The 56,071-nt window shown below is 65.0% G+C and carries 56 protein-coding genes (2 of these 56 only partly in view); 31 read left to right on the top strand and 25 right to left on the bottom strand.

What is annotated here, in order from left to right; all coding sequences use genetic code 11:
- On the bottom strand, positions 1–155 hold the start of the coding sequence (trpD, locus tag RPR59_RS08880) for an anthranilate phosphoribosyltransferase (RefSeq protein ID WP_313913188.1). 841 nt of this gene lie to the left of the window's left edge; 155 of the gene's 996 nt are visible here — the first part of the coding sequence; the start codon lies at positions 153–155; the stop codon falls past the left edge of the window.
- Positions 152–736, bottom strand: coding sequence for an anthranilate synthase component II (locus RPR59_RS08875; RefSeq protein ID WP_313913186.1), 585 nt, complete (start codon positions 734–736; stop codon positions 152–154). Before RPR59_RS08875 ends, trpD begins: the two co-directional genes overlap by 4 nt.
- 129 nt (positions 737–865) lie before the next feature.
- Here RPR59_RS08875 and RPR59_RS08870 point away from each other — a divergent pair, with 129 nt between their 5' ends.
- Positions 866–1,270 carry a hypothetical protein gene (locus RPR59_RS08870; protein WP_313913184.1) on the top strand — a complete coding sequence of 135 codons (405 nt, stop codon included), beginning with the start codon at positions 866–868 and terminating at the stop codon, positions 1,268–1,270.
- A gap of 13 nt (positions 1,271–1,283) precedes the next feature.
- Here the strand turns inward: RPR59_RS08870 and trpE are convergent, their stop codons facing one another.
- Positions 1,284–2,789: an anthranilate synthase component I gene (trpE, locus tag RPR59_RS08865; protein WP_313913182.1), complete on the bottom strand. Its 1,506-nt coding sequence runs from the start codon at positions 2,787–2,789 to the stop codon at positions 1,284–1,286.
- A 5-nt stretch (positions 2,790–2,794) separates the two neighbouring features.
- Complete coding sequence (locus RPR59_RS08860; protein ID WP_313913180.1) at positions 2,795–4,735, bottom strand: peptidylprolyl isomerase; 1,941 nt, start codon at positions 4,733–4,735, stop codon at positions 2,795–2,797.
- A 151-nt stretch (positions 4,736–4,886) separates the two neighbouring features.
- Here RPR59_RS08860 and tpiA point away from each other — a divergent pair, with 151 nt between their 5' ends.
- Complete coding sequence (gene tpiA, locus RPR59_RS08855; protein ID WP_313913177.1) at positions 4,887–5,639, top strand: triose-phosphate isomerase; 753 nt, start codon at positions 4,887–4,889, stop codon at positions 5,637–5,639.
- 29 nt (positions 5,640–5,668) lie between these two features.
- Entirely contained in the window at positions 5,669–6,028 is a 360-nt protein-coding gene (locus RPR59_RS08850; RefSeq protein WP_313913175.1) for a GFA family protein, read from the top strand.
- Between the two features lie 7 nt (positions 6,029–6,035).
- Here the strand turns inward: RPR59_RS08850 and RPR59_RS08845 are convergent, their stop codons facing one another.
- The 4 genes from RPR59_RS08845 to serS all read right to left on the bottom strand — a co-directional run bounded on the left by RPR59_RS08845 (position 6,036) and on the right by serS (position 12,256).
- Positions 6,036–7,430, bottom strand: coding sequence for a leucyl aminopeptidase family protein (locus RPR59_RS08845; protein ID WP_313913173.1), 1,395 nt, complete (start codon positions 7,428–7,430; stop codon positions 6,036–6,038).
- Positions 7,431–7,494: 64 nt separating this feature from the next.
- The gene (locus RPR59_RS08840; RefSeq protein WP_313913171.1) at positions 7,495–8,925 is read right to left on the bottom strand and encodes a serine hydrolase domain-containing protein; all 1,431 of its coding nucleotides are present in this window, start codon (positions 8,923–8,925) and stop codon (positions 7,495–7,497) included.
- 580 nt (positions 8,926–9,505) lie between these two features.
- Positions 9,506–10,834: a 30S ribosomal protein S12 methylthiotransferase RimO gene (gene rimO / locus RPR59_RS08835; RefSeq protein ID WP_313913168.1), complete on the bottom strand. Its 1,329-nt coding sequence runs from the start codon at positions 10,832–10,834 to the stop codon at positions 9,506–9,508.
- A 144-nt stretch (positions 10,835–10,978) separates the two neighbouring features.
- Positions 10,979–12,256, bottom strand: coding sequence for a serine--tRNA ligase (serS, locus tag RPR59_RS08830; protein ID WP_313913165.1), 1,278 nt, complete (start codon positions 12,254–12,256; stop codon positions 10,979–10,981).
- A gap of 97 nt (positions 12,257–12,353) precedes the next feature.
- Here serS and RPR59_RS08825 point away from each other — a divergent pair, with 97 nt between their 5' ends.
- The 5 genes from RPR59_RS08825 (at position 12,354) to RPR59_RS08805 (ending at position 15,133) form a co-directional block, all read left to right on the top strand.
- Positions 12,354–12,797 (top strand): host attachment family protein, encoded by a 444-nt coding sequence (locus RPR59_RS08825; protein WP_313913163.1) that lies wholly within the window; start codon positions 12,354–12,356, stop codon positions 12,795–12,797.
- A gap of 239 nt (positions 12,798–13,036) precedes the next feature.
- Positions 13,037–13,513: a hypothetical protein gene (locus RPR59_RS08820; RefSeq protein WP_313913160.1), complete on the top strand. Its 477-nt coding sequence runs from the start codon at positions 13,037–13,039 to the stop codon at positions 13,511–13,513.
- A 3-nt stretch (positions 13,514–13,516) separates the two neighbouring features.
- The gene (locus RPR59_RS08815) at positions 13,517–13,801 is read left to right on the top strand and encodes a hypothetical protein (protein WP_313913159.1); all 285 of its coding nucleotides are present in this window, start codon (positions 13,517–13,519) and stop codon (positions 13,799–13,801) included.
- 347 nt (positions 13,802–14,148) lie between these two features.
- On the top strand, positions 14,149–14,619 hold the full coding sequence (dksA, locus tag RPR59_RS08810; protein ID WP_313913157.1) for an RNA polymerase-binding protein DksA: 471 nt from the start codon (positions 14,149–14,151) through the stop codon (positions 14,617–14,619).
- Positions 14,620–14,764: 145 nt separating this feature from the next.
- Positions 14,765–15,133: a PilZ domain-containing protein gene (locus RPR59_RS08805; protein ID WP_313913155.1), complete on the top strand. Its 369-nt coding sequence runs from the start codon at positions 14,765–14,767 to the stop codon at positions 15,131–15,133.
- Positions 15,134–15,309: 176 nt separating this feature from the next.
- Here RPR59_RS08805 and RPR59_RS08800 read toward each other — a convergent pair whose 3' ends face one another.
- Positions 15,310–15,462 carry a YdcH family protein gene (locus tag RPR59_RS08800; RefSeq protein WP_313913153.1) on the bottom strand — a complete coding sequence of 51 codons (153 nt, stop codon included), beginning with the start codon at positions 15,460–15,462 and terminating at the stop codon, positions 15,310–15,312.
- A 134-nt stretch (positions 15,463–15,596) separates the two neighbouring features.
- Here RPR59_RS08800 and RPR59_RS08795 point away from each other — a divergent pair, with 134 nt between their 5' ends.
- Together RPR59_RS08795 and RPR59_RS08790 are read left to right on the top strand one after the other, a co-directional pair.
- Complete coding sequence (locus RPR59_RS08795) at positions 15,597–15,800, top strand: YdcH family protein (RefSeq protein ID WP_432280254.1); 204 nt, start codon at positions 15,597–15,599, stop codon at positions 15,798–15,800.
- Between the two features lie 75 nt (positions 15,801–15,875).
- Entirely contained in the window at positions 15,876–16,334 is a 459-nt protein-coding gene (locus RPR59_RS08790; RefSeq protein WP_432280253.1) for a DUF1465 family protein, read from the top strand.
- On the opposite strand, the gene RPR59_RS08785 is transcribed toward RPR59_RS08790, so the two are convergent.
- Together RPR59_RS08785 and RPR59_RS08780 are read right to left on the bottom strand one after the other, a co-directional pair.
- On the bottom strand, positions 16,331–17,299 hold the full coding sequence (locus RPR59_RS08785; protein WP_313913150.1) for an NAD(P)H-dependent flavin oxidoreductase: 969 nt from the start codon (positions 17,297–17,299) through the stop codon (positions 16,331–16,333). The genes RPR59_RS08790 and RPR59_RS08785 overlap by 4 nt on opposite strands.
- An 82-nt stretch (positions 17,300–17,381) precedes the next feature.
- A complete protein-coding gene (locus RPR59_RS08780; protein WP_313913147.1) occupies positions 17,382–17,918 on the bottom strand; it encodes a gamma carbonic anhydrase family protein in 537 nt (178 codons plus the stop codon).
- A 318-nt stretch (positions 17,919–18,236) separates the two neighbouring features.
- Between RPR59_RS08780 and RPR59_RS08775 the strand changes: the two genes are divergently transcribed.
- The gene (locus RPR59_RS08775) at positions 18,237–20,426 is read left to right on the top strand and encodes a TonB-dependent siderophore receptor (RefSeq protein ID WP_313913145.1); all 2,190 of its coding nucleotides are present in this window, start codon (positions 18,237–18,239) and stop codon (positions 20,424–20,426) included.
- 41 nt (positions 20,427–20,467) lie between these two features.
- Here RPR59_RS08775 and RPR59_RS08770 read toward each other — a convergent pair whose 3' ends face one another.
- The 3 genes from RPR59_RS08770 to RPR59_RS08760 are packed head-to-tail and all read right to left on the bottom strand — an operon-like array spanning position 20,468 to position 23,228.
- Complete coding sequence (locus tag RPR59_RS08770; protein WP_313913144.1) at positions 20,468–21,241, bottom strand: SDR family NAD(P)-dependent oxidoreductase; 774 nt, start codon at positions 21,239–21,241, stop codon at positions 20,468–20,470.
- 2 nt (positions 21,242–21,243) lie between these two features.
- On the bottom strand, positions 21,244–22,428 hold the full coding sequence (locus RPR59_RS08765) for a zinc-dependent alcohol dehydrogenase (RefSeq protein WP_313913142.1): 1,185 nt from the start codon (positions 22,426–22,428) through the stop codon (positions 21,244–21,246).
- On the bottom strand, positions 22,428–23,228 hold the full coding sequence (locus tag RPR59_RS08760; protein ID WP_313913140.1) for an SRPBCC family protein: 801 nt from the start codon (positions 23,226–23,228) through the stop codon (positions 22,428–22,430). The genes RPR59_RS08765 and RPR59_RS08760 overlap by 1 nt, the downstream gene beginning before the upstream one ends.
- Before the next feature lie 72 nt (positions 23,229–23,300).
- On the opposite strand from RPR59_RS08760, the gene RPR59_RS08755 reads away from it, so the two are divergent.
- The 6 genes from RPR59_RS08755 to RPR59_RS08730 all read left to right on the top strand — a co-directional run bounded on the left by RPR59_RS08755 (position 23,301) and on the right by RPR59_RS08730 (position 30,566).
- Positions 23,301–24,902 carry an alpha-amylase family glycosyl hydrolase gene (locus RPR59_RS08755; protein WP_313913138.1) on the top strand — a complete coding sequence of 534 codons (1,602 nt, stop codon included), beginning with the start codon at positions 23,301–23,303 and terminating at the stop codon, positions 24,900–24,902.
- A gap of 2 nt (positions 24,903–24,904) precedes the next feature.
- Positions 24,905–25,921 carry a glycosyltransferase family 4 protein gene (locus RPR59_RS08750; protein WP_313918429.1) on the top strand — a complete coding sequence of 339 codons (1,017 nt, stop codon included), beginning with the start codon at positions 24,905–24,907 and terminating at the stop codon, positions 25,919–25,921.
- A gap of 127 nt (positions 25,922–26,048) precedes the next feature.
- A complete protein-coding gene (gene recA, locus RPR59_RS08745) occupies positions 26,049–27,128 on the top strand; it encodes a recombinase RecA (RefSeq protein ID WP_313913136.1) in 1,080 nt (359 codons plus the stop codon).
- Positions 27,129–27,342: 214 nt separating this feature from the next.
- Positions 27,343–27,969 (top strand): glutathione S-transferase family protein, encoded by a 627-nt coding sequence (locus RPR59_RS08740; protein ID WP_313913134.1) that lies wholly within the window; start codon positions 27,343–27,345, stop codon positions 27,967–27,969.
- Positions 27,970–28,002: 33 nt separating this feature from the next.
- Entirely contained in the window at positions 28,003–29,322 is a 1,320-nt protein-coding gene (locus tag RPR59_RS08735) for a dicarboxylate/amino acid:cation symporter (RefSeq protein WP_313913132.1), read from the top strand.
- Positions 29,322–30,566, top strand: a complete 1,245-nt coding sequence (locus RPR59_RS08730; RefSeq protein WP_313918427.1) for a M24 family metallopeptidase — start codon at positions 29,322–29,324, stop codon at positions 30,564–30,566. The genes RPR59_RS08735 and RPR59_RS08730 overlap by 1 nt, the downstream gene beginning before the upstream one ends.
- Before the next feature lie 43 nt (positions 30,567–30,609).
- Here RPR59_RS08730 and RPR59_RS08725 read toward each other — a convergent pair whose 3' ends face one another.
- From RPR59_RS08725 to purM, 4 genes are read right to left on the bottom strand one after another with little or no spacing between them, the layout of a single operon-like run.
- Positions 30,610–31,251 (bottom strand): hypothetical protein, encoded by a 642-nt coding sequence (locus RPR59_RS08725; protein WP_313913130.1) that lies wholly within the window; start codon positions 31,249–31,251, stop codon positions 30,610–30,612.
- Complete coding sequence (locus RPR59_RS08720; protein ID WP_313913128.1) at positions 31,248–31,619, bottom strand: MmcQ/YjbR family DNA-binding protein; 372 nt, start codon at positions 31,617–31,619, stop codon at positions 31,248–31,250. The genes RPR59_RS08725 and RPR59_RS08720 overlap by 4 nt, the downstream gene beginning before the upstream one ends.
- A complete protein-coding gene (gene purN / locus RPR59_RS08715) occupies positions 31,616–32,185 on the bottom strand; it encodes a phosphoribosylglycinamide formyltransferase (protein WP_313913126.1) in 570 nt (189 codons plus the stop codon). The genes RPR59_RS08720 and purN overlap by 4 nt, the downstream gene beginning before the upstream one ends.
- Positions 32,178–33,284, bottom strand: a complete 1,107-nt coding sequence (purM, locus tag RPR59_RS08710; RefSeq protein WP_313913124.1) for a phosphoribosylformylglycinamidine cyclo-ligase — start codon at positions 33,282–33,284, stop codon at positions 32,178–32,180. Before purM ends, purN begins: the two co-directional genes overlap by 8 nt.
- 63 nt (positions 33,285–33,347) lie before the next feature.
- On the opposite strand from purM, the gene RPR59_RS08705 reads away from it, so the two are divergent.
- From RPR59_RS08705 to RPR59_RS08690, 4 genes are read left to right on the top strand one after another with little or no spacing between them, the layout of a single operon-like run.
- On the top strand, positions 33,348–34,583 hold the full coding sequence (locus RPR59_RS08705) for a heavy-metal-associated domain-containing protein (protein ID WP_313913122.1): 1,236 nt from the start codon (positions 33,348–33,350) through the stop codon (positions 34,581–34,583).
- Entirely contained in the window at positions 34,583–35,209 is a 627-nt protein-coding gene (locus RPR59_RS08700) for a P-loop NTPase family protein (RefSeq protein ID WP_313913120.1), read from the top strand. Before RPR59_RS08705 ends, RPR59_RS08700 begins: the two co-directional genes overlap by 1 nt.
- Positions 35,210–35,224: 15 nt before the next feature.
- Positions 35,225–37,408, top strand: a complete 2,184-nt coding sequence (locus RPR59_RS08695; protein WP_313913117.1) for an RNA degradosome polyphosphate kinase — start codon at positions 35,225–35,227, stop codon at positions 37,406–37,408.
- Positions 37,405–38,913: a Ppx/GppA phosphatase family protein gene (locus tag RPR59_RS08690; RefSeq protein ID WP_313913115.1), complete on the top strand. Its 1,509-nt coding sequence runs from the start codon at positions 37,405–37,407 to the stop codon at positions 38,911–38,913. Before RPR59_RS08695 ends, RPR59_RS08690 begins: the two co-directional genes overlap by 4 nt.
- Here RPR59_RS08690 and RPR59_RS08685 read toward each other — a convergent pair.
- Both RPR59_RS08685 and rnd read right to left on the bottom strand, forming a co-directional pair.
- Entirely contained in the window at positions 38,900–39,208 is a 309-nt protein-coding gene (locus RPR59_RS08685) for an I78 family peptidase inhibitor (protein WP_313913112.1), read from the bottom strand. The two genes, RPR59_RS08690 and RPR59_RS08685, sit on opposite strands and share 14 nt — an antisense overlap.
- Complete coding sequence (rnd, locus tag RPR59_RS08680; protein ID WP_313913111.1) at positions 39,205–40,380, bottom strand: ribonuclease D; 1,176 nt, start codon at positions 40,378–40,380, stop codon at positions 39,205–39,207. Before rnd ends, RPR59_RS08685 begins: the two co-directional genes overlap by 4 nt.
- Before the next feature lie 117 nt (positions 40,381–40,497).
- Between rnd and aspS the strand changes: the two genes are divergently transcribed.
- A complete protein-coding gene (aspS, locus tag RPR59_RS08675) occupies positions 40,498–42,330 on the top strand; it encodes an aspartate--tRNA ligase (RefSeq protein ID WP_313913109.1) in 1,833 nt (610 codons plus the stop codon).
- 166 nt (positions 42,331–42,496) lie between these two features.
- Here aspS and RPR59_RS08670 read toward each other — a convergent pair whose 3' ends face one another.
- Positions 42,497–43,126, bottom strand: coding sequence for a carbonic anhydrase (locus tag RPR59_RS08670; RefSeq protein WP_313913107.1), 630 nt, complete (start codon positions 43,124–43,126; stop codon positions 42,497–42,499).
- A gap of 66 nt (positions 43,127–43,192) precedes the next feature.
- Between RPR59_RS08670 and lipA the strand changes: the two genes are divergently transcribed.
- Positions 43,193–44,119: a lipoyl synthase gene (gene lipA / locus RPR59_RS08665; protein ID WP_313913105.1), complete on the top strand. Its 927-nt coding sequence runs from the start codon at positions 43,193–43,195 to the stop codon at positions 44,117–44,119.
- Between the two features lie 13 nt (positions 44,120–44,132).
- Entirely contained in the window at positions 44,133–44,630 is a 498-nt protein-coding gene (locus tag RPR59_RS08660; RefSeq protein WP_313913103.1) for a type II toxin-antitoxin system RatA family toxin, read from the top strand.
- On the opposite strand, the gene RPR59_RS08655 is transcribed toward RPR59_RS08660, so the two are convergent.
- From RPR59_RS08655 to RPR59_RS08645, 3 genes are read right to left on the bottom strand one after another with little or no spacing between them, the layout of a single operon-like run.
- Positions 44,555–45,091, bottom strand: coding sequence for a CinA family protein (locus RPR59_RS08655; protein WP_313913101.1), 537 nt, complete (start codon positions 45,089–45,091; stop codon positions 44,555–44,557). The genes RPR59_RS08660 and RPR59_RS08655 overlap by 76 nt on opposite strands.
- A gap of 4 nt (positions 45,092–45,095) precedes the next feature.
- Complete coding sequence (locus tag RPR59_RS08650) at positions 45,096–45,632, bottom strand: hypothetical protein (RefSeq protein WP_313913098.1); 537 nt, start codon at positions 45,630–45,632, stop codon at positions 45,096–45,098.
- 23 nt (positions 45,633–45,655) lie between these two features.
- Entirely contained in the window at positions 45,656–46,804 is a 1,149-nt protein-coding gene (locus RPR59_RS08645) for a bifunctional 2-C-methyl-D-erythritol 4-phosphate cytidylyltransferase/2-C-methyl-D-erythritol 2,4-cyclodiphosphate synthase (RefSeq protein WP_313913096.1), read from the bottom strand.
- 95 nt (positions 46,805–46,899) lie between these two features.
- Between RPR59_RS08645 and dusB the strand changes: the two genes are divergently transcribed.
- The 7 genes from dusB (at position 46,900) to hflX (ending at position 56,058) form a co-directional block, all read left to right on the top strand.
- Positions 46,900–47,898, top strand: coding sequence for a tRNA dihydrouridine synthase DusB (dusB, locus tag RPR59_RS08640; protein ID WP_313913094.1), 999 nt, complete (start codon positions 46,900–46,902; stop codon positions 47,896–47,898).
- Complete coding sequence (locus RPR59_RS08635) at positions 47,874–48,989, top strand: two-component system sensor histidine kinase NtrB (RefSeq protein ID WP_313913092.1); 1,116 nt, start codon at positions 47,874–47,876, stop codon at positions 48,987–48,989. The genes dusB and RPR59_RS08635 overlap by 25 nt, the downstream gene beginning before the upstream one ends.
- Positions 48,986–50,407, top strand: coding sequence for a nitrogen regulation protein NR(I) (gene ntrC, locus RPR59_RS08630; RefSeq protein ID WP_313913089.1), 1,422 nt, complete (start codon positions 48,986–48,988; stop codon positions 50,405–50,407). The genes RPR59_RS08635 and ntrC overlap by 4 nt, the downstream gene beginning before the upstream one ends.
- Before the next feature lie 103 nt (positions 50,408–50,510).
- Entirely contained in the window at positions 50,511–52,760 is a 2,250-nt protein-coding gene (locus RPR59_RS08625; RefSeq protein WP_313913087.1) for a sensor histidine kinase NtrY-like, read from the top strand.
- A 3-nt stretch (positions 52,761–52,763) separates the two neighbouring features.
- On the top strand, positions 52,764–54,146 hold the full coding sequence (ntrX, locus tag RPR59_RS08620; protein WP_313913085.1) for a nitrogen assimilation response regulator NtrX: 1,383 nt from the start codon (positions 52,764–52,766) through the stop codon (positions 54,144–54,146).
- 125 nt (positions 54,147–54,271) lie between these two features.
- A complete protein-coding gene (hfq, locus tag RPR59_RS08615; RefSeq protein ID WP_313913083.1) occupies positions 54,272–54,763 on the top strand; it encodes an RNA chaperone Hfq in 492 nt (163 codons plus the stop codon).
- Entirely contained in the window at positions 54,760–56,058 is a 1,299-nt protein-coding gene (gene hflX / locus RPR59_RS08610) for a GTPase HflX (RefSeq protein ID WP_313913082.1), read from the top strand. Before hfq ends, hflX begins: the two co-directional genes overlap by 4 nt.
- On the opposite strand, the gene mazG is transcribed toward hflX, so the two are convergent.
- Positions 56,039–56,071, bottom strand: partial view of a nucleoside triphosphate pyrophosphohydrolase gene (mazG, locus tag RPR59_RS08605; protein ID WP_313913079.1) — the final stretch only. 699 nt of this gene lie beyond the right edge of the window; 33 of the gene's 732 nt are visible here — the last part of the coding sequence; its start codon lies off the right edge, out of view; it ends in the stop codon at positions 56,039–56,041. The genes hflX and mazG overlap by 20 nt on opposite strands.

Here is a 56,071-nt window from a genome sequence, read left to right as displayed (position 1 = left end):
TCGATGCTGGTTTCGCCCCGATCCGACAGCCGGACGAGGAAATCGGCGACCCTATCATCGGGCACGCCGCCATCTAGGATCGTGGCAAAGGCTTCGCCCGCACTCTGGTGCGAGAGTGGTGTCGAGGGATCGGGGAGGGCGCCGATGCTGGTCATGCCGGCGTCGTCGCCTTCAGGCCGGCGGCGGCCATGAAGTTGGCGAGCAGGGCGTGACCGTGTTCCGTGGCGATGCTTTCAGGGTGAAACTGGACGCCGTGAATTGGTAATTCGACATGGCGAAAACCCATAGCGCTGGCGTCGTCGGCCGTGGCGTTGACGATGAGGCGGTCCGGGACATCGCGCACGATCAGCGAGTGATAGCGCGTCGCGGTGAAGGGGGAGGGCAGACCGGCGAAGATTCCCGACCCGTCATGCCGCACCGGGCAGGTCTTACCGTGCATCAGGCCGCCGCGGACGACGCGGCCGCCGAAATGCTGGCCAATCGCCTGATGGCCCAGGCAGACGCCCAGCAGCGGCTTGCGCGCTTCGGCACAGGCAGCGACGAGGTCGAGCGAGATGCCCGCCTCGTTCGGCGTGCACGGGCCGGGCGAGATCAGGAACGCGTCGGCGCCGGTCGCCAGCGCATCCGCGGCGCTGAGCGAATCGTTGCGAACCACCTCCACCCCAGCGCCCAGCTCCATCAGATAATGGACCAGGTTCCAGGTGAAGCTGTCATAATTGTCGATGACCAGGATCATGCGTTCGCCATAACGCCGCTTGGCGCGATCGCAACTGTTGCCGACGGGCGCGCGTTGGTCGATTAGCGGGCGGCGCCGTTCAGCAATTGCTCATCGCTGTCCGGGTCAAGCTGCGCCAGGAGGCCACATATGCTACGATTTCTTTCGCTTGCCGTCGCCATTGTCGCGGCCCCCGCCATGGCGCAGGACCAGGAACCGGCAGCCGAGGACGGCCCGCCGCAGCGCGTTCGCAGCGTCGTCCTGTACGGCGACGACAAATGCCCGGAGGCCGAGGGCGACGAGATCGTCGTATGTGCGAAGGCGGGTGACTCGCCCTATCGCATCCCTGAAAAGCTGCGTGAAAAGCCGCCGGAGGCTGCTCACCAGGCCTGGTCGCGAAAGGTCGAGATGATCAACGAGGTCAATCGGGCGGGGCTCCCGAACAGTTGCTCGCCGGTGGGCACCGGCGGCCAGACCGGATGCACGTCGCAGATGCTGCGCAACTGGGCGCGAGCGCAGCGGGAGAAGGAAGCCGCGGAGGCCGGCGTTCCCTGATCGTCCGGCGGGGCTATTGCCCGTGGCGCGGTTCCGCCGCGCGGGCGACCGCTTCGCGGGCGGCCGCGATCAGGGCGCCGGCCTTGGCCTCGCACTCCCGCTGTTCGTAAGCGGGGTCGCTGTCGGCGACGATGCCCGCGCCGGCCTGTACGTGCATGGTCCCGTCCTTCACGACCGCCGTGCGCAATACGATGCAGGAATCCATCGAGCCGTCGGGCGAGAAATAGCCCACGCACCCGGCATAGGGACCGCGCCGCTCCGGCTCGAGTTCGGCGATGATCTCGCACGCCCTGACCTTGGGCGCGCCGCTGACCGTTCCCGCGGGAAAGCCGGCAAACAGGCCATCGAGTGCGTCGCGATCCTCTCGCATCGTGCCGACGACGTTCGACACGATGTGCATGACGTGGCTGTAATATTCTATCGTGTAGCTGTCGGTGACGCGGACGGTTCCCGCCTTTGCCACGCGGCCTGTATCGTTGCGGCCCAGATCGAGCAGCATCAGGTGCTCGGCGCGTTCCTTGGGATCGGCGAGCAGGTCGTTGCGGTTCGCTTCGTCTTCCGCCGCGGTACGGCCGCGCGGCCGGGTTCCCGCGATGGGCCGGATCGTGACCTCGCCGTCGCGGACGCGAACGAGGATTTCCGGGCTCGACCCCGTCAACGCGAAACCGGGCATATCGAGATGATAGAGATAGGGCGAGGGGTTCACGCGCCGCAACGCGCGGTAAAGCTCGAACGGCGGCAGCGGAAACGGCGTGGTGAAACGCTGCGCCAGCACGACCTGGAAGATGTCACCGGCGTCGATATAATCCTTGGCGCGGCCGACCATCGCCGCATAGCGCACCGGATCGAGCTGCGGCTCCAGCGCGAGGTCGGGCGCGGCCTCCAGGGCGGTGGCCGGCGGGAGCGATGCCTGCGCCAGCCGCGCGGCCGTCGCCTCGATCCGATCTTCGGCGGCTTGCAGCAGGCGGTCGGACGGCGCAGCGTCCGGCCAGACGGGTGCGACGATGAAAAGCGCATCGGCAAGCCGGTCGAAGACCAACAGCACGGTCGGCCGAACAAACATCATGTCGGGCAGTTCGAGCGGATCGCTTGCCGGCTGCGGAAGTTTCTCCACGAGGCCGACTGTTTCGTACCCGAAATAGCCGACGAGGCAGGCGAGGGCACGGGGAAGGCCCTCCGGCACATCCATGCGGCACTGATCCACCAGCACGCGCAATGCCTCCAGCGACGGCGCGTCGGTTCGTTCGAACGCATCGCGGTCGGTGAGCCACTGACGATTGATCTCGGCGACATGGCCCCTTGCCCGAAAGACGAGATCGGGCGCGAGCCCGATCAGGCTGTGCCGCCCCCGAACGGCGCCCCCCTCGACCGATTCGAGCAGGAAATCGCCACGGTCGGACGCCATCAGCTTCAGTGCGGCAGCGACCGGCGTCTCGGTATCGGCGACGATACGCTGCCAGATCAGCGCCGGCCGGCCGGCTTCCAGCGCCTGACGGGCAGCCTGCTTATTCCGGGTCATTCGCGTCAGGGCGTGGCGCCGCCGCCCAGCTCGGTGCGGAGCTTGGCCAGCGCGTCTTCGTTGCGCTTCACGCCGATGCCGAGACGAACCGCCTTGGCGAACTGCTCGGCATATTCCTCGCCGACCACGCCGCCGAGGCCCTGACGGGTCTGCTTTACGAGATCCGCGTCGTCGGACGCATCGCCCTTGTCAACCTGATCGAGATGGATGACGAACCAGCCGCTGTTGTTGGGAGCTTCGAGCAGCTTCGCCTGCCCCTCGTCCATCGAGAACATCAATGCGATCGGCGGCGGCACCTGCTGGCGATTGCGGGCGAGATCGGCGCGTGTGGCATCGACCTGTTCCGGCGCTGGCGCGCGGACGCCGGTGTCGGCGATCGCCTGGCCAAGCGACGTGCCCTTGTTGACCTTGTCCACGGCCTTTTGCGCCAGCGCGCGCGCCTTCGACTTGGCCTGGTCGACCATATAGTCGCGAACCACCGCGTCGTGGATTTCGTCCAGCGACTTCGCAGCCTTGGGCACGACGCGGCCGAGCGCGACGAGCGCGAAGGTGCCGTCGTCGTTCAACTGCACCAGTTGCGGCGCGTCGCCCTGCATGGCGGCGAAGCCGGCCTCGACCACGCGTGACAGGGCGGGGTCCGGCTTGTTTTCCGGGTGTTCCGGGTCGACGCCCGTGGGCAGAACCGGCGCGGTCTGTTTCGCGTCGAGCTGGTTCTCCTTGACCAGTTCGGCAAAGGTCGCGCCGTCGGTGATGCCGCTGTCGAGCTTGTCCTGAAGCGCGTTGATGATGTCGCGAAGCTTTTGCTGTTTCAGCTTTTCCGCGATTTCGGGCGTGGCCTGCGCCAGCGTTTTGCCGGGGACCTGCGATATGTCGGTCACCTTGCCGACATAATAACCGAGCGCGGACTGGACGGGACCGACCACCGCCTGGTCCCTTGCCGAGAAGACCGCCTTGGCGAAATCGTCGCTGGTGCGGTCGGCCAGCGCCTCCCGCGTCACGTCGGCGATGGTCGTGGCTTCCAGGCCGATACTATCGGCCGCGGCGGAAACGGAGGTGCCGGCGGCGATCTTCTTCGCAACGGCCTGCGCCTGCTTGGCATCCGCAACCACCAATTGCTGCACGCTGCGCTGCTGTTTGGCCGCATAGCGCGTGCCGGCGGCGCGATATGCCTGGGCGATTTCGGCGTCCGTCGGCGTCGCGCGATCGGCCACATCGTCCGGCGCGACGGTGGCGTACCGGATTACGCGGCGCTCGGGCACGGTGTAGCGGGCGACGTGCGACTGGTAATATTTCTTCAGTTCGCCATCGTCCGGCTCGTCGCCGGGATCGACCGAACGGGTCGGAAGGAAGGCGATCGCGCCGTGCCGTTTTTCCAGCAACAGCGAGGCATAGGGCAGCGCAACCTGCTGCGGTACGTAACTTGCCTCCAGCGTCGGGGTCATCAACCACTGCGCCAGCGTCTGCCGCCGGATATCGGCACGAATCTGATCAGCAGTCACGCCCTGCGTCGCCAGGACGCGGTTGAACTGTTCCTGATCGAACTTGCCGTCCAGTCCCTGAAAAGCCGGGAAGCTCGCAATCTGTCCGTCGATCAGCTTTTTCGACACGACCATGCCGGACGCGTGGCCGAACTGTTCCAGCGCGACGCCGTTGATGATCTGATTCAGAACGTCGCCCAGTCCGCCCTGCGCGGCGAACTCGCTCAGATTGGCCTGAGGCTGCTGCTGGCGGATCCGATCGACCGCGAGTTGCGCCCGGTCGCGCAGTTCCGCCTGTCCGACCGTCGTGTCGCCGACGACGGCGACGGAATTGGGATCGCCGCCCGATGCCGGGCCGAAGGAACTGATGTCGCCGGCGGCGAAGGCTAGGGCGATCACGACGAGAACGATCAGGGTGACGATCACGCCGAGACGCGATTTGGTGAGTCGCCGGATGAAGCTGAGCATGCAGGCCCTTCGATGAAACAATGAAGCGTTCGCGTCGCTTTAGGGCCTGTGGTCGCGCTCGGCAATGGCGGGCCGCGGCGCGCCGGAGCGGAGGCGCTTGTGCCGGCTGCTGGGCCTGATAGGGACATACACAACAGTAGCGGGAGGATGGATGACGCGTCGAAAGCTCGTTGCGGGAAACTGGAAGATGAACGGCGTGCAGGCCGATCTGCCGCAGGTTCGCGCGATCGCGGAATGCGCCGCCCGGACGCCGGAAATCGACGTCGCGCTGTGCGTGCCGTTCACGCTGATTGCGCCGGCCGTCGCGGTTGCCGGTGGTCTGTCGATCGGTGCGCAGGACGTACATGCCGAGGCCAGTGGCGCCCATACCGGCTGCGTGTCGGCGGCGATGCTGAAGGAGGCGGGCGCGGATTGCGTCATCGTCGGACATTCGGAACGCCGTGCCGACCAGCACGAGACCAGCCACGACGCCTGGGCAAAGGCGGCGGCCGCGCACGGCGCGGGGCTGAACGTCATTCTGTGCGTCGGTGAGACCGAGGCCGAGCGCGATGCCGGCCGGGCTGAGCGCGTTGTCCAGGCGCAGATCGAAAAATCGGTTCCCGACAATGCCGCGCCCGAATGGTTTACGCTGTCTTATGAGCCGCGCTGGGCGATCGGCACCGGACGCACGCCCCAAGCCGACGACATCGCCGCCATCCACGCCATCGCCCGGGCCCAGCTTCGGCGGATGGTCGGCGACGCGGCAGACGGCATCCGCATTTTGTACGGCGGTTCGGTGACGGGCGACAATGCGGCCGCGATCATCGGCATCGACAATGTCGACGGCGCGCTGGTTGGCGGTGCCAGCCTTACGGCGGAGAAATTCATGCCGATCATCGAGGCCGCGGCGGCGCTCTCGCAATGATCCGGGTCGCCGAATGCCGGTGCGGCGCCGTGACCGTTCGCTGCACGGGCGAACCGGTCCGGGTTTCCGTCTGCCACTGTCTGGCCTGTCAGCAGCGGACCGGCAGCGCCTTTTCCGCTCAGGCGCGTTTCCCGGAAAACGCCGTTACGGTGGACGGCAGCACCGCGCAATATGAACGGATCGCCGATAGCGGAGCCTGGATTCGCTATCGCTTTTGCCCGCGCTGCGGCTCCAACGCCCTTTATCGCACGCAGGAGGAACCGGGGCTGATCGCCGTACCTCTGGGCAATTTCGCAAACCCTCACGCCTTTTCGGCGCCGGCAACGTCCGTCTATGAAGAGCGGGCGTTCGATTGGGTCACGGTTGCGGCGGGTTCGCACCACCGCTGAGCACGCGTCAGGCCGCCGGATAGCGATCCTTTAACATCCGGAACGCCGCCCTGAGTCCGAAGGCATCGCCGCCTTTCGGGCGTCCGGGCTTGGCGCTCGGCCGCCATGCGAACACGTCGAGATGCGCCCAGGGCGTGTCTCTCGGCACGAACCGGCGCAGAAACAGCGCGGCGGTCACGGCGCCGGCGAATCCGCCCTCGGGCGCGTTGACGAGGTCGGCGATGTCGGACTTCAGCATCTCGTCATAACCGTCCCATAACGGCATGCGCCAGATCGGGTCGCTCTCGGCATCGGCCGCCGTCTGGAACTGCCCGGCAAGCGTTTCGTCGCGGATGAAGGTCGCGGGAAGATCAGGCCCCAGCGCGACGCGCGCGGCACCGGTCAGGGTGGCGAAGTCCAGGATCAGCTCGGGGCCGCTTTCGCCTGCCTTTGTCAGCGCATCACCCAGGATCAGCCGCCCCTCGGCATCGGTGTTGGTGTTTTCGACCGTAAGTCCTTTGCGCGTCCGCAGAACGTCGCCGGGGCGAAAGGCGTTGCCGGCGACCGCGTTCTCCACCGCCGGCACCAGCAGGTGCAGGCGAACGGGCAACCGCGAGGCCATGACGAGCCCGGCCAGCGCCAACGCATGGGCCGAACCGCCCATGTCCTTCTTCATCAACCGCATTCCGGAGGCCGGCTTGATGTCCAAGCCGCCGGAATCGAAACACACGCCCTTGCCGACGATCGCAACTCGCGGGTGATCCTCGCGTCCCCATTCCAGTTCGATCAGCCGCGGTTGGCGTCCTTCGGCCGCCGCGCGTCCCACGGCGTGGATCATCGGATAGCCGTCTTCGAGATCGCGGCCGCTGGTTACCGTTATCCGGCCGCCGTGCCTGCGTGCCAGATCGGCGGCTTCCGCCTCCAGCTCGGCCGGGCCGAGGTCACCGGCACCGGTATTGACGAGATCGCGCACCCGCATGGTCGCCTCGGCGATCAGAACGGTCTCCTCGATCCGCGCCGCTTCTCTGGTCACCAGGATTCGCGGGCCGGGGCGATGGTCTTCCTTGCGGTAGCGATCGAAGCGATGTTGCGCGGCCAGCCAGCCCAGCATCGCCGCGCCCGGCTCGCCCTTCGCCAGCCGGTATGTGCCTTCGGGTAGCTGCTCGGCCGCCTTCGCCAGGCACCAGGGCGACAGCGTGCCGATGTCCTTCACGGCGGCGACGGCGCACCACTCGCCGGGCGAATCGCCGGGAAGAATCGCGCAGGCGTGATCCGAAGGCGCAAACCGCTGCGCCGACAGCGCGGTGCGATGCCGCTGCGGCTGCACGCCCAGCCACGCGTCATAGCTGTTGTTGTCGACGAGGTGGATGGTGGTGGCCGGCTGCCCGCGGTCGGGCTGGAGGAGGGACGCCGCGTCGGTCATGAATGGGTCGCCTTTCGGAATGGTCTGCTATGTCCAATGCGCGGATCGCGATGTGCGATCCCGCTCAGCCGCCCGGCATGACGATGAACTGTTCGAACTTTCCGTCCGTGCCCGCCTGCGCGTAGGTGACGAGAAGCAGCGTCCGGTCGGGATAGGTAATCCGGTAGTTGCGATTGACGAAGCCGCCGCGCAGCCTGGGCTCGCCGATGGCTTCGAAGCTCGTCGGTTCGCCGAGCGGGGCGAGACTGCCGGCATAGTCCTGCACTGCCTGATCGGAGAAATAATAGCGTGCATCCGCCGTCAACAGCGAGCGGTCCGGCTTGCCGGACTGAAGCTGCTTGAAGAATTTCCGCGCCAGCATGAGCCGGGCCTGTTCGACCTGTCGATCATGCGCCGCCGGGAGCAGGAGATCGGAGATCTGTTTGGTGATCGCGCTGGTGGCGCGCCCGAAATCGGCGTTCACCAGCGCCACGACGGCGAATTTCTCAGCCGGAACGACGACATTCTCGCTCAGAAAGCCGACTGCTTCACCGCCATGGCTGACGACCTTGTCGCCATCGCGTTCGGAAAGCGACACGCCAAGGCCGTAACCGGTGGGCGTCCCATCCGCGAGCCGGAAGACCGTTTCCTGCGCCTTCCAGTCGTCGTCGGGCAGGACTGTGCGGTCGATCCGGGCGATGTCCCACCGCGCGAGGTCGCCGGCCGTCATCGAAAGCTCGCCCGCCGCCCACAACCAGCCGGGTGCTGCCGGTTTTTCGGGGCGCACCGGCCCCAGCGCGTAGCGATGATAGCCGGTCGGGAATCCCTTGCCCTGAGCCAGATCCTGGTTGATCGGATTCATGTGCAGCGGCCGGAATATATGCTTGCGCAGGAACGGCATCAGCTTTTCGCCCGACACCTTTTCCAGGATCATGCCGGCGACGACATAACCGGTATTGGAATATTGCCACTGGGTTCCCGGTTCGAAGTCGAGCGGTTTCTTCGCCCAGCGATCGACGATTTCCTGCGGCTTCACCGGATCTTCCATCAGCGCGAAACTGTAGTCCTGCGGCCAGTAATCCTGCAGGCCGGAGGTGTGGCTGAGCAGGTTGCGGATCGTCATCTTGTCGGAGCCGGTGATCTCCGGAAAATATTTCGCGACCTTGTCATCGAGGTCGAGCTTGCCCTGATCCTCCAGCAGCAACAGCCCGGCGGCCGTGAACTGCTTCGAGATGGAGGCGATCTGATAGCGTGCATCGGCGGTCGTTCCGGCGACGTTCGGGCCCTGATCGCCATAGGCTTTGGTATAGACGATCCTTCCGTCGCGAACGATCGCGATCGAGGCGGACGGCACCTGGCTTTCGGACAGTGCGCCGGTGACGATCTTGTCGACCGCCTGCGTCTGCTCGGCGGTAAGGGCCTGGGCGAGCGCCGGCAGCGGTGCTGCGACGAGCAGCGAGGCCAGCCCGATACGCACCGCCCGCCGCGGCGCAAATACGCGAAGTTTGCGCGACATCGCCCCCGGGACACCCTCCCGGCAAAGCGTACGGGACGGGCGGGCGGAGGTGGCTGCGTTCATCATGGAGCGGCGTTCTGCCAAAAGCCGGGCGTGGAGGACAGGGGTTTTTGGGAGCAGGGCCAGGTAGCGGATTAAGATCTGCTCCTGGGAGGCCGCCATCCATTTCCCCTCCCTTTCGAGGATGCCTCTGCGAAAACCATTCTCGTCTCCCCGGCGGAGGTCGGGTCCGCCGAGCCGCTTAGCTTACGCGTTTACTATTGCAGCCAGGTGGATGCTGAAACAAGTTCAGCATGACGAAAGAGATTTCCATTTCGCGCCTTTCGTAGAGGCATCCTTGCGAAGGGGGGCAAGGGGTGGGTTCAGCGAAGGCGAGGCTCGATGCCTCGGCTTTGCTTGGCTGGCGTTGGGGCTCGCTTCGCTCGCACCCACCCCCGGCCCCTCCCTGGAAGGGAGGGGAGGACGGCGCCATGGAGCGACACCCCTTCGTCTGGTCGTCATGCCGGGTCTGATCCGGCATCCGTTTATGGATACTGGCTTTCGTCAGGATGGCGGGTGTGGAACGATGCGGCGCGTGAACTTATCCGAGCGGGGCGCCGTAGAGGTCGTGTTCGTCGGCGTCCTCGATCTCGACCGCGACGATGTCGCCCTGCGTCAGATGGCCCGCATCGCGCAGGAACACCGAGCCGTCGATTTCGGGCGCATCGGCCTGTGACCGCCCGGTCGCGCCGTCGCCGCCGACTTCGTCGATGATGACGTCGAGCGTGCGGCCGATCTTCGCCTGGAGTTTGGCCGCCGAAATCGTCGCGGTCTTCTCCATCAGGCGGGCGTAGCGTTCTTCCTTAATCTCCTCGGGCACCGCGCCGGGCAGGTCGTTGGCGGCGGCGCCCTCCACGGGTTCGAAACGGAACGCGCCGACGCGGTCGAGCTGCGCTTCGTCGAGCCAGTCCATCAGATAGTCGAAATCCGATTCCGTCTCGCCGGGAAAGCCGACGACGAAGGTCGAGCGGATGGCGAGATCGGGGCAGATTGCGCGCCAGCCCTTGATGCGTTCGAGCACCCTGGCCTCGTTGGCCGGGCGCTTCATCGCCCTCAGCACGCTGCGGCTGGCATGCTGGAACGGGATATCGAGATAGGGGGTGATCAGCCCCTCGGCCATCAGCGGGATGACCTGATCGACATGGGGATAGGGATAGACGTAATGCAGCCGTACCCACGGCGCGATGCGGCCGAGTTCGCGGGCGAGATCGGTCATGTGCGGCACGACCTCGCGGCCGTGCCATGCGCGCGGCTGCTTGCGGATGTCGATGCCATAGGCCGAGGTGTCCTGGCTGATGACCAGCAATTCCTTCGTGCCCGCTTCGACCAGCTTTTCCGCCTCGCGCAGGATCGCATCGGGGCGGCGGCTGACGAGATCTCCACGAAGCGCCGGGATGATGCAGAAGGCACAGCGGTGGTTGCAGCCCTCCGAAATCTTCAGATAGCTGTAATGGCGCGGGGTGAGCTTCAGCCCGCTGTCGGGCACGAGGTTCAGATAGGCGCTGGGCGGCATCGGCGCGGCGGTATGGACGGCGCCGACGACCTCCTCATACTGATGCGCGCCGGTGATGGCGAGAACGTCGGGGAAGCGCGAGCGGATCGTTTCGGCTTCCTTGCCCATGCAGCCGGTAACGACGACGCGGCCGTTCTCGGCGATGGCCTCGCCGATCGCCTCGAGGCTTTCTTCCTTGGCGCTGTCGAGAAAGCCACAGGTGTTGACGAGGACGACGTCCGCGCCGGCATAATCGCCCGAAAGCTGATAGCCGTCGCTGCGCAGCTTGGTGAGGATGCGTTCGGAGTCGACCAGATTCTTGGGACAGCCGAGCGACACCATGCCCACCTTGGGCGGTTCAGGAAGTTTGGTTGCCATGATTGGCGCGCGACATAGCGATTTCTGCGGAAAAATCCAGCGGGAGAGCGCCGGCGCGCTATGACGAGCGCGACGGCACGGCCGCCGTCTCCGCTCGCGTCAGGCCTGCCTCGTGATCTGCGAAGCCGACGCGGGGGACGCGTCTCAGGCGGGTTCCAGCTTCTTTTCGCCGCCGAGATAGGGGCGCAGCACCTCCGGCACCGCAACCGCGCCATCAGCCTGTTGATAGTTTTCGATCACCGCGACCAAGGTGCGCCCGACCGCCAGACCCGAGCCATTGAGCGTATGAACGAAGCGCGTCGCCTTTTCGCCTTCCGCGCGGAAGCGGGCATTCATCCGCCGCGCCTGGAAATCGGTGCAGGTCGAGATGCTGGAAATCTCGCGGTAGCGGTTCTGGCCGGGCAACCACACCTCAAGGTCGTAGGTCCGCGCGGCGGTGAATCCCATGTCGCCGGTGCATAGCTTCATGCGCCGGAAGGGCAGGTCCAGCGCGGTCAGGACCGCCTCGGCGCACCCGGTCATGCGCTCATGTTCGTCTTCGGAAGCCTCCGGCGCGACGATGGCGACCATTTCCACCTTTTCGAACTGGTGCTGGCGGATATAACCGCGGGTGTCGCGACCGGCCGCACCTGCTTCCGAGCGGAAGCACGGCGTCAGCGCGGCAAAGCGTAGCGGTAACGTCTCCGCCGCCAGGATACGCTCGCGAACGATGTTGGTCAGGCTCACCTCCGCGGTGGGAATCAACCATCGTCCGTCCGTCGTGCGAAAAAGGTCATCGGCGAATTTCGGCAACTGACCGGTGCCGAACACTGCTTCGTCGCGCACCAGGAGCGGCGGCACGATCTCCTCGAAGCCGTGGGTTTCGGTCAGCGTGTCCAGCATGAACTGACCGAGCGCGCGGTGAAGGCGCGCTGCCGGGCCGCGGACGAGCGTGAAGCGGGCGCCCGACATTGCTGCGCCCGTCTCGAAATCGAGGCCCAGAGGCGGACCGAGGACATCGTGCTCCTTCGGGGCGAAGTCGCGTTCGGCGATGACGCCGTGTTCCGCGACCAGTGCGTTGTCGGTTTCGTCATCACCGTCCGGGACGTCCGGATAGGGCAGGTTCGGAACGGTCGCCAGCGCCTGCTCCAGCGCCGCGCTCGCTTCGCGCTCCTCCGCTTCCAGCGCCGGCATCCGTTCCTTCAGGGCGCCGACTTCGCGCATCAGCGCCTGCGCGGCTTCCTCGTCCTTCTTCGCCTTGGCCGCACCGATCGCCTTCGACGCTTCGTTCCGGCGGGATTGCGCCGCCTGAAGTTCCGTCACCACTGCGCGGCGGGCTTCGTCGAGCGCGATCAGCCGGTCGGCGCAAGCGGCGAAACCGCGGCGGGCGAGCGCGGCGTCGAAATCGGACGGATGGTCCCGGATCAGGCGGATATCGTGCATGGCGAGAGGCTATGGCGAGCGTTGCCGCTCGGCGCAACCCGGCACTGTGCCGCGCGTTGGTCGCCCACCTGACAAGCAATCAACAAGGAGAAACTTCATGCAGGTTCCGCACGATGCCATGGTCGTCGTCGCCGACGGGCGAAAGATGTTGTTCCTGAGGAACGAGGGCGATGCGGAATATCCCAATCTGGTCGTCGAACGCGTGCGCGAACAGGAGAATCCGCCCGATCGGGAGCAATCGACCGATGGACCGGGCACGACCTTTTCCAGCCAGAGCAATGGCCGCAGTTCCTACCAGGAAACCGACTTCCATCAACTGGAGGAAGACCGGTTTGCGGTCGAGACCGCGGATCTGTTGAAGAAGCGCGCGCTTCGCAACGAATTCGATTCGCTGATCGTCGTCGCGCCGCCGCGCACCCTCGGCGAGCTTCGCAAGCACTATCACAAAGAGGTGAGCGAAAGGCTGGTGGGAGAGATCGACAAGGACCTCACCGGACATCCCGTGATCGAAATCGAAAAGACCCTTACGGCTGCCGACTGATTGGCCGGCGAAGGGAAGAAAAACGGGGCCGCCGGCCAGTGCGGGCGGCCCTTTTTCGTCTTTTGCCGTATCAACCGGTCTTTCTTCGCCGCTTCATTCGACTCCGGGCGACCAGTGTTGCGGCCGCACCGCCGAAAAGCAGTATCATCGGCGGGGCGGGGACCGGGGTTGGCGTGCCGCTGCTCGAACTGCCTCCCGGCGGGTGATGGTGATGGCCGCTGGAACTCCAGCCGCTGCTGGTGCTCCAGCCGCCCGAGCTGCTCGAAGAGGAACTGCTCGAGGTCGAACTGCTGGACGACGTGGACGAGGACGACGAGACATCACCGCTGGAGCTGGAAGATGTCGACGAGGATACGTCGCCGGAGCTGCTGGACGATGTCGAGGAGGAGACATCACCGCTCGACGAGGATGACACGTTGCCGCTCGAAGTCGATGAAGACGAGGTGCTGCCGCTGGAAAACCCGCCGGTGCTGCTCGAGGTCGATGTGGAGCCCCCGCTCGAGCTGGACGTCGATGAAATAACGATCCCGCCGCTGCCGCCCGAAGAACCGCCGAAAAACCCGCCCGCGAAAAAGCCGCCGAAACCACCGCCGAAGCCGCCGCTGCCGCCGACGACCACCGGGGTGCCACCGCCGGTACTGGAAATGACCGGCATCTCGCCGCTGGAGCTGTATTCCGGCGGGGCGGGCGGGGGAAGCGGGATCGGAGCGCCCTGACTGGTGACGGTGACGACCGTGGGCTGGCACGCGGTCTCGACTTTCTCCACGCGGCGGTGCGCCTTGCGCGTCTTGGTCGCGGAACGCTGCGCGACGTGGCGCTTGTGCAGCTTCGTGACCGCCACGCGCTTCGGCGCCTGGTCGATCATGTGGACCGCGCCACCGCCGACGATCGCGCCACCGCATGCGCAGGCACAGAGTTTTGCAAGAGCCATTCGAACAGACATGTCGCTTCACCTTGAGCTTGTGGCCAAGACTGCGTCGATCGAAAATCGGCCGCCGAATTGATCGCCTTTGCCCAACAAGGATAAAGAACCGTTGACGTTCAAGTGCGTTAACCATGCCAATGCCGTATTACTTTGTCCGGTGCAGGGTTTTCTCGGACGCCTTATGGTTAACGTGCAATATCGGGACAGAATCCGGCGCGAATTGGTGGTGCGCATCAGGTCGCCGCACAACGAACCAGGCCCGATTACCTGATCGCTGCCTATAATCCATCAATTCAATAGGCATTTCTGTAGGATTTCTGCTGATTCGCCTGCTTGTAGGATGTGCGGGTTGCTCCTATAGGGCGCCGGGAAAAGGGGCGGTTCGCATCGCTTCGGCGGGAGCGAATCCAGCAACGGAGAGCGGGGATGGCGACCGTTTTGATTATGGATGACGAGACTTCGAAACGCGGGCTCGACGCCGCGAACGACGGTGAACTCGCCGGATACCGGCCCGAACCGGGCGAAGAGTTCATGAATCCGCGCCAGCAGGATTATTTCCGGCGCAAGCTGAACCTCTGGAAGGATGCCATTTACCGGGAAGCGAACGAGACGCTTTCCCACCTTCAGTCCGAACCGTTGCGCGAAGCGGATCTGACCGATCGGGCGACGAGCGAGACCGATTGGTCGATCGAATTGCGCACCCGGGATCGTCAGCGCAAACTTATCGCGAAGATCGATGCCGCGCTGCGCCGTATCGACGAAGGCGAATACGGCTATTGCGAGGTAACCGGTGAGCCGATCTCGCTGGCGCGGCTGGAAGCCAGGCCCATCGCGACCATGACGGTCGAAGCCCAGGAGCGGCACGAGCGTAACGAAAAGATCTCGCGCGAGGACTGAAGCACGGCCCGGCGGTGGTGGCGCAGCAACGGCTGGAGTTTGTTTCCGGAGATACCGGGTCCGCGGTCGGCGCCGGCTTAACGCTTTCGAGACGGATTGCTGCTCTATTCGCTCGAACGCGCAACCTTGTACAAGCATCTGGCCGATGGAACGCTATTCCGACGAACATCTTACGGCTGAACATGGCGTCGAAACTACGCAGCGGTCCGAATCGCGCGACAGCCTGTTCCTGACCGCCCGGTTTCGGTACTCGGCAACCGTTGAACCGGTGCGCGTGCGGATTCGAAACCTGTCTTCCGGCGGACTGATGGTCGAATATGGCGGCAATATCGCCATCGGCAGCCCGGTGGAGGTCGAGGTGCGCGGCATCGGCTGGGTGGCCGGCCATGTAGCGTGGTGCGCCGAGCAGCGCGTCGGAGTCGCTTTCGATCAGGAGGTGGACCCCAAACGCGCGCGCCGCCCGGTCGGCACCGGCGCGAAGAACCCGCGCCGGGGCCCCGGACCGAAGCTATGATGTTGTCCGGATCGGCGAACGGCGGCTGCCGCTAGGACCGATCGACATTCAGTCCTGACGGCCGCGCAAATGGCGGCCTTGCAAGCTTCCGGTGCTCACGACCCTTTGGGTCGCTGCGCTCCGGGGCACGCAAAACCACCATTTTCGGCTCGTCATCTTCTGAATGTCGACCGATCCTAGGCCTCCATCTGTTCCTTCACCCGCAACTTTCGGCGCTTGAGTTCCGCCAGCAGGAACTGATCGGGATGCGGGCGGTGCGATTCGGCGTCGATCCGGCGATCCAGGCTGTGGTGCTTGGCTTTCAGCGACGAGAGATGTGCGGTTTGCATGGAGCGATACTCCCTTCGTGCTTTTCGAGGGCGGGAAGTAAACCACGAAAGCGTTCGCTTGTCGCGCGCCCTGAATGGTGCAATCGATATTCCGTGCATAAATCAGCGCCGAGCGGATCGGGCCGGGCAGCGGGATGACGAGCATGTCGGATCAGTTGCGTCAGCACCTTCACGAGCTGCAAACCGCGCACCGCGATCTGGACCTCGCGATCGACGCGCTGTTTGCGAAACCCGCGCCGGACCAGCTTCGCATCGCCCGACTGAAGCGCCAGAAGTTGCGGGTGAAAGACGAGATCGCGGACCTGGAAGACCAGTTGACCCCCGACATCATCGCGTAACCGGCCCATGCGCCATAACGGGACGGACCCAATTTCGCGGTTCCCGTGCGCGCGCGCTTCTGGCATTCAGATGCGATGACGATGTCGCAGCATCCCGCCGTTCACAAGCGACTGGTCGATTCGCTTTATACCGAGGCGATGCTCCTAGCCGACGAGGCGCGGGGCTATTTCGATATGCTCGGGCGAAACGAGCGCGACTGCCTGGATGCCATGACGCGCGTCGCCTTTTCCTGCGAGTCGCTGAAGGTGACCACGCGCCTGATGCACGTGATTGCCTGGCTGCTGACCCAGCGCGCGGTCGAATGCGGAGAGATTGCACGGCGAGAGGCGCTCGATCCGTCGCGCCGCCTCGGCGATGCGCCGGAAACCGACGAAGCGGTCATCGCCCGGATGCCGGAAAAGGCGCGCGAATTGATTCATGCCAGCATCGAACTCTATCGCCGGGTATTGCGGCTGGACCGTTCGCAAGCGAATGACAGCGCACCGGAAAGCCCGGCCCGCACGATGATGGCGCGGCTTTCGCGCAGCTTCTAGGATTTCTGCGGCGCCACGCGTTGCAGGGCGGCATGATATTCCGCCTCCAGGCGATCCACCCGATGCGCCGCGGGCTCGACATCGTGCACCGATCCGATGCCCTGACCCGAACCCCAAATGTCGCGCCAGGCCTTCGCCTTGCTGTTCCCGCCCGAACCGAAATTCATCCTGCCGGGGCCGCTTTCCGGCAGAGCGTCCGGATCGAGCCCTGCCGCTTCGATGGATTGGCGCAGATAATTGCCGTGTATGCCGGTGAACAGATTGGTGTAGACGATGTCGGACGCTCGGGCGGCGACGATCGCGTCCTTATAGGCAGCACCGGCATTGGCTTCCTTCGTGGCGATGAAGGGCGAGCCTATATAAGCGAGGTCGGCGCCCATGGCGCGCGCCGCCAGGATCGCGCCACCGGTGGCGATCGCCCCTGACAATATCACAGGCCCGTCGAACCACTGGCGCGTTTCCGCCACGAAAGCGAAGGGGTTGAGCTGGCCGGCATGTCCACCGGCGCCGGCGCATACCAGGATCAGCCCGTCCGCACCTTTTTCCACGGCCTTGTGCGCAAAGCGGTCGTTGATGACGTCATGCAGCGTGATGCCGCCCCAGCCGTGGACCGCGTGATTGACGTCCTCTCTGGCGCCGAGCGACGTGATGACGATCGGCACCTGCCATTTCGCACATGTCGCGAGATCGGCCTCCAGCCGGTCGTTGGACTTGTGCACGATCTGATTGACCGCGAACGGGGCCGCTGGGCGCTCGGGATGGTCCCGGTTCCAGGCCGCCAGTTCCTCGGTGATGCGGTGCAGCCATTCGTCCAGTTCGCTTTGCGGCCTGGCGTTCAACGCCGGAAAAGACCCGACGATACCCGCTTTGCATTGGGCGATGACCAGATCCGGCACCGAAATGATGAACAACGGTGCTCCGATGACGGGCAGGCGCAGGCGGTCGAAAAGGGCGGGGAGGGCCATCAGGGTTTCCTAGCGCAACCGATCGCCCTGTCCAGCACGCTACGGAAATGCCGCCCCGGCCGGATCGCGATCAATCACAGGGCTATGCGCCGGGTTCATCGATTCGCGTGAGGCCGTGGGCATAGTTGCGGCTGCGATCCGCATAATGGCTCGCGGACAGTTTCAGCATGGCGATCGCCTGCTCGTCCAGCGCCCGGACCGAGCGCGCCGGGCTGCCGAGGATCAGGCTGCCGGGGTCGAAGGTCTTGCCTTCCGTCACGAGCGCGCCGGCACCCACCATGCAGTCCGCTGGAAGAACGGCGTTGTTCAGCACGATCGCGCCCATGCCGACGAGGACGCAGTCCTTCAGCACGCATCCGTGCAGGACCGCGTGGTGCCCGACCGTGCAGTCGGCGCCGATCGAAAGCGGGGCGCCGGGGTCGGAATGCAGCATCGCGCCTTCCTGGATATTGCTGCGTTCGCCAATGTCGATTCGGGTATTGTCACCACGAACCACCGCGCCGAACCAGATGCTTGCCCCTTCGGCGATGACCACGTCGCCGACGACATCGGCGCTCGGTGCGATCCAGGCGCCCGGCGCGACCTGCGGGCATTTGCCGTCGATTTCGTACAGCGGCATCGGCCGGGACCCTTCACGAAGTGGATGACGCCGCCGATGCTACCGGCTTTGCCTTCCGGGAAAAAGGCCGGGTCCGGTGCCTCCGCCGACGGCACGCCGGCGAGGCGATCTGGTCGAGCCGCTCTCAACGGAGCCGGTAACGCAGCCGCGTGAGAAAACCGGCGTCTGAACCAGCCGTGCAGCCTCTATTGCGATTCGATCGCAAAGCTATTGCGAGTGATTAGCGATTGCGTTACCGGTGCGGGCGGATTGCACGAGCGGAACCGAACGCACTTCCGAGACAAAGCGCCGATGATTCCGGCTAAAAAGGGGGATTGAATGACATCGAAGATTTCGCTGCTGCTGGGTGCGGCCATGATCGCGCACACCGCGCCGCTTTCGGCGCAGACGCGCGAAGAGGCGACAGCGCCCGACCATGCGGACAAGCGAAACGGAGAGCAGGATCGGTCCGCGCAACGCTCGTCCGATGAGATCCTGGTTACCGGTCGATATACCGTGCCCGAACGGATCGATACCGCGACCGGCCTCGGCCTGACCGTCCGGGAAACGCCGCAGTCGGTCAGTGTCATCACCGAACAGCGCATCATTGACCAGAATCTGGATTCCGTCGCCGATGTCATCCGCAATGCCGTTGGCGTTTCGATGAACGAGATCGACGACGTGCGGAATACGTTCAGTTCGCGCGGATTCGACATCCAGAACTATCAGGTCGACGGCGTGCCGCTTTCCTGGACCCTGGCCGGCGGGGCGGGGGAGACGATCGCCGATGTCTCGATCTATCAGCGCATCGAGATCGTGCGCGGCGCGACCGGGCTGCTGACGGGGGCGGGAGATCCGTCGGCTTCGGTGAACCTGGTGCGCAAACATGCCGATAGCGTCGGCTGGCAGGGTTATGCCAATGCCAGCGTCGGCAGTTGGGACAATTGGCAGCTTACCGCCGATGTCGGCGGCGCCCTGACCGCGAACGGCGATGTCCGCGCCCGCGCGGTCGCTCGCTACGGGGAAGGCGACAGCTATATCGACCTCTACCATAACAAGAAGCTCGTTCTGTACGGCGTCGTCGATGCCGACATCACCCCGGACACGCTGTTGCGCGTGGGCGCCAGCCACCAGACCGGGAAACCGACGGCGCCGGCCTGGGGCGCGCTTCCTTCCTTTTACAGCGACGGCAGCTTCGCCGTCTGGCCGCGCTCCAAAACGGCATCCGCGGACTGGGCCTTCTGGGACACCACCAACGAGAACATCTTCGCCACCGTGCAGCATTCGTTCGGCAACGGCTGGAACCTGACATTCGATTACAACTGGCTGCGCAATGCGCAGACAAGCGAGATTCTGTATCTGTCGGGCCTGGTCGATCCCGATACCGGGCGGATCCAGTCGACCTATCCCTATTCCGATGATGGCGAGAGCATCCAGAACAGCTTCGATCTGAAGCTGAACGGAACGGTGGGCCTGTTCGGCCGGCAGCACGAATTCGTGCTGGGCGCGCTCCACAGCGTCATGAACCGGGAAAACACCACCTATGCCGCGCTCAGCCTTCCCGATCCCGGTGATTACATCCATTGGGACGGAAGCGAATATCCTTATCCCGGATTTTCGGACGAGGGGAGCCTGGAGGTCGATGAGCGCACGGAGCAAACCGGTTATTATGGTGCGTTCCGCCTGAATGTGAGCGATCGGCTGAAAGTGATCGGCGGCGGCCGCCTTTCGAGCTGGGAACTGTCGGGATTCAATTTCGGCGATCCGCGCGAATATGGCGATGACGGCGTCTTCATTCCCTATGCCGGCGTGCTGTACGATCTCACCGCGCATCATCGGCTGTACGCCAGCTATACCGAGATTTTCGAGCCACAGAACGCGCGCGATCGCAACGGTGACTATCTGGCGCCGATCCGCGGCAAGGCCTATGAAATCGGTCTGAAGAGCGCGTTCTTCAACGATGCGCTGCAAACGTCCGTCGCCTTGTTCCGTATCGAGCAGGACAATCTGGCCCAGCCTGACATCGGCCATTTCATTCCCGGCGTGAATCCGCCGGCCCAGGCCTCCTATGCCGCCGAAGGCGCCACCAGCCAGGGTTTCGAGGTCGAGGTTACAGGACGACCGGCACCCGACTGGAACATCAATGCCGGCATCAGCCATTTCGAAATCGACGACGCCGATGACGCGCCGGTCAATACCGACTATCCACGGACCCTGTTCAAGCTGTTCACCACATACCGCCTGCCCGCTTCGCTTCACCGGCTGGTTCTGGGCGGCGGCGTGACCTATCGCAGCAAGGCCTATTCCGAAGGTTCGAACCCTACCACCGGCACCCCGTTCCGTTTCCAGCAGGACGGCTATGCCCTGGTCAATCTGATGGCGCGTTACGACCTGACGCCGGCGATCCAGCTACAGGCCAATGTGCAGAACCTGTTCGACGTGACCTATTACAGCCAGATCGGGTTCTACAGCCAGTATCGCTACGGAGCGCCGCGCAATTTCACCATCAGCGCCGCCTACCGGTTCTGAGGCGCCGTCCCGAGGATCGGACGGGAGACGGGACGCCCCCGTCAGCCTTCGGGCTTTGCCATCTTCGTATGCTGCTTCGCGAGCATGCTGTCGGGCGTCAGGTGCGACATCGCCGCCTGGACCTTGTTCTTTGCGCCGGAGACGACATGCGCCGAGCCCTGCATCAGCGCTTCCCATCCGGTTTCGGCCGTCTTGGCGGGATTTTCCTTGCTGTCGTCCTTGCCGACGGGGGTGTCGAGCATGCCGGCGCGGCGGAAGAACGGCGTGTCGGTCGGCCCCGGCATCAGCACCGTGACCTGCACCCCGGTATCGGCCAGTTCCTCGCGAAGCGCATAGGCGAAACTGTCGAGATAGGCCTTGGTGCCGTTATAAACCGCCTGATAGCTGCCCGGAATCAGGCCGGCGATCGATCCCGTGATGAGGATGCGCCCTTCACCGCGCGCGACCATCTTTTGCGCGATTTTCTGGAGCAGATAGGTCGTGCCCGTCACGTTGGTGTCGATGACCCGGCGCCACGAAGCGGGGTCCTGCTCGACAAAGGCGTGGCCGAGCCCGCGCCCGGCATTCGCGATGAGGATGTCTACGGGCCGGTCGCCGATCGCGGCAAGCAGGCGGTCATTGCCCTCGAAGGTCGCGAGATCGGCGTTTACCGCCTCCACCGCGACATTCCGTCCGCTCAGCGAATCCGCCGCGACGTCGATCTCGGCCTCGTCTGCGGCGAGCACGAGGTCGTAGCCCTCGCGCGCTGCGATGCCCGCGAATTCGCGCCCGATACCGGTGGACGCGCCGGTAATGACGGCAAGCTTGTTGGCCATGATCAGTTCTCCATACCGGGTCTGAGGACAACTTTGGTGTATTCGTCCTGGTGGTTCTTGAAATTCGCATATCCCGACGCGGCGCTTTCCAGCGGGAGGTGGTGGGAGATGAGAAATGTGGTGTCGATCTTGCCCGCACTGATCATGTCGAGAAGCTTTTGGCCGTATTTCTGGACATGGGTCTGGCCGGTCCGGACCGTGAGCCCCTTTTCCATGAGCGCGCCCAAGGGGAATTTGTCGGTCATCCCGCCATAAACGCCGGGAATGGAAAGGCGGCCGGCCTTGCGGACCGACAGGATCGCCTGCTTGAGGGCGGACGCCCGGTCCGCACCGACGCCGACCCTCTGCTTGGCGATATCGAGCATGTTGTCGACGGCGAAACCGTGCGCCTCCATGCCGACCGCGTCGATCACCGCATCGGGACCGACGCCGCCGGACATCGCCATCAGCGCCTCGCGCACATCGGTTTCATGGAAGTTGATCACATCCGCGCCAAGGCCCTTGGCGAGTTCCAGCCTGTGCGGATAATGGTCGATGACGATGACGCGCGCCGCCCCCATGATGAGCGCGCTTTGCGCTGCGAACAGGCCGACCGGACCCGCTCCCCAGACAGCGACGGTGTCACCGCCCGATATTTCCGCATTCTCGGCCGCCATCCACCCGGTCGGGAGGATGTCGGACAGGAACAGCACGCGATCGTCGTCAAGCGCATCGTCCTCGATCACGATCGGACCGACATCGCTGAACGGAACGCGTACATACTGGGCCTGCCCACCGGGATAACCGCCGGTCAGGTGCGAATAGCCGAACAGGCCGCCCATCGGCGTTCCGTAGAGCGTTTCCGACATTTCCTGCTTTTCGACCGGATTGGAATTGTCGCAGGTGCTGAACTGCTGACGCTCGCAGAAATAGCAGCTCCCGCACGAGATGGTGAACGGCACCACCACCCGCTGCCCCTTGCGCAGCGGGGATTTCGGTCCGGTTTCGACCACCCGGCCCATGAATTCGTGGCCGAGAATATCGCCCGGCAAGACCGCCGGAATTACGCCGTCGTAAAGGTGAAGGTCGGACCCGCAGATCGCGGTCGACGTGACTTCGATGACGGCATCGCGCGGATTTACGATCTCGGGATCGGGAACGCTGTCGACGCGAACGTCCTTCTTTCCGTGATAGCAGAGCGCTCTCATCAGGTCGTCTCCTTTGCATCGCGCCGGTTGTGCGAGGTCGCGATCTCGCCGGTTTCCATCAGCATCCGGAACCGTCTGAGATCACGCCGGGCCTGGATCGCCGGTTCGCGCTGAAAAATCTTCGCGACCGCTTTTCCGGTCTTTCCGAGTGGCGGCTTGTAGGCGACAGTCAGCGACACCTGGGTTCCGCCACCGGGCGCATCATGGAATGCGACCCTGCCTTCGGTGTCGATGTCGGAGCTTTCCACCGATCGCCAGGCGATCAGCGCACCGTCGCGCTCCTCGGCAATTTCGGTATCGACGGAAACGGTTTTCCCGCCCGGCGCCTTTATCGTCCAGCGCCATCCGTCGCCGCGCCGCTCGACAGTTTCGAGATTTTCCATGAAGTCGGGAAGCTTTTCAAAGTCGCGCCAGCGCCTGAACAATTCATCGCGAGGCGGTTTCGTGATCGTCACGGTCGCGCCCGTGACGTCATAGTTTCCGAAACGGCTGGTGCGCGCGGTGCGGCCCGGCGCATCATCATGCGCACCCCGTTTCGTACCCGATCGGGCGAGCAGTACACCGCCTAGAGCCGTAAGCCCGCCGACAAAAACACCGGCGACAAGCACCGCTGGACGTCTCATTCGCTGTCTCCTCTCTTGGGGGCACAGCGCTCGACCTGGCCACTCGTTCCGTGTTTTCCCCGAAATGCCGGCGAAAAACGGTCCGTGCGCAAAAATCAGGGCTAAATACTGATTTAAATCAGTTTTACTCCCGGTCGTCGGGTAGATGGTTCGTTCGAGAAGGCGCTTCGATCTCACCCTTCGCTCGAAATCCGTCCTTGCGAGGAACGCGGGTGGCCACATGCGGGTTTGAGCGGCTGAGGGGATGATATGCGCCTGAGCCTGGAAGATCATGCCTGGTGGGAACGCGGCGTCATTTACCAGATCTATCCCCGGTCGTTTCAGGACAGCGACGGCGACGGAATCGGCGATCTACGCGGGATCGAGCGGCGGCTCGATTATATAGCCGCGCTAGGCGTGGATGCGATCTGGCTGTCGCCGATCTTTCCTTCGCCCATGGCCGATTTCGGATATGACATCACCGACCATTGCGACGTGGCGCCGGTTTTCGGCGACCTCGCGGCCTTTGACCGCCTGCTCTGTGCGGCCCATGCCAGGGGGCTGAAGCTGCTGCTCGACTTCGTGCCCAACCACAGTTCGGATCGGCATCCCTGGTTTATCGAAAGCCGCAAGTCGCGCGCCAGTCCGAAACGCGACTGGTACATCTGGCGCGATCCCGCCCCGGACGGCGGACCGCCCAATAACTGGACCAGCGACATGGGCGGTTCGGCCTGGGAATTCGACGCCGCGACCGGCCAATATTACCTTCATGCCTTTTTGAAGGAGCAGCCCGACCTCAACTGGCGCAATCCGGACGTGCGATCCGCGATGATCGACGTGCTGCGGTTCTGGCTGGATCGCGGGGTCGACGGCTTTCGCATCGACGTATTGTGGCACATGGTGAAGGCCGAGGGGCTGCCCGACAATCCGGTGAACCCCCATTACCGGCCGGACATGGGCGAGAAATACAAGGTGCTGCAGCACCATTCGACCAATCAGCCGGACGTTCACGAGATCGCCGCCGAATTCCGCAGCCTTGCCGACAGCTATGGCGAGCGTCTGCTGGTCGGCGAGATTTTCCTGCCGCTCGACGCGCTGATGGAATATTACGGCACGCCGGATGCGCCCGGCGTGCACCTGCCATTCAATTTCCAGCTTCTGGACGCTTCGTGGGATGCCGCCAGTCTGGCCCCGACCATCGCCGCCTATGAAGCCGCGCTGCCGCCCGGTTGCTGGCCCAATTGGGTCATGGGCAGTCACGACGCGCCGCGTATCGCCGATCGGCTGGGCGCGGATCAGGCCCGGGTCGCGGCGATGCTGCTGCTGACGCTGCGCGGCACGCCGACGCTCTATCAGGGGGACGAGCTTGGCATCGGCCGCGTGGCAATCCCGCCCGACCGCGTCCGCGACCCGCAGGACCTGCGCCAGCCCGGACTGGGCCTGGGCCGGGATCGGGCGCGCACGCCGATGGCATGGGACGGATCGCCCCATGCCGGATTCAGCGATTTCGAGCCGTGGTTGCCACTCCACGAGGACTGGACGGTGCGCAACGTGGCGAACCAGGCAGGGGACCCGAATTCGATGCTGTCGCTGTACCGCACATTGCTCGCCCTGCGGCGCGCCAGCCCGGCGCTGAGGATCGGCGAATATGCCGCATTGCCGGCCGATTCCGGCACCTTGTGCTATCAACGAAGACATGGTGACGAGCGGTTGCTGATCGCGCTCAACCTGACGGGCGAGCCGCGTCGCCTCATTCTGCCGGACGACAGCGGCGCGGCCGAGTTGCTGGTGTCGACGCTTCCGGATGCCACGCTCGGCGACGCGCTGGCCCCGAACGAAGGGCTGCTGCTCCGCCTGGGTGGTGCACGATGAGCATGCGGATCGCGATGCTCGCCCCGATCGCATGGCGTACACCGCCGCGCCATTACGGCCCGTGGGAACTGGTCACGAGCCTCCTGACCGAAGCACTGGTCGCACGCGGAATCGATGTGACGTTGTTCGCGACCCGCGACAGCATCACCAGCGCCGCGCTCGACGGCGTGGTGCCCGCACCCTATGCCGAAGATCCTGCCATCGACGCCAAGGTCTGGGAGTTTCGGCACCTGGCGCACCTGTTCCGCCAGGCGGAGCGGTTCGACCTGATCCACAACCAGGCCGATTTTCCCGCCCATGCCTTCGCCGATCTGGTCGAGACGCCCATGGTGACCACGATCCACGGCTTTTCTTCGGATCGCATCCTGCCGATGTACCGGCCATATCAGCACCGCGTGCATTACGTCGCGATCAGCGATGCGGACCGCCATCCCGATCTTTCCTATGCGGCGACGATCCACCATGGCATCGCGCTCGACGCGTTCGCGTTCGATGCGCAGGGCAGCGAAGACCTGCTGTTCTTCGGCCGCATCCACCCCGACAAGGGCGTGGCGGAGGCGATCGCCGCCGCGCGCGCCTGCGGTCGCCGGCTGGACCTCTACGGGATCGTTCAGGACCGGGAATATTATGACAGCATCGTCGCGCCGGCCCTCGACGGCGTGACGGTCCGGTATCACGGACCGGTCGGTGGCGCCCGGCGCGTGGAGGCACTCGGGGCGGCACGCGCCTTGTTGCATCTGATAAATTTCGAGGAGCCCTTCGGCTTGTCGGTCATCGAGGCGATGGCCTGTGGCACACCGGTCATCGCCACGCGGCGCGGATCAATGCCCGAACTGATCGAACACGGTGTCACCGGCTTCCTGGTCGATCGGCCCGACCAGGTGCCCGAAGCGATCGAGCGCGCCGGGGATCTGGATCGCCTCGCCATTCGCCGCGCGGTCGAAGCCCGGTTCGGCGTCGATCGAATGGCCGACGACTATATCGCGCTTTACCGCCGGATCCTCGGGCGCGCGGAGTAGTGCCTGGCACGTTCGGGGCGGCGGCGGCGACAAAATGTTCGGCACTTGTTCTCATGGAACATCTGGTGTACGAATCCTCCCGCGTTGAAGAACGGACGCGAATGATCTAGCGACGGGAGCTTCATTCATGGCGGCAAATCTGAAGGTCATCGACAGCGATATGGCAGCATCCAACGACAAGGCGACGGGCGACAGGCAGAAGGCGCTCGACGCGGCACTGGCGCAGATCGACAGGGCCTTCGGAAAAGGTTCGGCGATGAAGCTGGGCCAGAAGGAGACGATGCAGGTCGAGGCCATCTCGACCGGTAGTCTCGGCCTCGACATTGCGTTGGGGGTCGGCGGGTTGCCGCGCGGTCGCGTGATCGAGATCTACGGCCCCGAAAGTTCCGGCAAGACGACGCTGGCGCTGCACGTGATTGCCGAGGCGCAGAAAGTGGGGGGCACCGCAGCCTTCGTCGATGCCGAACACGCACTCGACCCCGTATATGCCCGCAAGCTCGGCGTCGATATTGACGAATTGATCGTGTCGCAGCCCGATACCGGCGAGCAGGCGCTGGAGATCACCGATACGCTGGTCCGATCGAACGCCATCGACGTGCTGGTCGTCGATTCGGTGGCGGCGCTGACCCCGCGCGCGGAGATCGAGGGGGAAATGGGCGACAGCCATGTCGGCCTGCAGGCGCGCCTGATGTCGCAGTCGCTGCGCAAGCTGACCGGCTCGATCAGCCGCTCGCGCTGCATGGTGATCTTCATCAATCAGCTTCGCATGAAGATCGGCGTGATGTACGGCAACCCGGAAACGACGACGGGCGGCAACGCGCTGAAATTCTATGCCAGCGTTCGGCTCGACATCCGCCGGACGGGCGCGATCAAGGATCGCGACGAGGTGATCGGCAACTCGACCCGGGTGAAGGTGGTGAAGAACAAGGTCGCACCACCGTTCAAGCAGATCGAGTTCGACATCATGTACGGCCAGGGTATCTCCAAGATCGGCGAAGTGCTCGACCTGGGCGTGAAGGCCGGGCTGGTCGAGAAGGCCGGGGCATGGTTTTCCTATGACAGCGTCCGGATCGGTCAGGGGCGGGAGAATGCCAAGACCTTCCTCAAGGAAAATCCCGAAATGCTCGAAAAACTGGAACGGGCGATTCGCGGCAGGACGGAGGAGGTGTCCGAGGAGATGATGGCCGGGCCCGACGCCGACGCCTGACCGACTTCGGGTTGCCGCCCCCGCATCCCGGACGGCGGGGCGGGTCGTCCATGAAAATATCCCGTCACGGGACCTGTGCCGTCGCGGCGCCTGGTTTCCGTGACGGCGCAGTATCCGGCATTCCGCGATTCTGCCGAGGCGACAGAGTGGCTTTGCACGGCGCACGGCAAGGCGGTATCGCTTCGCCACCGGATTTCTGGCGGAGTTTCGGCCGATGTCGCTTGTCGTTCACCATCTCGAAAATTCACGCTCGCAACGCATTCTCTGGCTATTGGAGGAACTCCGCCTCGACTATCGCGTGAAGCGCTACGAGCGCGATTCCGGAACGATGCTGGCGCCGCCCGAACTGCGGCGGGTTCATCCGCTCGGCAAAGCGCCGCTGCTGGAGGATGACGGCACCGTCATCGCCGAAACCGGCGCCATCGTCGAATATCTGGTCGAGAAAGCGGATGGGAAGCTCGGACCGCCGCCGCACCGCCGCTCGATGCTGCAATATCGCCATTTCCTGCATTATGCCGAGGGCTCGCTGATGCCGCCGCTGTTCACGAAGCTCGTGCTCAGCCGGGTGCCGCTACTCGGCAAAACCGCGCAGAAACGCTTTCAACCGATGATCGACGTTCATCTCGATTATGTCGAAGCCGAGCTTTCCGACCGGCCCTGGTTCGCCGGCGATCGGTTCACCGCAGCCGATGTGATGATGAGCTTTCCGCTGGAGGCAGCGCGGGCGCGCGCCGGGCTGAACGAGAGCCGCCCGGCAACGCTTCGGTGGCTCGACACCATTCATCAGAGGCCCGGATATCAGGCAGCACTCGCCAAAGGCGGTCCCTATGCCTATGCCTGAGCGCCAAAGTGGAATTCGAGGGGGTAGACGATAATGGATTCAGCCGAACAGGCGACGGAGCGCCGCGGCATTTCCTTGCAGATGCAGATGCTCGCGGGCTTCCTAATCGGGCTTGTCGGGGGCCTGGTCGTGCACGTGACCGCGGCCGATGCGCCCTGGGTGGCATTCGTGACGAGCTATGTCACCGGCCCGATCGGGCAGTTGTTCCTGCGGCTGCTGTTCATGCTGGTCATTCCGCTGCTGTTTTCCGCGCTGGTCGTCGGGATAGCGGAGATGGGCGAAATCCGTTCGCTGCGCCGCGTCGGGCTGCGCACGCTGATCCTGACGGTGGCCGTTTCCACCATCGCGGTGGTCGTCAGCATCGTGCTGGTGAACCTGTTGCAGCCGGGCCGCGGGGTCGACCCTGCCATGGCGCAGCAGATGCTGGCCGATGCGGGCGGGCGCGCCAATGCGATCCTGTCGCGCAGCGGCGATACGCCGCATGGCATGGACGCGGTGCTCGGCATCGTGCCGTCCAATGTCATCGCGGCCATGGCCGACAACGACATCCTGGCAGTGATGTTCTTCGCCCTGTTCTTCGGCATCGGAATCGTGCTGGTGGACAAGCCCGAAGTCGAGCGGCTGAAAAATGTCGTCGAAGGCGTGTTCGAGGTGGCGATGCGGTTGATCGGCCTCGTCATCAAGCTCGCGCCGATCGCGGTGTTCTGTTTCATGTTCAACCTCGCCGCCCTGTTCGGCTGGGATCTGCTGGTCCGCCTGTCGGCCTATGTCGGGGTCGTTCTGGCCGCGCTCGGCGTGCAGATGTTCGTGGTCTTCCCGCTGCTGCTGATCTTCCTCGCCAAGCGGTCGCCGCTGGCGTTCTTCCGGGAAACGCAGGAGGCGAGCGTGATGGCGTTTTCGACCGCTTCGTCGAACGCCACGCTACCGACCTCGCTGCGCGTCGCGGATACGGAACTCAAGCTGCCGCCCCGCGTGGCGCGCTTCGTGCTGACGATCGGGGCAACCGCGAACCAGAACGGTACGGCGATGTTCGAGGGCGTGACGGTCCTGTTCCTCGCCCAGTTCTTCGGCGTCGACCTCTCCATCGTGCAGCAGTTCACGGTAATGCTGATCTGTATTCTCGGCGGAATCGGCACCGCCGGCGTGCCGGCAGGATCCTTGCCGGTCGTGGCGCTGATCCTCGGCATGGTCGGCGTGCCGCCCGCGGGCATCGGGCTCGTGCTGGGGGTCGACCGCTTTCTCGATATGTGCCGGACGACCCTGAACGTCACCGGTGACCTGGTACTGGCGACGGTCGTCGCGGCGGGCGAGCCGGAAACCGATGGTCGCGGGCAATTGGAAGCGGCCGCGTGATCGGCCGGCGTCAGTGGATCGCCGGGGCCGCGCTCGCCCCGTTGGTGCTGCCGCGCCTGCTTCGCGCCGCGGAGATCGATACGTCCGGCCTGTCGGATATCACCGGCAATGCCCGGCCCATCGGCGCCGATGAACGCCGGCGTCGTGTCGCGAAGGCGCAGAAGCTGATGCGCGACAATGGCATCGGCGCGGTGCTGATCGAGCCGGGATCGTCGATGACGTATTTTTCCGGCGTCCGCTGGTGGCGCAGCGAACGGCTCACCGCGCTGATCCTGCCGGCCGATGGCGAACCATGTATCACGACGCCGTTTTTCGAGGCGCCGTCGGTCAAGGAGACGCTGGGCATCGAGGCCGATATCCGCGTCTGGCAGGAGGATGAGAATCCGCTGAAGCTGGTCGCCGGGTTCCTGAAGGAGCGGGGCCTGGCCGGCCGGCCGATCGGCATCGAGGAAACGGTGCGATATTTCGCGGTGGACGGCTTGCAACGCCTTCTCCCGGACGCGCGGATCGTGTCGGCCAACCCGGTGGTACGGGGATGCCGGATGATCAAGACGCCCGCCGAAATCGCGCTGATGCAGATCGCGACCGATGTGACGATCGCGGCCTATCGCTGGACCCACCCCCGCGTGGAACGCGGCATGACGCCGGCGGATATCGGTGCGCTGATGACGGCGGCCACCACGGCACTGGGCGGCGAAGTGGAGTTCAACCTCATCCTGCTCGGCGAAGCGGCGGCCTATCCCCACGGTTCGGGCAAGCCGCAGCAGGTGCGTGACGGCGAAATCGTGCTGATGGATTGCGGCTGCACCGTTCACGGCTATCAGTCCGACGTATCGCGAACCTTCGTCCACGGCGAGCCGTCGGCCGAGCAGCGCAAGGTCTGGAACCAGGTTCATCGCGGGCAGCAGGTCGCGTTCGAAGCCGCGAAGATTGGCGCGCCGGCGGGCAGTGTCGACGATGCCGTTCGCCGTTATTACGAGTCGCTCGGCTACGGGCCGGGATACCGGCTGCCCGGCCTGTCGCACCGAACCGGCCACGGTATCGGCCTGGACGGGCACGAGCCGGTCAACCTGGTGCGCGGCGAGATGACGAAGCTCGCGCCCGGCATGTGCTTTTCCGACGAGCCCGGCATCTATATCCCCGGGAGGTTCGGTGTTCGCCTGGAGGATTGTTTCCACATGACCGAAACCGGGCCGAAATTCTTCAGTCAGCCGCCGCCATCGATCGAGCGCCCGATGGGATGACGGGACAGCGACGACTGCCGGCGGCATCGTCTGCCGCAATCGGTTAACCTGTGTTGCTTTTCAGTCGTTTACGCTCGGCTTTCCACATGGTGTCGAGCTTCGGTCCGGCATCACCGTGAATACGCTGTCGCAGGACGACGCCGCGCAGTTTCAAATCACGGCTGCGCAGGATCCGCCCTTCGGTGGTGAAGACCACATCGTAAATCGCCTTGTCGGTGCGATGGCGATCGCCATCCCAATAGGACGCGGTGATCGCCACCGGTAGCCGCCCTTCGACAGCATCCGGCCCGCCATCGGTGATCGCGAGCAGCTTGTCCTCGAACCAGCCCGCCTCAATTTGCGGCTGGACCATCGCCTGCCGCACCGGCAGCCCCAGCGAAGGGGGAAAGCGTACATCGATGCTCTGTACGCCGTGATCGGCCATGTCCTGCAGCGCCAGCACGTCGCCACCGCCTTTCATGGTGCCGTTGAACGACACCAGTGCCTGTTCCCGCTCGGCGATCTCCTTTGCCTTGGCCTCGCGCGCGGCCTCCTTGGCGCGTGCATCTTCCTGGCTGTGGCGCATCGCGACATTGTTCCATAGCGTCAGCCCCGAGATGAGCAGGCCGAAGACGGCGAGGATTTCGCCCAGCGTCAGCCAACGGCGCCAGCGCGGGCGTTCGGGTGGCGGCGTCTCGTCGCTCACCGGCCGCCGGCCTCCAGCAGCCGCCGCGGCGCGACCAGTTCCCAACTGATGGCGACGCGGTCGGAAACGCGGTCCCAGTCGACATCGCCGCAATCGAGCCGCATACCGACCCAGTCCGACGGGCCGAAATAGGGCGGCTTGTAATAGCAACCGGGGTCGATCTCGATCAGCGTTTCCTGCTCCTCGGCACCGCTGGTCTTGACGATCACCGACGTTACGCCGTCGCCGTGATGGTCGTGCCAGAAATAGGCGAACATCCTGCCCTTTTCGATATGGAAAGCGGGCATCCCGTGCGACAGCTTTTCGCGCGTCTCGGGCAGCGCCAGGCAGATGGCGCGCAGTTTTTCGAGCGCCGCGTCGGTTGTCATCGCCTCACGAACTCCGCCAATATTCGGGGGTAGAGGCGATGTTCCTCTTTCAGCACGCGTGCGGCAAGTGTTTCCGGCGTGTCGTCCGGCAGGATCGGCACCTCGGACCGGCCAAGCACCGCACCGCCATCGAGCTGCTCGGTCACGATATGCACCGATGCGCCGGCCACGGCGTCTCCCGCCGCGATCGCGCGGGCATGGGTGTCGAGCCCCTTATATCTGGGCAGCAGCGAAGGATGGATGTTGATGATGTGGTCGCGCCAGCGGGCGACGAACGCGTTCGACAGCAGCCGCATATAGCCGGCAAGCGCGATCGTCTGGACACCGGCACTGCGCAGCGCGGCGTCGACTGCCGCTTCATAGTCGGCCTTCGCCATCCCCTTCGGCGACTGGGCAAAGGTCGCGACACCGTTCTCGCGCGCCCAGGCGAGGCCCGGCGCCTCGGGCTTGTCGCTCGCGACGAGCACCACCTCGTACGGGCAATCCCCGGCGCGCGACGCCTCGACGAGCGCCGCCATGTTCGATCCACGGCCCGAAAGCAGGATGCCGACGCGGTGTTTAGCCATGGTGCGTGGCGGACCAGTCGGCATCGGCGTTCCAGGTGCCAGCACTGCCGCGAACGGTGCAGCCCTTGTCGCCACTGCCGATGCTGCCGATCGGGAACACTGTCTCGCCCGTCGCGCGCAGCGCATCCGCGACCGTTTCTGCATCGTCGGCAGCGACGACCACCGCCATGCCGACGCCGCAGTTGAACGTGCGTGCGAGTTCTTCGGGTTCGATCGCGCCCTCTGCCTGCAGAAAGGCCATCAGCGGCGGTTGCGTCCAGCCGTCGGCGTCGACCGTTGCGTGACATCCGTCGGGCAGCACACGCGGGATGTTCTCGAGCAGCCCGCCGCCGGTGATGTGGGCCAAGGCATGGATACGATTTTCACGCAACAGCGGCAGAAGCGATTTCACATATATGCGCGTCGGCGCCATCAGGGCGTCGATCAACAGGCGGTCGTGGTCGAACGGGGCAGGGCGGTCGAGTTGCCAGCCTTTGTCGACCGCAAGCTTGCGTACGAGCGAATAGCCGTTCGAGTGCACGCCGGACGATGCAAGTCCCAGAATCACGTCGCCGGGCGCCGCCCTGGATCCGTCGAGCAGCGCATCGCGCTCGACCGCGCCGACGCAGAAGCCGGCGAGATCGTAATCGCCGTCCGCGTACATCCCCGGCATTTCCGCGGTCTCGCCGCCGATCAGCGCGCAGCCCGCCTGCTTGCAGCCTTCGGCGATCGAGGCGACCACACGCTCGGCGACCGTGTTGTCCAGCTTGCCGCTGGCATAATAGTCGAGAAAGAAGAGCGGCTCGGCGCCCTGCACGATCAGGTCGTTGGCGCACATCGCGACGAGATCGATTCCGATTCCGTCATGGGCATCGTGCTGGATGGCGAGCTTCAGCTTGGTGCCGACGCCGTCATTGGCCGCGACCAGAAGCGGGTCGGTGAATCCCGCCGCCCTGGGATCGAACACGCCGCCGAACCCGCCGAGATCGGCATCGGCGCCGGGGCGCCGCGTCGCCCGTGCGAGCGGGCCGATCGCGCGGACGAGCGCGTTTCCCGCTTCGATCGAGACACCGGCACCGGCATAGCTATAGGGGCGTTCCTGCCCGTATTCTTCACTCATGCGCACGGCCCTAGCCAGATCACGCTTGGATTTCCACGCCCGCTTCGCCAAAAGAGACGGCAAATGATCCAGCCGCGTTTCCGTAAAGCCTTGCGCATTGTCCTGCCGCTCGCATTCGGTGCGGGGGCGACTGCGCTGTTCGCGCAGTCGGTCCGCGTCGACCGAGACGGTCCGGTGGCCATCTCCGACAGTTTCGAGGTCAACGGGATTCATGTCGACGTCACGGCCGACGGTTCCGAAGAGGCGCGACAGGACGGGTGGCGAATCGCCCAGCGCAAGGGGTGGGCGATGCTGTCGCGGCGCTTGACCGGCAAGGCCGGCTCCCTTTCCGATTCGGCCCTGAACGGCGTGGTGGCAGCCGTCGTCGTCGATCACGAGGAAATCGGCCCGAAACGGTACGTCGCCGATCTGGGCATCCTGTTCAGTCGCGAGCGTGCCGGGCGCCTGCTGGGCGTCACGACCCGGATCGCACGTTCCCGACCCATGCTGCTGGTGCCGCTCCAATGGTCGGGCGGCGTGGGTACGGCGTTCGAGCGCAATACGGCCTGGACGGATGCGTGGAACCGCTTTCGCACGGCGGGCAGCAAGATCGATTATGTCCGTCCCGCCGGCACGGGGCCGGACCCGCTGCTCCTGAACGCCGGGCAGGTGGGGAGGCGCGGGCGCGGCTGGTGGCGTTCGACCCTCGATCAATATGGCGCGACGGATGTCCTGGTTCCGCAGGTCCGCTTGCGCCGGCAGTGGCCTGGCGGCCCCATCGTTGCGACCTTCACCGCAGGCCACGGACCGGACAATCAGCGGCTGACCCGGTTTTCCCTGCGCGTGGAGAACGCCGACGGCCTGGATGCGTTGCTCGATGAAGGGGTGAAGCGCCTGGATGCGGCCTATCAGAAGGCGCTCAATGACGGCGTGCTCCGGCTGGACCCGATGCTGGCGATTCGTCCTGCCGAAACGGACGAGAAGCCGGCGGAGACCACGGACGAAGCCGCCATCGAGACGATTCCGGATCCCGACGCTGCTGGCGCCGAGCCGAATCCGGCTGCGGCGTCGAACACGATCAATATTCAGTACGAAACCCCCGGCGCGACGACGGTGACCACCACCGAATCGGCGCTGCGCGCCATTCCCGGCGTGCGCTCGGCAGTGACGAGCAGCCTCGCGCTCGGCGGAATGTCGGTCATGCAGGTGCGATATAGCGGCAATATCGACGCCCTCCGTGCCGCGCTGGAATCGCGCGGCTGGCAAGTTCAGGCCGGATCGGGCACGCTGCGGATCACGCGGACAGAAGGCGGGGGCTGATGGCGCAACTCGATCTCCCGCTCGGCTGGCCCGCCGATGCGAGCGAGGGCGAGTTCGTAGTCGGCGAAGCCAATGCCCGGGCGGTGCACCACCTGGAACATCGTGGTTCCTGGCCGTTGATGGCGACCATTCTGGCAGGCCCGCGAAAATCGGGGCGCAGCTTGCTTGGCCGTATCTTCGCCGCGCATAGCGGGGGCACGCTGATCGACGACGCCGAACGCGAGGACGAGGAAGCGCTGTTCCACGCCTGGAACCGGGCGCAGATGGATCGGCGGCCGCTGTTGATGATCGCCGATGCGCCGCCACCGGAATGGAAGGTGCAATTGTCGGATCTCCGCACGCGATTGACGGCAACGCCGGTCGTCAGGATCGGCGATCCGGATGATGCCCTGATGCGCGATTTGCTGCACCGCTATCTCGAACGACGGCGCATCGTCGTTCGTCCCGAGGTGGTCGATTGGATCGCGGCGCGGACGGAACGCAGCTATGTCGCTTTGTGGCGCGTTGTGGATGCGCTGGAAGACGGGCTGGAAGGCCGCCGGGGGCGCCGCTTGTCGATCCCCGTGGCACGAGCCACATTGGCGGACGCCGGGCTGCACTCCGATGAAATATCCGCTGATCACTAGCAGGAACAGGGCCGCATGAATTACGCCGCTCCCAACCGCGCCACGACCGAACGGGCGGAGTCGGATGATCGCTTGTTCAACCGGGAGCTTTCCTGGCTGGCCTTTAACCGCCGCGTGTTGGAAGAAGCCAGCAACACGGCGCACCCGCTGCTGGAACGCATCGGCTTCCTGTCGATATCGGGTTCCAATCTCGACGAATTCTTCATGGTGCGCGTGGCCGGCCTCAAGGGGCAACAGCTCCAGGGGGTGGAACAGCGTTCGGCCGATGGGTTGACGCCGGGCCAGCAGCTTTCGGCCATCGTCGAAGAGGTCAGCCGGCTGGTGCACGATCAGCAAGCGATCTGGCGGGAACTACGCCAGCAGGTCCGCGGCGAAGGCATTGCCGTTCTCGACGTGGAAGATATCACCGGCGACATTGCCGACGAACTGGAACGCCTGTTCCGCGAGCAGATCTTTCCCATCCTGACACCGCAGGCGCTGGACCCGGCGCATCCCTTTCCCTTCATCCCCAACAAGGGCCTGAGCGTCATCTTCGACCTAGAGCGGGAATCGGACGGCGTAGAGGTGCGCGAACTGGTGCTGCTGCCGGCAACGACGGCTCGCTTCGTGCGGCTGCCGGGGGCGAACGCACGCTATGTCGCGGCGGAAACGCTGATCAAGCGGTTCTCCTCGCAGCTTTTTCCCGGATATCGTGTCAAATCGTCGGCGGCGTTCCGCATCCTGCGCGACAGCGATATCGAGATCGAGGAAGAGGCCGAGGATCTGGTCCTGTATTTCCGCAGCGCGATCAAGCGCCGCCGGCGCGGCCGGGTGATTCGGCTGGAGATGGAAACCGATATCAGCCATGTCCTGGAAGGCGTCCTGAAGGAGGAACTGGGCGATATCGAAACTGCGATGACGGAAACCGGCGGCTTTCTGGCGCTCGGCGACCTCTCCACGCTGTCGGACGAAGACCGCCCCGACCTGAAATTCTCGCCGTTCAGTCCGCGCTTTCCCGAGCGCATCCGTGAATATGGCGGAGACTGTTTCGCCGCGATCCGGGCCAAGGATATCGTTGTCCACCACCCGTACGAAACGTTCGACGTGGTGCTCGCTTTCCTGAAACAGGCCGCTCAGGACCCCGATGTCGTCGCGATCAAGCAGACGCTGTACCGCGCGGGCAAGCAGTCGGCCGTCATCAATGCGCTGATCGCCGCGGCGGAGGCCGGGAAATCCGTCACCGCCGTGGTCGAGCTGAAGGCGCGGTTCGACGAGGAGCAGAATCTGCTTTGGGCCAATGCGCTCGAACGCGCCGGCGTGCAGGTGGTCTACGGCTTCATCGAGTGGAAGACCCATGCCAAGATCTCCATGGTGGTCCGCAGAGAAGGCAGTTCCTTCCGCAGCTACTGCCATTTCGGGACCGGCAACTACCATCCGGTGACCGCCAAGATTTATACCGATCTCAGCTATTTCACCGCCGATCCTCGCATCGGACGCGATGCGGCGCAGATCTTCAATTACATTACCGGCTATGTCGAGCCGACCCAGCTCGAATGCACGTCGATTTCTCCGCACGGCATGCGCGAGACCCTGTCCAACCTGATCGATACGGAGATCGCCAATGCCAAGGCGGGAAAACCGGCGGCGATCTGGGCCAAGATGAATTCGCTGGTCGATCCCGCCATCATCGAAAAGCTCTATCAGGCGAGTCAGGCCGGGGTGGAGGTGGACCTTGTGGTGCGCGGTATCTGTTGCCTGCGTCCCGGCGTTCCGGGACTTTCGGACAATATTCACGTGAAGTCGGTCGTCGGGCGCTTTCTGGAGCACAGCCGCATCTATGCCTTCGGAAACGGCGAGGCCCTGCCGAACGATGGCGCGCATGTATTCATTTCCTCGGCCGACTGGATGCCGCGCAATTTCGACCGGCGGGTTGAATATATGCTGCCGATCACCAATCCCACGGTGCACGATCAGGTGCTGGACCAGGTGATGGTCGCCAATCTGATCGACAGTGAACAGAGCTGGGAACTGCACCCGGACGGAACCTATGAACGCTTCGATCCCGGCGCGCGCCCGTTTAATCTGCACCGCTATTTCATGACCAATCCGTCGCTGTCCGGGCGGGGCGCGGCGCTGGAAAGCGGCGAATCGATGCCGAAGAAGCTGTCGCTGCGGCGCCGGCCGCACCATTCGCCCCCGGCCGGGAGCGAAAAGGCATGACGACCGCGGCGCTGGCATTTCCCCGTCCGCAACCGGAGGCGGCGTCGGCGCCGCTTCGAAGCGCCATCATCGACATCGGATCCAATTCCATCCGCCTGGTCGTCTATGGCGGCCCGTGCCGCGCCCCCAGCGTGCTGTTCAATGAAAAGGTGCTGGCGGGGCTAGGACGCGGGCTTTCCGAGGGCGGGGCGATCGCGCCCGAAGCGCTCGCCATTGCCAAGCCGGCACTTGCCCGTTTCGCCGCCCTTGCGCGGGAGATGGAAGTCGACGCGGTCCACGCGGTCGCAACAGCCGCGGTGCGGGATGCGAGCAATGGCGAGGAGCTGACGGGCTATTGCCGAAAACTGGGCCTTGAGGTGCGCCTGTTGTCAGGTGTGGAAGAGGCGACGGCGGCGGGGCGGGGCGTCCTGTCCGCCATACCCGGAGCCGATGGCATCGTCGGCGATCTCGGTGGCGGCAGCCTGGAACTCGTCCGCCTGCGGGGCGGTGCAGTCGGCGAATGCGCGTCGTTTCCGCTGGGCGTGCTACGCATCGCGGCCTTGCGCGAGCGCGGCAAGAAGGCGCTGGAAAGGCATGCGCGCGGGCTTCTCGGCGATGCGGGATGGCGAGGTGCGGGCGCCGGGCTTCCTTTCTATCTTGTCGGCGGTTCGTGGCGTGCGCTGGCGCGTCTGGACATGCATGTCAGCAACTATCCCCTGCCGGTGATCCACGGCTATTCCATGCCGATCGACCATATTCCACGACTGCAGCGTGTCATCGCCGATACGGCGGGTGGAGAGCTGAAGGCGATTCCCCACCTGTCCAGCGGACGGGTGCCGATGCTGGGGGATGCGGCGGCGCTGCTCTCGATCCTGCTGGCGGACCTTGGTTCGGACCGGACGATCGTGTCCGCTTTCGGCCTGCGCGAGGGGCTGCTCTACGGCGCGTTGCAGCCCGAACAGCAGGCGAACGACCCGTTGATCGTCGCCGCGCGGGAGGAGGGGCGGCGGCTGGGCCGCTTTCCCGAGCATGGCGACCTGCTCGACCGGTGGATCGCGCCGATCTTCACCGGTGCGGAGGCCGGAACGGAACGGCTGCGGCTCGCGGCCTGCCTGCTCGCCGACGTCGCCTGGCCCGCCAACCCGGACTTCCGTGCGGAAAGGGGCATGGAGATCGCCCTGCACGGCAACTGGGTCGCGATCGACGCGCGCGGGCGGGCGATGGTGGCCCAGGCTCTCTATACCTGTTTCGGCGGCGGCGCGCATACGCCCGAGCCGCTGGGCGCGCTGGCATCCTCGCGGGACCTGCGACAGGCGATCCTGTGGGGACTGGCGCTACGTCTGGGGCAGCGGTGGAGCGGCGGACTCGCGCGGCCGCTTCTGCACTCCACACTGCAAATCGACGGTGGTGCGTTGCAGCTCTGCGTGAACGACGAAGACGCGGTCTTCTATGGCGAGACGGTGGAACGGCGGCACCGGACGCTGGCCGACGCCATGGGGCGGGAGCTCCGCCTCATCCGCACCTGAAGCGTTCGACCATATTCTGACCATCGAGGTGGATGTTCAGCCTGTCGCTACGATAGTCCATCGTCACCGCCATGCCGGGCTGGATCCAGCGTATGGTCCTGGCGCCCGCCCGGTCCCGGGCCTTGGCGCCCAGTTCCGCATTCGCCGGCTGCCCGACGAGATCGTCGAGGCCGCCGGCGTCGCATTGACCCGCGTCCGGGGTCGGCCGAGCCTGTTCGGCCGGTGGCGGCGAGGCGGTCGTCGCGCAGGCGGTAACGGCAAGGATTATCGGTGCGAGCGCGGCTGCGGATTTCATGCTTCCTCCTCCGTTCGGGTCATCTTCAGCTTGCCGCCGCGCACCGTAAAGCCGAGTCGTCCCTCGACCAGCGCCAGCGCATCGCGGCCGAACTGTTCGTATCGCCAACCCTGCAGGACGGGCAAATTGTCCCGTTGCCCGGCGGCCAGTGCCTCCAGATCGTCCGACCGGGCCAACAGACGGGATGCAACGGAAATATCGCGCGACCGGATTTTCAGCAGCAGCTTGAGGAGGTCGGCGACAAGCGCGCCGTCCTTGCCCAGCGCGGGCTTGCGGTCCCCCTTTGACGGCATCTCGTCCTGTGCCAGCGGCTCCGCCTCCGACAGCGCCACCATCATGCGCGCACCGATATCGTTGCCGCCCCACGCGCCGGAAAGGCCGCGGACCTTGGGCAGATCGGACTGCTTTCTCGGCGGGTGGGACGCGATATCGGCCAGCGTTTCGTCCTTGACGATGCGGCCGCGGGGCAGGTTCTTGTTCTGCGCCTCCAACTCGCGCCAGCGGCCGAGCGCCTTCAGCCGGCCCAGCACGTCGGCCTTGCGGCTGTTGATGCGCAGCCGGCGCCACGCGAGATCCGGATCGTTGTAATAGTTGCCCGGATTGGCCAGGCGTTCCATCTCTTCGTTCAGCCAGTCACCGCGCCCGGTTTTCTTGAGTTTGGCCAGCATCTTGGGGAAGATCTTCGACAGGTGGGTGACGTCGGCAATGGCGTAATCGAGCTGTCGCTTGTCGAGCGGCCTGCGGCTCCAGTCGGTGAAGCGCGCGCCCTTGTCGACCTGGATTCCCAGATAGGCGTCGACCAGGTTGGAATAGCCGATCTGTTCACCCTGGCCGAGCGCCATGGCGGCGACCTGGGTGTCGAACAGGGGATAGGGCGTCTTGCCGGTCATGTTGTAGACGATTTCCAGATCCTGGCCGCCGGCGTGGAAGACCTTCAGCACGTCCGCGTTGTCGACCATCAGGTCGAGCAGCGGCGTCAGGTCGATGCCGGTGGCCAGCGGATCGATGGCCGCCGCCTCGTTTTCGTCCGCGATCTGGATGAGGCAGAGTTCCGGCCAGTAACTGTTCTCCCGCATGAATTCCGTATCGACAGTGATGAAGGAGGACTGGGCCAGGCGCGTGCAGAGGTTGGCGAGGGACGCGCTGTCCTCGATCAGGTCGTGAATGTGCATGCCTCTCCCATAACCGCGTGCGGGCGGGTTGACAAAGGACCACTTGACGCGGATTCGCGGGCGCCGGGATTTTTCCGCATTTCAGCGGAGCGACAAGCAACAGGAAGTAGAAGCATAATGCACGCCTACCGCACCCATACCTGCGGCGATCTTCGCGCCAGCCATGTCGGCGAGGAAGTCCGGCTGTCGGGCTGGGTCCACAAGAAGCGCGACCACGGCGACCTGGTCTTCATCGACCTGCGCGACCATTACGGCATGACGCAGATCGTGACCGAGGTCGACGGGCCGGCCTTCGGGGTGATCGAGAGCCTGCGCAACGAATCGGTCGTGACGGTGGCGGGCAAGGTCGTCGCGCGCGACGAGGATGCGGTGAACCCCAATCTTTCGACCGGCGCGGTGGAAGTGCGCGTGACCGAGGCGAGCGTGCAATCGGCGGCGCAGGAGCTGCCGATGCCGGTGGCGGGCGACGCGGAATATCCCGAGGACATCCGCCTGCGCTACCGCTTCCTCGACCTGCGGCGCGAGCGGCTGCACCGCAACATCCAGTTGCGCTCGGACGTCATCACGTCGATCCGCCGGCGCATGGTCGATCAGGGTTTCACCGAGTTCCAGACGCCGATCCTGACCGCCAGTTCGCCCGAAGGCGCGCGCGACTATCTGGTTCCCAGCCGCGTCCATCCCGGCAAGTTCTACGCGCTGCCGCAGGCGCCGCAGATGTTCAAGCAGTTGCTGATGGTTGCCGGTTTCGACCGCTATTTCCAGATCGCGCCGTGCTTCCGCGACGAGGATGCGCGCGCCGACCGCAGCCCCGGCGAATTCTACCAGCTCGATTTCGAGATGAGCTTCGTGACCCAGGACGACGTGTTCGCCGCGATCGAACCCGTGCTGCACGGCGTGTTCGAGGAATTCGCGGGCGACCGTTCGGTCTCCGCGCTGCCGTTCCGTCGCATCCCCTACAAGGAAGCGATGCTGAAATACGGCTCGGACAAGCCGGATCTGCGCAACCCGATCGAGATCAGGGACGTAACCGAGCATTTCAGGGGATCGGGCTTCGGCCTGTTCGACCGCATCGTAGCGGGCGGCGGCGTGGTGCGCGCGATCCCGGCACCCTGCACGGCGGAAAAGAGCCGCAAGTTCTTCGACGACATGAACGAATGGGCGCGTGCCGAGGGACATGCCGGGCTTGGCTACATCACCCGCAAGGGCGGCGAGTTCGGCGGTCCCATCGCCAAGAATCACGGGGCGGAAGCGACGGAGAAGCTTGCCGAAGCGATCGGCCTCGGCCCCGATGACGGCGTGTTCTTTGCCGCGGGCAAGGAATTGCAGGCGGCCAAACTGGCCGGCGCGGCGCGCGCGCGTGTTGGCGAGGAACTGGGCCTTGTCGACGAAAATCGCTTCGAATTCTGCTGGATCGTCGACTTTCCGATGTTCGAATATGACGAGGATGAGAAACGGATCGATTTCAGCCACAATCCTTTCTCGATGCCGCAGGGCGAGATGGAAGCGCTGGAAACCAGGGACCCGCTCGACATCCTCGCTTATCAATACGACATCGTCTGCAACGGCGTGGAGCTTAGCTCGGGCGCGATCCGGAACCACCGGCCGGAAATCATGTACAAGGCATTCGAGATCGCCGGCTACAGCCAGGAGGAGGTCGACAAGAACTTCTCCGGCATGATCAACGCGTTCAAGTACGGCGCGCCGCCGCACGGCGGATCGGCGCCGGGCATCGACCGCATGGTGATGCTGCTGGCCGGCGAGCCCAATATCCGCGAGGTCGTGACCTTCCCGATGAACCAGCGCGCGGAAGACCTGATGATGGGCGCACCGTCGATGGTGTCGGCGAAGCAGTTGCGCGAACTCAACATCCGCATCGTCGAGCAGCCGGGGCAGGGGACGCCCGCTGCGAAGAAGGACGTCGATGCGGTGGTCGCTCCCGACGCCGGATGAAGGAAAGGCAGGGTCGTCGCCATGGTGGCTTCGCGGCCCCTTCGTTCTGAACCTCCGTCGTCATCCTGAACTGATTCGGGATTCATTCGCATTCGGTCCGAAACACCGACGGAGCGCAGAATGGATCCCGACTTTCGTCGGAATGACGCGTGAAAGGTGGGCCGGCTCAGGCCGGCGCGAATTTGCCCCGGTCGTTCATGACGTGCAGCACACCGTCTCGGATCGCGAAATAAGCGCCGTGCAGCGCCAGCTTTCCAGCGTTTTCGCGCTCCTTGACGAAAGCGAAGCTGCGCAGGTTGCGGAGCGAAATGCGCACGGTTTCCAGCTCCAGCTCGCGCGCGGCTTCCGGCCCGTCGCCATATTGCGCGACGATGCGGTCGCGCGGCTCGTCGAGCATGTCGACCCAGTGGGAGATAAACCCGCCTTCGCCTTCGGGGGCATTCTTGAACCCGCGCGACAGTGCCGCCTGGCACCCGCCGCACGAGCCATGTCCCATGACCACGACATTGGGCACCTCGAGCTGGGTCACGGCGAATTCTAGCGCCGCCGAGACGCCGTGCCGCCCGCCGCCCTCTTCATAGGGCGGCACCAGGTTCGCGACGTTGCGAACCGAAAAGATCTCCCCCGGCGACACGTCGAAGATCAGCGCGGGGTCGACCCGGCTGTCGGAGCAGGCGATCACCATCACCTGGGGCGACTGGCCCTCACGCAGTTCGATCCAACGTTCGTGCTGGCGTTGGTAATCCCCGCCGCGAAAACGACGATATCCATCGAGCAGGCTTGCAAATCCGTCCATGGCGTTTGTTGATAGCGCGTGCAGCAGGGGTGGCAAGGGGGCGCGAGGATCGCTATTTGGTGGGCCATGAACGACGTCACCGACCTCGCCCGACCACCACGCCAGCGCAAGCCGGACTGGATCCGCGTCAAGGCGCCGACCTCCGCCGGCTTTGCGGAAACCAAGCGCCTGATGCGCGAAAAGAACCTCGCCACCGTCTGCGAAGAGGCGGCGTGCCCCAATATCGGCGAGTGCTGGACCAAGAAGCACGCGACGGTGATGATCCTGGGCGACACATGCACGCGCGCCTGCGCCTTCTGCAATGTGAAGACCGGCATGCCGCGCATGGTCGATCCCAAGGAGCCGCAGCACGTCGCCGATGTCGCGGTGCAGATGGGCCTGAAGCACATCGTCATCACCTCGGTCGATCGTGACGACCTGCCCGATGGCGGCGCGCGGCAGTTCGTCAAGGTGATCGAGGCGTTACGTGCCCAAGCGCCGGATACGACGATCGAAATCCTGACGCCCGATTTCCGTAACAAGGTCGATGCCGCGCTGGAGATGATCGTCGAGGCGCGTCCGGACGTGTTCAACCACAATCTGGAGACGGTGCCGCGCCTCTATCCGACGATTCGCCCCGGCGCGCGTTATTATGCGTCGCTGCGCCTGCTGGAAAAGGTCAAGGCGCTCGATCCGTCGATCTTTACCAAGTCCGGCATCATGCTGGGCCTGGGCGAGGAACGGCTGGAAGTGCATCAGGTGATGGACGATATGCGTTCGGCCGACATCGATTTCCTGACCATGGGTCAGTATCTCCAACCGACGCCGAAGCATGCCAAGGTGATGGATTTCGTCACGCCGCAGGCATTCGACGCTTTCGCCAGCATCGCGCGGGCCAAAGGGTTCCTGATGGTGGCGTCTTCTCCGCTGACGCGGTCGAGCTATCATGCCGGCGACGACTTCGAGAAGATGCAGGCCGCGCGGGAGGCGAAGCTCGCCAGGGCAGGGGCCTGACGCGCGCCATATCATGCCGAAGCACTCCGAAACGCGCCATCTTCCCTATACGCCGGAACAGATGTTCGACATGGTGGCCGATGTCGGCCGTTATGACGAGTTCCTGCCCTGGGTGACGGCGATCCGCGTCCGCTCGAACGGCGACACCGAAATGGTTGCCGACATGATCGTCGGATTCAAGGGCTTGCGCGAGACCTTTACGTCGAAGGTGCAGAAGGAGCGGCCGGAACATATCCATGTCGACTATCTCGACGGGCCGCTCAAATATCTCAACAATGATTGGAAATTCCGGCCCGACGGGGAAGGCGGCTGCTGCGTCGATTTCTGCGTCGACTTCGCCTTCAAGAACCGCATGTTCGAAATGCTGGCCGGTCAGGTGTTCGACCGCGCGCTCAGGAAGATGATCGGTGCGTTCGAAACGCGGGCGGCAGAGCTTTACGGCGCACCGTCCGAGGGCGAGAGCGGTTCCGAACCCGGCATCAGCAGTTCCAGCGCGCACAACGCGGCCTGAAGCCGCACCGAGCCGCGCCCCTCGTCATCGAAATTGCGCGAATCGGCAATGACTTCCTTGGGGTCGGCGCCCTTTTTCGCACGCGCGAAAACCACCGTTCCGACCGGCTTCTTTTCGGTGCCGCCATCCGGCCCGGCGATCCCGGTGACCGCGACGGCGACATCGGCTTCGGTTTCGTCGAGAACGCCCTGCGCCATCGCCCAGGCGACCGCCACCGACACCGAGCCGAACGTTTCCAGCAAATCGAGGCTGACGTCGAGCAGTTCGCGTTTCGCTTCGTTCGAATAGGTGATGAATCCGGCTTCGAACACGTCGGACGATCCCGGAATCTCGGTAAGCGCGGCGCTGACAAGGCCGCCGGTGCAGCTTTCGGCGACGGCGATGCGGCGGCCGGCCTCGCGATTGGTCTCGACGACCTTTCTGGCGAGATCGACTAGCGATGCGGGGAGAATGGTTTCCATGGGATCAACCCTGTTTGGGATGGCAAAGATGAAACGGCATGACCAGGCCGGTATCGGTCGCGTCTGCTGCGCGATTGCGGTCCGCCATGTCGTAGACGGCAACGAACAGCCGTCCCAGATTTTCCGCCGGGAGGGGTTCGATCATCATAACGATGGTGTTGAGGTCGGCGCAGTCCGCCGCACTCACGTTCTGGGTAAACATCGGCGCCAGCAGCGGACCGACGATGCTCTGGGCCAGCGGCCCCTCCAGCATGCCGCCGATCTCCGGCCCGGCGACTTGTTGCAGTGCGCGCCGCGCCCCCGGCCAGGCACCGGCGGCGGCGCGACGATATTTGCTCATCAGAGCGCCGGATTGGCGGGTGAGCAGTGCGTCCGGGGGCAGGGTCGCGCTGCACTTTCGCGCTGCGGCCTGCAGCAGGTCCGGTGCGATCGCCTGAACCAGCGCCGCGGCATCACCCCTGGCGAGGCACTGGTTCGACGCATCCGCCGCCCGCGATGCGGTCGCGCCGCCGAGGGCGATCAGCGCGATCAGGGTCGCCATTGCCTTGCGCATGCACATCTCCGTCAGATCGCGATCCGGATCGTGGCGACCGCCTGAGCAGCGATCCCTTCGCCGCGTCCGGTGAATCCAAGCCGCTCGGTCGTCGTCGCCTTGACGCTAATCTGCGCAGGCTCCACCCGCAATATCGCGGAGATCCGGCCGCGCATAGCGTCCCGAAACGGGCCGATCTTCGGCGCTTCGCACATCAGGGTCAGGTCGATGAAGTCGATGACGCCGCCGCGCTCCTCCACAAGCGATGCGGCGTGCCGCAGGAACTGGTCGGAACGCGTGCCGCGCCATTGCGGATCGGTGGGCGGGAAATGGCTGCCGATATCGCCCTGCGCCGCGGCGCCGAGCAGTGCGTCGGTGATGGCGTGCAATGCGACATCGGCGTCGCTGTGGCCTGACAGGCCGCGGTCATGGGGGATCAGGATGCCGCCCAGCCAGAGTTCTTCGCCCGGCTCCAGCCGATGCACGTCGAAACCCAGCCCGGTACGCACACGCATCGCGCGGCTCGCTTCGACGGCGGCGAAATCTTCCCGGTATGTCAGCTTTTCCAGGAAGCGATCGCCGGCGACCACCGCAACCGCGATGCCGGCCGCGCGCGCGATCTGCGCATCGTCGCTCGCCTCCGCATTGTCGGGCCAGGAACGGTGCGCCGCCAGAATCCGGTCGAAGGAAAATGCCTGCGGTGTCTGCACGCGCGCCAGCGTCTCCCGCGGAACGACGTCGCCAAGTGTTTCGCCTGCCGTCGCGATCGTGTCGGCGACGGGAAGCACGGGCACCGCAGCGTCGCCCGCACCCAGCGCCGACAACAGGCGATCGATCACGGTATGCGGCAGGAAGGGACGCGCCGCATCGTGGATGAGGACTCGCGCCGCTCCACCGTCCGCGGCGATCGCTTCCAGTCCGGCACGGACGGATTCGCGCCGCGTCGCGCCGCCTTCGACCGACCAGCAGATCGCGCCGATCGCGCTCCGCAACCGTTCTTCCTGACCGGCGCCGCGTACCACCAGAACAGCGTCGATCCCGGGATGTGACGTCATGGCGGCATGGCTGTGCGTCACCATCGGCCGGCCGGCGACGGTGATGAACTGCTTGGGGCCTGCTGCGCCCGCCCGGCTTCCCTGCCCGGCGGCCACGATCAGCCCGACGGTTCGATGCGCGTTCATGGTGCGGCGCGTTAGCGCAAGCGGCGCCTTGCCGCCAGCCTTGCGAAAGGAACGCACCTCGCGTAAACGGCTGCCTGTTTTTCAGGCACATCGTAATGACGAAACTCGCTCCCATCCAGATCGGCCCCGTCCGGATCGATTCTCCGGTATTGCTCGCGCCCATGACGGGCGTGACGGACTTGCCGTTTCGCAGGCTCGTGCGGCGCTACGGCTCGGGTTTGAACGTGACGGAAATGATCGCGAGCCAGGCGGCGATCCGGGAAACCCGGCAGTCGATCCGCAAGGCGGCGTGGGACCCGATCGAGGAGCCGGTCTCGATGCAGCTCGTCGGCAATACGCCAAAGGAGATGGGCGAGGCGGCGAAATTGAACGAGGATCGCGGCGCCGCCATCATCGACATCAACATGGGCTGCCCGGTGCGCAAGGTGACGAACGGCTATGCCGGTTCGGCCCTGATGCGTGAGCCGGACCTCGCCAAGCGTCTGATCGAGGCGACGGTGAACGCGGTGTCGGTCCCCGTGACGCTGAAGATGCGCATGGGTTGGGACCATGACAGTCTGAACGCGCCCGAACTGGCGCGTGCGGCCCAGGATATGGGCGTGAAGATGATCACCGTCCATGGCCGCACGCGGTGCCAGATGTACAAGGGAAGCGCCGACTGGGCCTTCATTCGCAAGGTGAAGGACGCGGTGACCGTGCCCGTCATCGCCAATGGCGACATCTGCACGATCGAGGATGCGGAGCAGGCGCTGGCACAATCGGGCGCGGACGGCGTGATGATCGGGCGGGGCGCATATGGCAAGCCGTGGCTGCTGGGTCAGATGATGCACTGGTTCACCACCGGCCAGCGTCTCGCCGATCCCGGTCTGGATGAGCAATATCAAACGATCGTAGAGCATTATGAAGCGATGCTCGAACATTATGGCGTCGAAGTCGGCGTGAATTGCGCGCGCAAGCATATCGGCTGGTACACCCGCGGCCTGCACGGCTCGGCGGAGTTCCGCAACCGCGTCAACCAGGTGCCGGACCCGCGCGAGGTGCTGCGGATGCTGGCGGATTTCTACGCTCCGTGGCGCAGCAAAGCAGCGGCCTGACGCCGGCGGGTGCGGGTGCGGCGAGCGACGCCGGGCCGGGCGCTGCCGATATCGTCTCCGCGCTTCCGGTGGCGTTGTTGCTCATCGATCCCGAGGATCGCATCGCCCGAGCCAATACGGCGTGCGAGCATCTGATGAACATGTCGGAACGGGCCATGATCGGCCAACGCCTCGATTCGATCCTGGCGCCGCCGGCCGGATATGCCGATCGACGGCCGGAACTGGGTTTTGCCGCCTTCGACGCGGACATCCGCTTGGCACGCGGGAACACCATCAAGATCGATTTCGTCGAATCGCTGATGGCCGAGCATGACGGGTGGCGGATCGTCACGCTTCATCATGCGCCCGGCGGACGCAGGCCGGGCTACGGCATCGACCGTTCGGCGGGCGCCCGTGCCGCGGTCGGGGCGGCCGCCATGCTGGCGCACGAGATCAAGAACCCGCTTTCGGGCATTCGCGGTGCGGCACAGCTTGTCGCCGCCGGTGCGGACGACGCCGACGCCATGACCTCGCTCATCACCAGCGAGGTCGACCGCATCGCGGCGCTGATCGACCGGATGGAGGATTTCACCGATACCAGCCCGCTCGATCTGCGGCGGGCGAACATCTATCCGCTGCTCGCCCATGTCCGCCGCGTAGCCGAGGCAGGCTTTGCGCGCGATATCCCGATCGACGAACAGTTCGATCCCTCGCTTCCCGATGTGCTCATCGACCGCGATGCGTTTCAACAGGTGCTGCTTAACCTGCTCAAGAATGCCAGTGAGGCGGTAGCCGGGATCGAGGATGGCCGGATCACGATCGCCACCGCCTATCGCCACGGCATGTCGGTGAGTGCAGGGGCGGGATCGCCGCGAAGGCCGTTGCCGCTGGAGATCGCGATTCTGGACAACGGCCCCGGTGCGCCGGAGGATATCGTCGATCACCTGTTCGAACCCTTCGTTTCGGGCAGGCCGGAGGGCAAGGGGCTTGGTCTGCCGCTGGTCGAGAAATTGGCGCGCGACATGGGCGGCATGGTGCAATATTCCCGCGAAGCGCATGGCGGCACGCCGATGAGCGTATTCCGGCTGTTCCTGCCGAGGGCGACGGGATGACGGAAATTGTCGATATTCTCGTCGTCGACGACGACGCCGCGATCCGCACGGTCGTTTCGGCGGCATTGCGCCGTGCCGGGTACGCCGTGCGCGCCGTCGGCACCATCGCGGCGATGCGAACGGCCATGGCCGAGCGCGAACCCGATGTCCTGCTGAGCGACGTCGTGCTGCCGGACGGCGACGGGCTGGACGTCGTCGCGGCATTGGCACAGACCCATCCCGCCCTACCGATCATCGTGCTGTCGGCAAAAAATACGCTCTCGACCGCGGTTCGCGCGAACGAGGTCGGGGCCTTCGACTATCTGCCGAAACCGTTCGATCTCGACAAGTTGGCCGAAACGGTCGACAGCGCTCTGGGGCGGGGCGGGGAGCCGCTCGCCGCGCCCGACCTGCTCGGCGACGACGCCAATCCGCTGATCGGTCGTTCGCCCGCCATGCAGGAGGTCTATCGCGTCATCGCGCGGATCGTGCCGAACGATCTGACGGTGCTCGTTACCGGCGAATCGGGCACGGGCAAGGAACTGGTCGCGCGCGCCATTCACGACCTCGGGCCGCGGCGGCATGCTCCCTTCATTGCGCTCAACATGGCGGCTATTCCGCGCGAGCTGATCGAGGCCGAGCTTTTCGGGCACGAGCGCGGCGCGTTCACCGGCGCGCAGGCGCGATCCGCCGGGAAATTCGAGCAGGCGTCGGGCGGGACGCTTTTCCTGGACGAGATCGGCGACATGCCGATGGAGGCGCAGACGCGCCTGCTACGTGTCCTCCAGTCGGGCGAGTTCACGACGGTCGGGGGTGCGCGCACGATCCGGGCGGACGTGCGCATTGTGGCGGCGACGAACAAGGATCTCGCCGGCCGGGTTGCCGACGGCCAGTTCCGGGAAGATCTGTTCTATCGCTTGAACGTGGTGCCGGTCGCGTTGCCGCCGCTACGCCAGCGCCCCGAGGACATCGTCCTGCTCGCCCGGCACTTTCTCGACAAGGCCGCGCAGGAAGGCCTGCCGCGCAAGCGTATCGACCGGGACGTCGCGCCCCTGCTGGAACGCCATTCCTGGCCGGGAAATGTGCGCGAGTTGGAGAATCTGATGCGGCGCGCCGCGGTGCTGGCCCGCGACGAGGCAATTTCGGCAGGAGACCTGCGGCCGATGTTGGGGGAGGCGACGGCGGCCGGCACGCCCCCGCTTGCGGAAGCGGCCGGCATTGCGGCGGCGGTCCGCGCGAGGTTGCTTCACCTGCACGAACACGATCCGCGTGCGCTCGACGACGGTACGTTGTACAACCGGATCATCGCGGAAGTGGAACGCCCGCTGATCGAGGCCATGCTGGAGCGAAACGACAACAACCAGTTGCGTGCGGCGCGTGCTCTCGGCATCAATCGCAATACGCTGCGCAAACGTCTTCAGAGCTTCGGAATGCTCTGATCGCGGCGTAGCCGGGTGCTCTGCGCGCTGCCGAACCGACAAATTGTCGAAATTTCACGAAAAACGTGTTTTTTGTGCCACGCGCCTGTTGTAATGAGGGCACATGGTCGGTGAAGATCACCCCGGCGGCGAGGGCCGAGCAATAAGTCGCGACCGCCTCGTCATGCTGGTCGAGATCGTGGTGGTCCTCCTCACGATCGCGGCGGGGTTGATCACATTCTGGACGATTCAGGACTCGGCGTCGGAAGATCGCCTGCTGACACCCGCCATCGCGGCGCTGCTCCTTCTCGCGAACCTGGTTCCCATGTTGCTGCTGACCATGCTGGTCGGGCGGCGCCTGGCGATGCGCCGGGCCAAGCGCTATTCCTCGGGGCGGGAGCGCGGACGATTGCAGGCGCGCCTGGTGGCCATCTTCTCCATCGTGGCGAGCGTGCCGATCGTCCTGACCGTCATCGCGGCGTCGGTCATCTTTCAATCGGGGGTGGAGTTCTGGCTTTCCGACCGGGCGCGCAATGCGTTCGGCACCTCCATGAACATGGTGCGCGAGGCTCAGGAGCAGATCATTCTGAAATGGGCCAATGAAGGGCGGGCGATGGCCAAGGACCTTTCCACCAAGGCGCACGGCATTCCCGTCGATTCGGACCAGTTTCACGACTATCTTCTGGGACAGACCTATTACCGGAACTTCGAACAGGTCATCCTGTTCAGAAGGACGGAGAACGAAAAGGTCCAGGTTCTCGACTATTTCGATCCGCCGAGTCCGGAGAACTTCCAGAAGCGGGTCGATGCCAACATCCTGAACATCGTAAAGGGTGGTAAAAAGCCCTATGTCGATTTGGGCAAGGACACGGTCTGGCTGGTAACCGACGTACCCGAAACGAAGCACCTGTTCCTCTATGTCGGCACCAGCGTGAATGCCGAGTTTCTGAACAAGCAGCAGATCGGCGCGCAGAAGCTGCTGTCCGAATATGCCACGCTTCAGGACCGGGCGCGGTCGCTGCAGCTCAAGTTCAACGGCGCGCTGTACGGAATCGCGATCATCCTGCTGGGCATATCGACGGCGGTGGCCTTCGCCGTCGCCGATCGGTTGCTGCGGCCGATCAACGAACTGGTCGGCGCGGCGCGAAGCGTCACCGGCGGCGACCTGACGGCGCGCGTGCCGTTGCCGCGGTCGAACGACGAGATCGGCACGCTCGCGCGCGCCTTCAACCGCATGACCGAACGCCTGCAGGAGCAGACGAGCGCACTGGTTGCCGCCAACGACCAGATCGAAAGCCGCCACGCGCTCGTCCAGGCGGTCATGGCCGGGGTCAGCGCCGGCGTCATCTCGATCGCGGCCGACGGCACGATCCGTCTGATCAACAGCTCGGCAGCCGACCTGCTGCATATCGGCGAGGAACAGGCGGTCGGCAGCCAGCTTGCCGACGTTTCGCCCGAACTGGCGACCGCGTTGGCAGGAGAGGGGAGTGAGACCATCATCCAGCTCACCGCCGGCGGCGAGGCGCGAACGCTGGCGGTGAAGGTGACGGCGGACGAGAATAACCGCATCCTCACCTTCGACGACATCACGCAGCAATTGCTGGACCAGCGCAGGGCCGCATGGTCCGACGTCGCCCGGCGCATCGCCCACGAGATCAAGAATCCGCTCACCCCCATCCAGTTGGCGGCGGAACGGTTGCAGCGTCGCTATGGCCGCAATGTCGATGCGGAGGATACGACCTTCGCCCGGTTGACCGACACCATCATCCGCCAGGTGGGCGACCTGCGGCGGATGGTGGACGAGTTCTCCTCCTTCGCGCGCATGCCCAAGCCGGTGTTCCGCGACGAATCGCTGGTCGACATCGTTCGCCAGACGGTCTTTCTGCACGAGGTGGCGCATTCGGGTGTCGATTTCGTCGTCGAGCATGACGATCCGGGGCCGCATCTGGTGTGCGACCGGCGCCAGCTCGGCCAGGCTTTGACGAATATCGTCAAGAACGCGGTCGAGGCCGTGCAGGCGCGCGAGGATTGCGACGAAGGCGAAGTCCGGATCGCCATCACCCAGGCGGAAACCGGCGCGACGACGATTACGGTCGCCGATACCGGCATCGGTCTGCCGGTCGAACGCGACCGGATCGTCGAACCTTATATGACGACGCGCGATCGCGGCACGGGGCTGGGCCTCGCCATCGTCAAGAAGATCGTCGAGGAGCATTTCGGCACCATCACCTTCTCCGACCGGCCGGGCGGAGGTACGTTGGTGCGGATCGACTTTGACGCCGCGCTGCTCGCCGGTCTGGAAGAAGCCGGACCGCAGGCCGCAGGAGAGGGCGAGACCCCCCGGCCGGCATTAACGAGAAACAAGGGCGCATAAGCCATGAAACTGGACATACTGGTAGTCGATGACGAGCGTGACATCCGCGAGCTGGTCGCAGGCGTTCTGGAGGACGAGGGGTTCGAGACCCGCAGCGCCGCGGACAGCGACGCGGCGCTGGAGGCGATCGCGTCGCGTCGGCCGTCGCTGGTGCTTCTTGACGTATGGCTCCAGGGTTCGCGTCTGGACGGGCTCGACCTACTCGACGAACTGAAGCGGCGCGACCCGTCGATGCCGGTGCTCGTCATCTCCGGTCATGGCAATATCGACACCGCGGTGGCCGCGATCCGCAAGGGAGCGGCCGATTTCATCGAAAAGCCGTTCGAGGCGGAACGCCTGCTGCTGATGGTGCAACGTGCGACCGAAACCGAACGCCTTCGCCGCGAGGTCGCCTCGCTGCGCGCCACGGCCGGGCGGGAGGAAGACCTGACGGGCAGTTCGGCGGCCATCAACAATGTCCGCGCGACGCTGAAACGTGTGGCCCAGACCGGCAGCCGCGTGATGATCACCGGCGGCGCCGGCGTCGGCAAGGAAGTCGCCGCCCGGCTGCTGCATAGCTGGAGCCAGCGTGCCGAGGGCCCGTTCATGGTGGTGAGCGCCGCACGGATGGACCCCGAGCGCGTCGAAGAGGAATTGTTCGGCCTGGAACAGGGCGGCGACCTCGTCCATCCCGGCGTGCTGGAACAGGCGCATGGCGGCACGCTGTTCCTCGACGAAATCGCGGACATGCCGATCGCCACCCAGGCGCGCATCCTGCGCGTGCTGACCGACCAGAGCTTCACCCGGGTCGGCGGTCAGCGTCTGGTGAAGGTGGATGTTCGCGTCGTCTCCGCCACCGCTCGCGAGTTGGGCGAGGAGATCGCGGCGGGGCGGTTCCGCGAGGACCTGTTCTATCGCCTCAACGTCGTGCCGGTGGCCATTCCGCCGCTGACCGAGCGGCGCGAGGATATTCCCGCCCTGACCGAGCATTTCGCGGCTCATTATGCCGCCGTTCGCCGTGTTCCCACGCCGGAAATCGCGCCCGAGGCGATGGTGACCCTGCAATCCTATGAGTGGCCCGGCAACGTTCGTCAGCTTCGCAACGTCGTGGAACGCACCATCATTCTGGCGCCCGGAGACAGGATCGGACGCATCGACGTCGATCTGCTGCCGGCCGAGGTGTTGGGCGATCAGGCCGACGGCAATGGCGGCCTGGCCGCGCCCGCTATCATGGGCGCGCCGCTGCGCGAAGCCCGCGAAACCTTCGAACGCGAATATCTGCGCGTCCAGATCCGCCGTTTTTCCGGTAACATTTCGCGCACGGCGAGTTTCATCGGCATGGAACGGTCGGCGCTGCACCGAAAGCTGAAATTGCTGGGAATCAACGATTCCCGGGACGGCAATTGAGCGGGACGAGTGGACGCGGCGGGCTCCAATCCCTAAGTTGGTGTTTCGCGCCGTTCGGGCGCGCACAATCCGACGCCGGATAGCGGCGCAACCGCGGCGAAAGCCGCCAAGAACAGAGGTCGATCGTGCCGGAAAAGCATAGTTCGCTCCAGGATCTCTTCCTCAACCAGCTTCGTCGCTCGAAGACGCCGGTCACCATGTTTCTGGTGAAGGGGGTGAAACTTCAGGGCATCGTGACGTGGTTCGACAATTTCTCCGTGCTGCTGCGCCGCGACGGCCAGTCGCAGCTCGTCTACAAGCACGCCATTTCGACGGTGATGCCGTCGGGGACCGTCGATTTCAGTGACATCATCGCCGATGCCGCCGATCAGCCGCAGCGCAGCGCCGTGCTTCAGGAGGTCTTCCTGAGCGCCGTGCGAAAGGGCGAGGAACCGGTCACCATGTTCCTCATCAACGGCGTCATGCTGCAAGGGCAGATCGCGGCGTTCGACCTGTTCTGCATGTTGTTGCAGCGCGACGGCATGTCGCAGCTCGTCTATAAGCACGCGGTCTCGACGATCCAGCCTGCGAACCAGCTCAATCTGGCGGACGAGCAAGCCGCGCTGGAGAAGGATTGAGCACCGGCTTCGATCGCGAAACCGGGGATTTCGCCCGGGGTGCGCGTGCCGTGGTGGTGCTGCCCGATCTGGGCGGGTCGCCGCGGGACAGCGACGCACGTCTGGCGGAGACGGCCGGCCTCGCCGAGGCCATCGGCGTCGATGTTTGCGGGCGCATCGCGTTTCGCGTTCGTCAGGCGCGCCCGGCCACGATGCTGGGCAGCGGACAGGTCGAAGCGCTCGCCGCGACGATCGCGGAACGTGAGGCGGAACTCGCCGTCTTCGATGCTCCACTGTCCGCGGTGCAGCAGCGCAATCTGGAAAACGCGCTCGGCTGCAAGGTGCTCGACCGAACGGGGTTGATCCTCGAGATCTTCGGTGAGCGCGCCGCGACCGCGGAAGGGCGGTTGCAGGTGGAATTGGCGCATCTCGACTATCAGGCGGGACGCCTGGTGCGGAGCTGGACCCATCTCGAACGTCAGCGCGGCGGTTACGGGTTTCTTGGCGGTCCGGGCGAAACACAGATCGAGGCGGATCGTCGCCTCATCCGGGATCGCATGGCACGCCTGCGCAAGGAGCTGGACCAGGTCAGCCGCACGCGCACGCTCCACCGCGACCGGCGGCAGCGGGCGCCATGGCCCGTGATTGCGCTTGTCGGCTATACCAATGCGGGAAAGTCGACGCTTTTCAACCGTCTGACCGGTTCCGACGTCATGGCGGAGAATTTGCTCTTCGCCACCCTGGACCCGACGCTGCGGCAGGTCCCGATGCCGGGCACCGACAAGGCAATCCTCTCCGACACCGTGGGGTTCGTGTCCGACCTGCCGACGCAACTCGTCGCCGCGTTCAAGGCGACGCTGGAAGAGGTGGTTTCAGCGGACCTGCTCATCCATGTGCGGGACATCGCCCATCCCGATACGGAGGCGCAGCGCGACGATGTGGAAGCCGTTCTGAGCGAGATCGGGGTCGCCGGCGCCGATGTCACGCCCCGGATCGAGGCCTGGAATAAGATCGATCTGCTGCCCGCGGAACGGCAGGAGGAGATTCTGGCACTGGCGCAGCGTCGCGATGACGTCGTCGCGCTATCGGCGCTCGGCGGGGAAGGGGTGGATACGCTGATCGAGACGGTGGGCGCCACGCTCACCGCCGCCCATCGCCGGTATCGGATCGAATTGCCCGCCGGCGACGGCGCATCGGCTGCCTGGCTGCACGCCCATGGCGAGGTGCTCGACCAGTGGCTGGAAGGGGAAAAAGCGGTCTACGACGTTCGGATGGCGCCGCGCGATCATGGCCGCTTCACCCACCGCGACGCTTGACGCGCTGCCAGAG

The sequence above is a fragment of the Stakelama saccharophila genome (assembly GCF_032229225.1).
Lineage (GTDB): Bacteria > Pseudomonadota > Alphaproteobacteria > Sphingomonadales > Sphingomonadaceae > Sphingomonas > Sphingomonas saccharophila.
Note: the sequence above shows the minus strand (reverse complement) of the source record. Positions and strands in the feature narration are given on the sequence as shown.

Bases quoted from the DNA above. Each gene is read 5' to 3' on its own strand.
- ntrX (WP_313913085.1), top strand. From the start codon at position 52,764: ATGAAACTGGACATACTGGTAGTCGATGACGAGCGTGACATCCGCGAG.
- RPR59_RS08695 (WP_313913117.1), top strand. From the start codon at position 35,225: ATGAATTACGCCGCTCCCAACCGCGCCACGACCGAACGGGCGGAGTCG.
- RPR59_RS08845 (WP_313913173.1), bottom strand. From the start codon at position 7,430: ATGACCGACGCGGCGTCCCTCCTCCAGCCCGACCGCGGGCAGCCGGCC.
- RPR59_RS08685 (WP_313913112.1), bottom strand. From the start codon at position 39,208: ATGAAATCCGCAGCCGCGCTCGCACCGATAATCCTTGCCGTTACCGCC.
- RPR59_RS08875 (WP_313913186.1), bottom strand. From the start codon at position 736: ATGATCCTGGTCATCGACAATTATGACAGCTTCACCTGGAACCTGGTC.
- RPR59_RS08755 (WP_313913138.1), top strand. From the start codon at position 23,301: ATGCGCCTGAGCCTGGAAGATCATGCCTGGTGGGAACGCGGCGTCATT.
- RPR59_RS08775 (WP_313913145.1), top strand. From the start codon at position 18,237: ATGACATCGAAGATTTCGCTGCTGCTGGGTGCGGCCATGATCGCGCAC.
- RPR59_RS08655 (WP_313913101.1), bottom strand. From the start codon at position 45,091: ATGGAAACCATTCTCCCCGCATCGCTAGTCGATCTCGCCAGAAAGGTC.
- RPR59_RS08700 (WP_313913120.1), top strand. From the start codon at position 34,583: ATGGCGCAACTCGATCTCCCGCTCGGCTGGCCCGCCGATGCGAGCGAG.
- RPR59_RS08770 (WP_313913144.1), bottom strand. From the start codon at position 21,241: ATGGCCAACAAGCTTGCCGTCATTACCGGCGCGTCCACCGGTATCGGG.
- RPR59_RS08870 (WP_313913184.1), top strand. From the start codon at position 866: ATGCTACGATTTCTTTCGCTTGCCGTCGCCATTGTCGCGGCCCCCGCC.
- RPR59_RS08780 (WP_313913147.1), bottom strand. From the start codon at position 17,918: ATGCCGCTGTACGAAATCGACGGCAAATGCCCGCAGGTCGCGCCGGGC.
- RPR59_RS08625 (WP_313913087.1), top strand. From the start codon at position 50,511: ATGGTCGGTGAAGATCACCCCGGCGGCGAGGGCCGAGCAATAAGTCGC.
- RPR59_RS08720 (WP_313913128.1), bottom strand. From the start codon at position 31,619: ATGACAACCGACGCGGCGCTCGAAAAACTGCGCGCCATCTGCCTGGCG.
- RPR59_RS08790 (WP_432280253.1), top strand. From the start codon at position 15,876: ATGACGATGTCGCAGCATCCCGCCGTTCACAAGCGACTGGTCGATTCG.
- RPR59_RS08860 (WP_313913180.1), bottom strand. From the start codon at position 4,735: ATGCTCAGCTTCATCCGGCGACTCACCAAATCGCGTCTCGGCGTGATC.
- recA (WP_313913136.1), top strand. From the start codon at position 26,049: ATGGCGGCAAATCTGAAGGTCATCGACAGCGATATGGCAGCATCCAAC.
- dksA (WP_313913157.1), top strand. From the start codon at position 14,149: ATGGCGACCGTTTTGATTATGGATGACGAGACTTCGAAACGCGGGCTC.
- tpiA (WP_313913177.1), top strand. From the start codon at position 4,887: ATGACGCGTCGAAAGCTCGTTGCGGGAAACTGGAAGATGAACGGCGTG.
- RPR59_RS08670 (WP_313913107.1), bottom strand. From the start codon at position 43,126: ATGGACGGATTTGCAAGCCTGCTCGATGGATATCGTCGTTTTCGCGGC.
- RPR59_RS08840 (WP_313913171.1), bottom strand. From the start codon at position 8,925: ATGTCGCGCAAACTTCGCGTATTTGCGCCGCGGCGGGCGGTGCGTATC.
- ntrC (WP_313913089.1), top strand. From the start codon at position 48,986: ATGACGGAAATTGTCGATATTCTCGTCGTCGACGACGACGCCGCGATC.
- dusB (WP_313913094.1), top strand. From the start codon at position 46,900: ATGACGAAACTCGCTCCCATCCAGATCGGCCCCGTCCGGATCGATTCT.
- RPR59_RS08740 (WP_313913134.1), top strand. From the start codon at position 27,343: ATGTCGCTTGTCGTTCACCATCTCGAAAATTCACGCTCGCAACGCATT.
- RPR59_RS08765 (WP_313913142.1), bottom strand. From the start codon at position 22,428: ATGAGAGCGCTCTGCTATCACGGAAAGAAGGACGTTCGCGTCGACAGC.
- RPR59_RS08805 (WP_313913155.1), top strand. From the start codon at position 14,765: ATGGAACGCTATTCCGACGAACATCTTACGGCTGAACATGGCGTCGAA.
- serS (WP_313913165.1), bottom strand. From the start codon at position 12,256: ATGCACGATATCCGCCTGATCCGGGACCATCCGTCCGATTTCGACGCC.
- RPR59_RS08660 (WP_313913103.1), top strand. From the start codon at position 44,133: ATGCCGAAGCACTCCGAAACGCGCCATCTTCCCTATACGCCGGAACAG.
- lipA (WP_313913105.1), top strand. From the start codon at position 43,193: ATGAACGACGTCACCGACCTCGCCCGACCACCACGCCAGCGCAAGCCG.
- trpE (WP_313913182.1), bottom strand. From the start codon at position 2,789: ATGACCCGGAATAAGCAGGCTGCCCGTCAGGCGCTGGAAGCCGGCCGG.
- RPR59_RS08690 (WP_313913115.1), top strand. From the start codon at position 37,405: ATGACGACCGCGGCGCTGGCATTTCCCCGTCCGCAACCGGAGGCGGCG.
- RPR59_RS08750 (WP_313918429.1), top strand. From the start codon at position 24,905: ATGCGGATCGCGATGCTCGCCCCGATCGCATGGCGTACACCGCCGCGC.
- RPR59_RS08735 (WP_313913132.1), top strand. From the start codon at position 28,003: ATGGATTCAGCCGAACAGGCGACGGAGCGCCGCGGCATTTCCTTGCAG.
- RPR59_RS08825 (WP_313913163.1), top strand. From the start codon at position 12,354: ATGCAGGTTCCGCACGATGCCATGGTCGTCGTCGCCGACGGGCGAAAG.
- aspS (WP_313913109.1), top strand. From the start codon at position 40,498: ATGCACGCCTACCGCACCCATACCTGCGGCGATCTTCGCGCCAGCCAT.
- RPR59_RS08795 (WP_432280254.1), top strand. From the start codon at position 15,597: ATGACGAGCATGTCGGATCAGTTGCGTCAGCACCTTCACGAGCTGCAA.
- RPR59_RS08650 (WP_313913098.1), bottom strand. From the start codon at position 45,632: ATGGCGACCCTGATCGCGCTGATCGCCCTCGGCGGCGCGACCGCATCG.
- purN (WP_313913126.1), bottom strand. From the start codon at position 32,185: ATGGCTAAACACCGCGTCGGCATCCTGCTTTCGGGCCGTGGATCGAAC.
- RPR59_RS08800 (WP_313913153.1), bottom strand. From the start codon at position 15,462: ATGCAAACCGCACATCTCTCGTCGCTGAAAGCCAAGCACCACAGCCTG.
- rnd (WP_313913111.1), bottom strand. From the start codon at position 40,380: ATGCACATTCACGACCTGATCGAGGACAGCGCGTCCCTCGCCAACCTC.
- RPR59_RS08785 (WP_313913150.1), bottom strand. From the start codon at position 17,299: ATGGCCCTCCCCGCCCTTTTCGACCGCCTGCGCCTGCCCGTCATCGGA.
- purM (WP_313913124.1), bottom strand. From the start codon at position 33,284: ATGAGTGAAGAATACGGGCAGGAACGCCCCTATAGCTATGCCGGTGCC.
- RPR59_RS08645 (WP_313913096.1), bottom strand. From the start codon at position 46,804: ATGAACGCGCATCGAACCGTCGGGCTGATCGTGGCCGCCGGGCAGGGA.
- RPR59_RS08705 (WP_313913122.1), top strand. From the start codon at position 33,348: ATGATCCAGCCGCGTTTCCGTAAAGCCTTGCGCATTGTCCTGCCGCTC.
- rimO (WP_313913168.1), bottom strand. From the start codon at position 10,834: ATGGCAACCAAACTTCCTGAACCGCCCAAGGTGGGCATGGTGTCGCTC.